This window comes from Saprospiraceae bacterium (assembly GCA_016710235.1).
Lineage (GTDB): Bacteria > Bacteroidota > Bacteroidia > Chitinophagales > Saprospiraceae > Vicinibacter.
Genome location: JADJLG010000001.1, coordinates 835,858 through 893,528, shown reverse-complemented (window position 1 = coordinate 893,528; position 57,671 = coordinate 835,858). Strand labels below are relative to the sequence as shown.

Genomic DNA, 57,671 nt, shown 5'->3' with positions numbered 1-57,671 from the left:
TCTTGCTCTGGACTTGAGCGAAAGTATGCTCGCGGAAGATGTATTACCTTCGCGACTTTCGAGAGCACAACTTTGGATCAGTCAGTTTGTGGAGAGATTTCCAAGTGAGAAAGTAGGACTTATCAGTTTTGCCGGAAACGCGTATTTGCAATCTCCATTGACTACAGATATATCAACTATAAAATTGATGTCTTCTCTAGCCCACCCTTCGTCGATAAGTACACAAGGGACTTCCTTGAGTGCAGCTATAGAATTGGCGACAAAATCGTTTTCGACACAAAGTGGAAATCACCGCATATTAATTCTGATAAGTGATGGTGAAGATCACGAAGGTGAAGCCTTGGAAGCTGCTGCAGCAGCCTTAAGAAAGGGCATCCATGTTTTTACAGTACCAATAGGAACAGATGAAGGAGCAAAAATTCCCCAGTTGGTGCAAGGCATGGGAAAGTATAAAACGAGTGCCAACGGAGAGCAAATCATCACTAAACCAAATCGGAAATTACTTCGGGAGATAGCCTCTAAAGGGGAAGGACAAATGCTGGATATTTCTTTGGGTGAAGCCGTGTTTGATATATTGAAGAATGAATTTTCTAAGATTGCAAAAAAGGATATTGCCATGCAATCATTTGATGATTATGAATCTTATTTTCAGTATTTACTTATTTTCGGAATTATTTTATTTGGGATTGAAATATGTATTGGAAGAAAGAAATAATGTTAGTCAGTATAGGATTTGGTCTTGTCGGTCTAAGTTTTGCTCAGAAGAATGACCCGTTTCAGATTCGCGGAGATCGAATGTATAAGGATTCTAATTTTGTTGCAGCGGAGGAAAACTACAGAAAGGCACAAGAGATGAAACCTGAAGCAAAGAATATGTACAATATTGGAAATAGTTTATATTCACAAGGACGAACAAAAGAAGCGATCAGTGCATATGAAAGTGCTGTTCAGTTGGAAGATAGAAGGATGAATAAGGCAAACGCCTATTATAATTTGGGAAACTCATATTTTGCTGAGAAGAATTTTGAGAAAAGTATAGACGCTTATAAAGAGGGTTTGAAATTAAATCCTTCAGATATACAGGCAAAACAAAACCTCGCTCTTGCTAAACAATATTTAATGCAACAACAACAACAACAACAGCAGAAACAGCAGCAACAGCAACAACAACAAGAACAACAAGAAATTAAAGATAAAGACCAAAAATCTCAACAGAATCAAGATAATAAATCTGATGAGAAACAGCAGCAACAACAACAGCAGCAACAACAACAGCAAAAATCACCACAAAATCAGGAGCAAAAGGAATCTGCGGACAAAATGAGCAAGGAAGAAGCCCAACAGATTATGAATATGATAGAAGATCAAGATAGTAAGGTGAGAGAAAAATTGCAGAAGGCAAACAAACAGAATACAAAAAAAGAAAAAGATTGGTAAGCTTTAAATAATTCAAAATGAAAAAACAGTTTATTTTTCTATTTACGACATTATTTTTGTGTAAGACATTATCAGCTCAGGGAGTAGAGTTTATCGTAAACCTAAGCAATGATACTGTATTACTGGGAAATTATATTGAAGTAGAATACACCATCAGCAATGGTGATGGAAAATTTATACCACCACTTTTTGCCGGATTGCAATTGATCGCAGGACCAAATAAATCTTCGTCCTACAGCGTAATCAATGGTGTAGTGAGCCAAAGTGCAAGTTATACTTATTATTTTTCTGCAGACGAGACTGGAAATTATATCATTCCACCTGCTGAGCTGGAGATTGGCGGTAAAATAATTAAATCTACTCCTGTCAAAATTTACGTAGCACCTAACCCGGATAACATTCGGCAGAGACCTCGAAATGATTTTGACGACAATGAAGATTTACCTCGAAACAATAAATCTAAGAAAAAAATTATCAAACTTTAATTGTGATACAAATCGGCATGCCTCGATCTTTATTGATTTTTGTAATTGCAGTTTTGACTGTTTATGCAACTCATGCACAGGTCAGTTTTGATGCGATTACGGAGGTCAAAAGCATATTAGAGGGCAGTACATTTGTAGTGAGATACAAATTGGCAAATGCAGAAGGGAGGCAGTTTCAGGCACCTGAATTCACACCTTTTACCATTGTAGGTGGTCCCAATAAATCAGTGCAAACTACCATCATCAATGGCGCCATGACCAGCTCAGTATCTTATTCGTATTCGTTACTCGCAAACAAAGTCGGTACTTTTGAAATCCCACCGGCATCGATGATTGTTCAGGGCAGAACTCTAAAGTCCAATTCACTTCGAATCAGCGTAGTCAAGTCACAAGCCGGCACAAATCGGAGATCCGATGACAAAGGTTTTTTTATACTTGCTGAGGTGGATACATCCTCGACTTATTTGGGGCAACAGCTCAACTTGACTTATACTTTGTACACCAGAGTTAATTTGGAAAATTTAGAAATATTAAAATCGCCGGAGCTGCAATCATTTCAATTTGAGTATATTTCTACCGGACATCTGCAAGCTCAAACGACGGTTTACAAAGGCCAGAATTATACTACCAAATTACTTTCAAGGATAATTTTATTTCCTATAAAAACCGGGTGGGTTGAGATAGCTCCCGTGATTTATCGAGTTGGAGTTGCCGGAGAAAGCAATGACGATCCGTTTGGATTTTCAATGCCTTCATTTTTTAATACTAGGATTGAAAACATTCAAACCAATCCATTGCGAATTTTTGTTAAAGATCTACCTAAACCAGCGCCAGCCTCATTTTCAGGTGCTGTGGGAGATTTTTCTGCCTCGATCAGCAAAATAGCACCAAGTTTTAATCTAAGCGATGCCATTCAAATTAAACTGGATATTCGCGGCAATGGCAATTTGGATCTCATACAACCTTCGTTAATTTCTTCTGATAGTTTATTTGAATCTTCTGCCCCCAAAACGGGTGATATAGTTAAAGTGGGGGAAGATCCCTTTCTTGTAAAAGCAAGGAGTTACGAGTTCTTATTGACGCCTAAAAAATCTGGCGAGGTAATACTTGTCCCTGCGTTCAGTTACTTTGATCCGGCAAAAGGAAAGTACATTACTTTTTCAGACAGTTTAGATGTTAAGATCAATGCAACTACAAATTCAAGTACCAGAGAGAATCAGTCTTCATCGGATATCTTTTTTTATCCTGAAGTTGATAATGGGACAGGAGATCCGGATATTTTCCATAAGTGGTATGCTTGGTTGGCATTGGGATTGATTTTAGGAATTTATTTAATTCCTTCAGGTAAAGTTCAGTCTTGGCTCCAAAAGAATCAGGTTTCTCCTTCCGCAGCGCTTAAATCAAAAAACGCAGTCCAGAGTTCTCCTGCTGATCGACTTGAACAAAAATTGGTGAAACACTTAAATACAATTTATCCCCACCATCATTTTGAGTCTCTGAATTATGAATCAAAAGAATGGATAAGTTCTTCTCATTTACCTGAAAGTCAATCCATTTTGAATTTGATCCAGGAGTGGGAATATTTGAAGTTTAGCAAAATTGAAGACAAGATAAGCTGGAATGATCTTGAAATAAAAATAGACAAGCTTTCCTGACGCACAGAATTCATTTTAAATAAAGTCACGTGCAGTTTTCATCGCTCCCTTTATTATTGATCCAATTGAAAACTAAGTGCTCTCACATTTACTCATCTAAAAGCAGCAGCAATGTCTGGTGAAGTTTTGCTTGGTTCGCATTCTATCGAGATAAATCGTTCACCCGATTTAAGCTTTGCAATGACAATCGATCACATCATCGCCCTTGATTTTATTGCCGATTTGATTCTCACTACAATTCCCAACTGGAAAATCTGGGTTATATTTATCCCGGATTTTATGGTTGATGTGCGATTACGAACCAAATTGACTGCAAAATCAGGGTTTATATTTTGTAACAAAATTTACATTGTAATTCAGTTTCATGTACTCCAAGAAAGCAGCAGGCATTTTATCCAAGGATCCTACACTCAATAAGATCATCCAAAAAATTCCACCTGATACTCTTTATAAAGCAGACTCAAGTGTGCCTCTGTACAATTTTTTGATACGCAGCATTGTAGGACAACAATTGTCTACAAAAGTAGCACAGGTGATTTTCGATAGATTTTTAGATATATATGAAAGAAAAATGCCCTCAGCACAGGTACTCAAGAATACAGATGATGAGCTATTGAGAAGCTGTGGGCTTTCGGGACAGAAAAGTTCGTACATCAAGAATATTGCTTCATTTTGGATAGAGAATAAATTGCACAAGACAGAATTTAGTGAATTGGCAGATGAAGAGATCATCAGTTTGCTCACTCAGATAAAAGGAGTAGGCCAATGGACCGTTCAAATGGTGCTGATGTTTTGCTTGGGTAGGCCAGACGTGTTTTCACCTGAAGATTTTGGAATTATCAGCGCCATGCAGGATGTTTATAAACTGGATTTGCAGGGAACTAAATTAAAAAAACAGTGTATCGAAATTTCTCAACAGTGGAAACCACACAGAACGCTTGCTTGTTTTTATCTTTGGGCTTACAAGGATCAAAAAAAATCTTAAAGTGACTGTAATTGAACATTTAGAAGCTGTGCTGGATTCCATGGATTCCAATGCGGATGTGATCACAAATATTCTCGAGAAAATCGAAAGAGAAAATGAGACATTGTATGATCTGCTATTGCTCTCTCCAATGGATGATCTGAGCGAGTCAGAAGGTGATGCCCTTATGCTTGTATTTGGCTGTATATACGAAAGCTGGTCCAAAGAGAATCAAATTCCTGTGTTTACCGAAGAAGAGATCGCAAGCAAAGAGGAAACTGTTTGGGAAATTCTGAACAAGAAAAAGTCAAGAGAAGAAATTATCGAGGAGTTTTATACCATAAAATCAGACCCTGACATTTTGGATTTTATTTTTTCTATGCTGGATCCTGAAGAAGATGAACAGGATGATGATTTGAAAATTTCGGATTTGAGCAAAGAAATCATGACAGGATGCTTGGTAACGCTTTCAGAACTTCTTGCTGACAAAAACGGATAAGCCAATCAATGAAATTAAATGGCGTTCGATAGAAAATCCTTTAGATTTTCGCAAATTTTTTGATTGCGGCATTTTGCATTTGTAAGAAATATACTCCGAATTCCAATTCTGAAATATTCCAATTCACAATTTTACCCTGGACAATTTTTTGTGAAATGATTCTACCGCCGGCATCGATGATTTTGAGAGTATGCTCTCCTTCGCTTGAAAAATTTATTTTCAATTCCGAATCTACCAGGGTTGATATCCATTCTATCGGCGTTGAATGGACAGTCTCCTCGGTGCCAACGGCATATTTTTTCACTAATTCTGTCAGAGAGAATGTCTGAACTCCTCTGGCAAAGGTTCCGGCAATCAATCGATTTTTATCTGAATCCAAATCAATATCAAATACAGGAATGAAAGGCATATCGTCCCCCAATCTTTCCCAGGTGGCACCAGCAGTAATCGTCGCATAAACACCTATGTCAGTTCCCACAAAAAGCAAACTGTCACTTCTACCTGGATAAACAAAAATATCATAAACCGGAACATTTGGTAAGTTGCCATGTATGTCTTTCCAGTGTTGGCCTGCATCATAGGAGGCATATACGTGAGATGTGTAATTGTTTTGTTGCTTGGCAGAAAGTGTCACAAAACATTTTTCAGTCGAGCTTGCTGACAATTTTACAGAAGAGACATATCCTGGAGGAAGACCACTTGAAATATTGAGCCAATTTTCTCCCAATTCTTTTTTAGGATCGGACAACCATACCAAACCATTTGAAGTACCAATAATGACTCTACCTTGGGATTGGTTCAAATTTTGATGAATGGATGTGATATTTGGAGTGCGCCTTGTAGGATATCTTCCATTTAAAGTAAGATCATCACTTAATTGAATCCAACCTACACCAGTAATGCTCTTATTTTCCAGAAAAAACTGCGTACCGGAATACATAACGCCTTCATATAAAAAATAAGGAGTATCCCAGTTGGCGGTTCCGGGCATTCCCTGTCCGATATTTTCAAACGTGACAACATTGACAATATTCCCATTTTGATATTCAGCAAATGTTAGATCAATGTTGGTTTCATCAGACTCAAATTGGAAGCCATCTCCACCATATATTCTAACCCAATCATTAATTGTTGAAGCATTTCCACCACTGGTACCATTGTCCTGAGCTCCTGCGATATAGTCATCGGGATAGTTTCTAGAATATTTAACCCGGTAAATTTGAGCGGCAGGTATATTATCGACATCGGTCCAGGTGTTTGAAACGGGTGAATACAAATAAATACCACCATCTGTTCCCAATAGGAAACTGCCGTCTTTTCTGAATACCAATGCATGCTTGTCTGCATGGACTTCATATGTATGCCAAGGTGGTGCAGCCATGGACCAGCTAGCGCCTTGATCCACTGTCCGCCATAAATCTACCCCAAGTATGTACATGTCATAGATATTCTTCGGATTGATCACCAGGTTACCAAAATACCATCCAAAACCAGCCAACACCTTTAAGCGATCTTCCGGAATTCCAATATCCTGCCAGGTGACACCTAGGTCATTACTTAAACGAATTCCACCTAAATCATAGGTGCCCGGGGGATTAATACTGTCAAATTTGATATAACTAAAGGCTATAGAACCAGGACTGGATGCACAGACTGCCAGATTTATTCTTCCCCATTTGCCGGAAGGTAAGGCAGCATTCATTTTTTTCCACGTGTTACCCTTGTCTTTAGATTGATATACTGCCGTGTTTGAACCTCCATATGCAAACCTGGAAGCAGTGAGATAGCGATCGTAGCTGGAAGCATAGAGAATATTTGGATTGCCCGGCGCTACTACAATGTCCAGAAATCCAACACTGTCACTACGAAATAATTTTTTTTCCCAGGTCAAACCCCCATCGGAAGATTTATAGATGCCTCGATGAGGATTAAATTCAAAAGGATTCCCTAGTGCAGCAGCGAAAATAATAGATGGATCATTTTCATCTATGATCATTTTGGCAATATTTCTACATTCACTAAGTCCAATGTTTTTCCAATTTTTGCCCCCATCCGTGGATTTATAAATACCATTACCGGCTGTGATGTATGCTCCATTGTTGGGATCACCTGTGCCGACATAGACGATATTGGAATTAGCAGGATCTATTGCAATACATCCTATGCTGAGAGTCAGTTCTTTATCAAATATTGCTTGCCAGGTTTTCATTCCATCTGAACTTTTGAAAAGTCCTCCTTCGGAATATCCTGCATATACGACGGATTCATTTTTTGGGTCGATTGCCAAACATGTCACCATAGCGCCTAGATTGGCAGGACCTTCAACAGTCCATTTCCCACCAAAAGTTTGTGGTGAACGCGTTTGTAATTTGGACTTCGCTAAATCAATTTCTTTATTGCGATTTATAATTTTTTCTTCGGTAGGAATCCCGCATTTTTCAAGCAGATGCTCATCGTCCGGTTTGATACCGAAGTCTTTGAAATAATCAACAGGCTTTTGGTGGGTACACGAAACAAAGCAAAACAGGTGACAAGAAAAAATAATGCTCATTAGAACAGTGAAATATTTTGGGCCGAGTTTTAACAGTGGTAAGTTAGTCATGTACAAAGATGAAAAATTTGTTTTAATATCCATTTTAAATACAAGCGAAATCATAAGATTTGGTCTTTAGCAGAGTGAACGCTTGAGAATGAATAATGTGCTTATAGTCACAGCGTAATTTAATAATCTTGAAAAAAAAAGAAGTGTTTTATAATAATGAATAAAACGAATTTGATAGAGAAAAATCAAATTAGTTTTTTGAAGAAAAAGGAATGATTGTCGAAATAAAGTCTTCCAATTCATCAAAACTCTGCATCACCCTGACCACATCTTGATGAACCATGAGATCCTGTGCATAGTAACCGGAAAGTAGAAGGATTGGATGGTTTTTTAGGTCAGCTGTTGTTCTCAAAAAGTCTTCTATATAAGCTTTACTACTTTTTTCCTGGACAAAAGATGCGATAAATTGCGGATCGTAGGCAACTACAGCATGATAAAGATCAATGGTGTTGATGTCTGAGCCGGCATCCAGTACCTGAATGCCTTTCTTTTTGAGGGCATAAATGAGGAAAATGCAACTCAGCTCCTGAGTCTCTCGAGGAGGTAAAAAAATCAGGAATTTAATCGGTAGAATCTGAGTTTTCTTGTCTTCTACAGCTATTGCTTGGTAGAGTTTTTTCTTTATGATTTGGATCAAAAATTCTTGGTGTATTTTCTTGATCGCACCCGATAGCCACATTGAATGCATTTTGTCGAGAAGGGGCATTAGGATGTTGGAAAACATCTCGTCAAAACCCAATTGCTCGATATTGGTATCCAGCAGGTGTACGAACTTTTTTTCATCGAGTTGCAGGACGCACAATGTGAAGGCGTCGAGTGACTCTGCGTTGATCCACTCTGAATCGGTGACATTTGCAAGCAGAGACTCCATTTCTTCTACAGGGAGCTCCGTAAGGTGTGAAATCTTATAACCTCTCTGAGTTAGCATGGCGATACCCGATATTTTGCGAAGGTCATCATCTGAATAGTAGCGCATATTTGTGGCAGTTCGCCCGGGAGACAAAATATTATATCGCTTTTCCCATATACGTAAGGTATGCGCTTTTATTCCAGTCAGTTTAGCTAAATCTGTAATCGAGTAAACGGCCAATGCTTAGTTTTTTGACTTTGATCAATTATTCAAACCTATCTTTAACAATCAGGCAAAAACTATTGTTTTTCCGCTTATATGATGCGAATAGGTATAGTATGTTATCCGACTTACGGAGGTAGTGGGGTGGTAGCTACCGAGCTCGGTATTGCCCTAGCAGATAAAGGCTGTGAGGTTCATTTCATCAGTTACAAAAGGCCTGTAAGACTGGGACCATATCATCCAAGGACCTTTTACCACGAGGTGAGTTCATTTGAATATCCCTTGTTCGATTTTAAGCCTTATGATAGTGCATTGACCAGTAAAATAGTCGACGTTGCCCTTCATTACAAGTTGGAGATTCTTCACGTCCACTATGCTATTCCACATGCCACTATCGCATTTTTGGCAAGAGAGATCCTGAAGACAAAAGGGATCTATCTACCTATTGTGACAACCTTGCATGGTACGGATATCACTCTTGTGGGCACCGAGAGTTCATTTCATCCCACAGTAGAATTTGGCATTAACCAATCCGACGGCGTGACTGCGGTTAGCCAATCACTGAAGTCGGATACTCTGGAGTCTTTTCATATTATTAATCCTATCGAGGTCATTCCCAATTTTATAGACTTCAATCGATTTTATATGAAGGATTGCAAAAATCTGCGAAGGCAGTTTGTCTCAGATGATCAGAAAATCTTGATGCACATCAGCAATTTTAGGAAGGTAAAAAGGGTTGTGGATATTGTCAGAATGTTTGCAATAGTCAGTGCATCGATCGATAGCAAACTTGTATTGGTCGGTGATGGTCCCGAACGAACTGCTGTAACAGAATTAGGGCGTGAACTAGGAGTCGAAAACCGTTTAGTATTTTTGGGTAAGCAGGAAGCGATAGAAGATTTGTTATCTATGGCGGATGTGTTTGTCGTAGCATCAGAAAAAGAGTCTTTCGGGCTGGCAGCTTTGGAAGCCATGGCTTGTGGAGTTCCCGTGGTGTCTTCTGATGCAGGAGGTTTACAAGAAGTGATCAGGGATGGCTATAGTGGATTTATTTGCCCCACCGGAGATTTTGAAATGATGGCAGAAAGAAGTATAGAACTCCTGAGAGATCAACAGAAGTTATCGCTTTTTAGGAAGCAGGCTATCGCACAGGCTCACGAATTTGACCTGTTGAAGATTCTACCGAAATACATTCAACATTATGAGAAAGTAATCGGGGCCAGATCAACTTCCGTTTGAAATTACTGAATTTTCTCAAAACATAGCATTCCCTGATTGATCACTTACAAGCAGGGAATGAATATTTTTAATCTTTAATTATTCTAGTTCGAAGCTCAATTTTAAGGTAATACGATATTCTTTTACTTTGCCCTTGTCCACAGTCACACTTTGATCCTGCACCCAAGCAGAGCGAATATTCTTAAGAGATTTTGCAGCTTTGGCAACACCTGTGGCAGTTGCATCTTCCCAACTCTTCTTAGAGCTACACATGATTTCGATGACTTTTACTACTGACATAATATTTAAATTTTTCTATATGTTGACCAAATAATATGCCAAAAGCTAGAAATTCATGTTAAGTTTTCTTGTGCATGTAACTTAGCGATTCTAAATTGAAATGGCCCAAATTGAAAAATACAGATCGATGAAAACAAAATTATTTCTTGGTCTTCTCAAAAAGTAGATTATCTATTGAAGTTTAAATCTGTGATATTTTAGATAGACAATTATTGGGTAGTAGAACGAATGGAGACGCAGAGGATTTTATAGATGTAAGCCAATTCGAGGAAGGAATTTATTTTATAAGGATAGAACTAGATGGCGAAATAGAAACATTAAAGTTTGTTAAATGTGGAGAGTAAACTTATTTTCTAATGTGATGCATTTTCACCACAGATATATCATCTGGTATCTGCATATGAATATTTTTTTTATTAATATTATCCAAACATGAACACCTATGGTTTACTGGAATACTTTTCAGCTTTTGCTATTCAAATATAGCGAGTTGGGATGTTTTCAAGTTTAATTTCCAAGTTCAGGTTGACTGTCAATTTTTTTTTCCGGAAGGTTTACGTCCATTTGTTGATAATTCAATTCGTCTTTTTTGTGCGAGGTAGAACAGGCCAAAAATGAATATGGGTACTCTAAAATACAATAGAAGAAATGCAATTTTTGGCATGTAGAAAGAAAAGATCATAGCCAAAAAGCATTGATTACATAGGCGTTCATCATCCAAGTGATGCGTTTGCGGACGTCCAACTGCATTTCATCATATGTCATGAATTCTTCTTTTCCGTTGGCGTAATCCCAAATGAAGTTTTGTGATAAGGATAACAAAAAAATATTGAGACTGTACATGAAGATAGCAGGTGTATCACCAAAATATTGGCTTACCAGTGTAGTTGAAAATGGTAAAACGACCAAAAAGAACAACCACAAAATATTGATATAGAGCATTCGTTCGTCTATCCTTTCGATATGAACAAAGAAATTGTGGTGAGTTCTCCATAAACCTGCTATTGTGACGAAAGAAAGAAGGAAGGCAGCATAATTGTGCCAGGGTTTTATCAGCGCAGAAAATGTGAGATGTTCTCCGGGTGGCAGTTCAACTCTCAACTCCAGTGCAAGCAAAGTGATCGCTATAGCTACCACGGCATCGCTAAAAAAAATGACACGTTCGTATGCAATGTTTTTCTCTTTCATGATCAATGGTGAATTGAAATACTCATGATGATGCAAAGTAAAAATTATTTGGTATTGACAGCCAATATTTATTTATTTTCATCTTAGAGTGTGCACTTTAGTCAACTTCTGAGCTTTTGAAATTATTGTTTTCAAAAGTGCAAACCCTCTCCACCGTTTTTTTGTTGACTTTCAGAGTGAATTTTTTTAAGGTCTACCTTAATTGTGTGTTTTTGATAAAAATGTAATTATTGTGGGATATATTTATTGGAGATTAATTTTTTAGAAGTGCATGAGAATTCACATTCTATATGTAAGTTTCAGGTTTAATGTAGATTGATGAAAAGTTTAATTTGATGATAATCTTAATATAATCAAGTTCTGATTATCAGTATTGTATGTAGTGCAAGAAGATAGGATGTTCTCGAAGCAATACTATCTGGAAAATGTGACAGTAGGTATAGATAATCACAAGCAAATTCTCCGATTAATAATGTGAAAATGCATTATTCAGCACCGTCTTTTTTTGCGAGATCGATAGAATATTTTGCTACTGCTTTGCCCTGAGTCAATCCTGCGCTGGCGTCAAAAGCCCAGTGTATCCCTCCATAGATTCGTGATACCGCTGCTTCATTTGCCATTTCATTAACGGATTGTGCATGTGATGGAAAGAAATACGCCAATACATCGGCAGCAGCGGCAGAAAATACACTATGCCCCGAGGTATAAGATGGAAAATTCGGAGTGCCCAGGATGGTTTTAAATCCTGCAATATTTTGAATAGGTCTTGGATAATGATAGTAGTACTTAGCATCCCAACAGCTGATACCACCATCCATTATAGCCATATTCATATAGGCCAATATTCTCGCTGTTCGTATAGGATTCAATTTTTGTGCTACGATGATACTTGTGGCAATTTCATTCCAGTGTCCCGGTGGCGTATACGTGCCAAGACCATCTGACCAATAATTGGCAATCCTTCTCCTTTCTCTTGTCAAATTAGCAGCATAGTCTTTAAGTTGGGCGACGCAGGCATTGTATTCATTAGAGCCAAATGCAGGTGGAGCTCCCGGCCTGACAACTTGTACATTTGGGACATTCCACATACGCACTTTACCAAAAAGCGGAGTAAGTCCAACTGGTCTTGCAGGGATTTCCAAATTGACCCAACTCCAGCCAAATCTTGATATAGCATCATTTTTTATGGAATCTGCCACTGCTTTAGGGGCTTGTGCATTTTTCATTCCATCTGATGATGCTCGTTGCAACGCCAGAGCTGCTATTTCATTTGCTATTGATATTCCGGCATCTACGTCACTTTGGACACAAGTTCCGGCGGATCTGATAGCAGCGAGATGTTTTGATTCCAGAGTATTCAGATATTCTTTTTCCAATGGAAACATGGCTGTTAGGATTTCTTTTGAAACCCTTGCAATAACCGCTTCATCCGAAGGATAAGAAGGGATCGTATTGGTCTGATGAAAGTTATGAATATTCGGATCGGTAACGCAGGCTGCTGCCCGAGAATATAAGGACTTATAGTACCAGGCTGTGATCAGACCATCATATTGAGCTACAGACAAGTATGCCAAAGCCCTGCAGGCGTAGGGAGGATGAGCAAAAGGAAAAGGAGGAGGTCCTGTTGGTTTCGAAGCGTTGGGGAGAGTATAAGTTCCATCATCGTTTGGGCCTGGAATGAGATTGTATTTAGCAATTAACTCCCTGGCAATTTCATTCCAACGAAGTACTGGATTGTTGGTCCAATACTTGATATCACTTTGAATGTTTTCCGGAAGTGATAGCTGTGTAGTTTTAAGTTGTGCAAGTTCAGCGAGATATTCAGGGCTATTTATTGCAGTGGGTGGGACAACATTGATTTGAAGAGCTGAGCTGATCAAAGTTGTTTTCCAGTTACCCGCGTCCTTATCAGTATTTGAAAATGAATAACTGTCATATTCGTAATGCGTTGGTATGTCTTTTTCACATGCTGTGATAAAAAGAAAGGAAAATAATGCGATATAGATTTTAGTTTTCATTAGTAGGTTTGTTTTTATAATATACAAATTGATAAGTAAGACCGAAACAGGTGGTGTTGATTTTACCGGTATTTCTACCTGTAATGGTCCGTTGGTGATTGACGATCAAGCCTAATCCTTTAGCAAATTTTGGTTTGTATTGGGCAAGAAACCCTACCTGCCCGAAATCCACTTTGTTGGTCGGTTGTGACGAATTATAAGGACGAATGTCGTCGCCATCTGTTGAAGAAAAATTTACATAACTTAATTCAAGTCTTAAATCTTCTCCAAATAAATAGCCCCCTAAGGCTCCACCAAATGTCCAAGCGCTTGGAACGTCCATCCAGTCAGAATAATGGCTCCCATCAGCATAATAATAAATACGCTCTGCTTTCGTATATCCTCGCCAAAAATATGCGGCATTTGCCCTCAGATACACACCGGGTTTAAATTGGTGAGATACCAATAACTGGTAGGTCAATTGTGGAGCACCCAGGCCGATGCTGTATGGTTGATAATCTGAAAGATATTTTGTCAACGGAGTGGTGAAGTCTATTGTCGCTGATGCTCTGGTAGTTCCAAATTCTCCTTCTTTATTCAGAAATTGATATTTAGCGGCGAGGTCTAAATCCTGCAAACCATTTACTCCATCCAATCTTCCTCCATTTGGCTCGGCTGAACTAGTTTGGATATAAGGAAAACCTGCATAAACATTGAGTTTATCTATGATGCCAACTGCTGCCATCCAGGAATAAGATCGTCTGGTAAATTTTGAAATTGTTTCGTTGGTACGCAATCTGTCAGCTTCCCAATAATGATCAAAACTTCCCTGCGAATAACCTGCAAAAATACATGTATTGTGTTTTGGCATCATGATGCCGTCAAATGGAGTTTGTGCATGTAGAGCATTAATATTTCTTCCTGAGAGCAATAGGAGGAATATTGTGATTCCTGGCGGAAGAAAGTGATGTAAAAACCCTGCCCTTGGTTTTAAGGAGTAAAGTTGTAGTAGCATAAGCTGGTTCATTTATTTTTAATCAATGAGTTTAATTTGTTTCTATTCATATTTTCTTATCGAAGTTGACTGTTAATCTATTTGTCTTAAGAGATTGTAAATTGTTATCCACTTTTTAGCGAAGGCTTGTAAATGAAAAAATATTTAATTGATTAAATAAAGCATTCAAATTTCAGCTTTATTAGGTGTAATAAGATATTGAATGGCCTCACCATCAAGATTCATTTTACCTGAATTTTACAATACTCTTCTGCACTACTGTCATGAATTGGATAATCAAGATCTTTTTATCCAAATCAATCATGAATGAATTGTGTGATTAGTTTTGTTTTTTATAATTAGCTATATTTTGAGATTTGAGATAAATTTTGTGTAAAGCTATCTGTATTGCAACCTGCGTAGAGGAACAATTTGCAAACCCAGTAAATTAATTTATGAATCGTATTTATTTAGGGATGAATGAATCTATTCTATGAGATGCATAGTTGTATTTTAAGATAATTTCTACTCTTAATTATTGAGTCTCATCTATATAATTAGGATCGGAGATGGAGAATCACGAGTAGAATTTTTATTTGGATAAATACTAAAAGATATATTAATCTTAAAATCTAATATTCATTTAAATTGTAATTAGCACTACCGATTTTTTATTTTTTGAAATCAAAAGTCTAATAGATTACGCTGTGCTTATGAATATAGTGAGTTATGTACAGATCAAAAAAATTTAGCAGACTTAATCCACAAATAGTATAATAAATGTAAAGTTGTATATTTAGAATTAATAATGAGCTCAATAAAGACAAATGACAATTCTGTTTTCATAATGGTCACTACATCATTGGCATAGATTTTCAAAACGAAAATCATACTCAATGCTGTTAGCATAGTTGATCATATAATAGCGATGCAAGTATAGCCTAAGAATTTGAGTTTGCCTCCATTGGGGTATTGGAATTTGAGATTGAGTAGCTGGGTTTTGGCAGCTAAACGCTAAAGTGCTATAGGTTTACCGGGACAATTTATACTTTTTGAACGATGGGATTTATCTTTGTAGCTCACAACAGATAGAAATGAATTTAACAATTATTGGTGCTTCTGCAGGTGTTGGCTTTGAGACTGTAAAACGTGCATTGGAAAGAGGTCACCGGGTGACTACCCTCTCAAGATCCGGACTGAGTTTGCCTTCTGACCCAAGCTTGATTGATGTAAAGGGGAGTGCTACCGACAGGAATGTATTGAGGCAAGTCTTGAAGGAAAGCGATGCAGTTATCGTTGCCTTAGGGACAGGTAAAAGTATGAAAGCCACGACGCTTTATTCTGACTTTGCCAGGCTACTTATCGAGATCGAACCTGACTTAAATAAAAATAAACCATACATCGTCCTTACTGGATTTGGCGCCGGTGAAAGTGGAAGTTATGTTCACAATTTCTTTATGAAACTGTTTTTCAAATTTTTCTTAAAAGACGTTTATGCAGATAAAACTATAATGGAAGAGATTTTTTCAAAGTCAGATTTGAAATGGGAAATCGTTAGACCCGGTATTTTGAAATCAGATCCATTGACTGAAAAGTACAGGGTAGAATCAAAACTTTTTAAAGGTATAAAAATTGGCTCAATAAATCGCTCTGACGTAGCGGATTTTCTGGTTAAACAAGCCGAATCACCTTCTCATTTGTTTCAATACGTATCATTGTCCAATAAGTGATTAGTCAAATCAGGTGTGATGGTAGGAAATTTTCTTTTATTGAACTATTTTTCTGGTATTGGAATGATGTAAAATGGTTCATACTATTTTCCACAACTGATTTATTAATTTGTAAACTTATCTTAAAAACAAATTCAAATACTGAAAGGACTGTTGAGAAACTTTATTCACACTTATGGCAATTATATTGTTCTTGAATTTATCAAGGGTGCTTCACATATGAAGGGTTTTCAGTATCTGTATCAGCGACTTAAAAACTAATCGGAGACAAAAGATGATTCCAAATTTTTAAATTGATCAATAAAATCAAAATGGGTAAAAATGAATGAGTGAGATATTGAAACCTTCTCTTGGTGAAATTATAAAAAAGTATAGAGGTCAATTATTTTCTTTTATTAAAGGGAAAACGAGAAGTACAGAAGATGCTGAGGATATTTTGCAAGAAGTATGGTACCAGTTTAGCAAAATAACCAATCTCAGTGAATTGGAAAATATCAGTGCATGGCTGTTTTCAGTTTCGAGAAATAAGATAACTGACCTTTATCGAAAGCGAAAAACTGAAAGTTTGGAGGAAATGACCTTTCAAGATGAAGACGGGGATTTTCAAATTAAAGAACTGTTATTGCTGGACGAGAGTCAAAATCCAGAGTGGGCTCATCTTAAAGATTTATTATGGGTTGAACTTTTTAAAGCTTTGGATGAATTACCTGAAAATCAAAGACTGGTATTTATAGAAAATGAAATGGAGGAAAAGACTCTAAAGCAAATAGCTGATGAGCAAAGTGAAAATATAAAAACAATAATAAGTCGAAAAAGCTATGCGATAAAACACCTAAGAAAAAGATTGTATGTATTATATAATGAACTATTAAAAAACTGATCTGATGATAAATCATTCCCGAAAGAAATTATTTATACTCATACCGATAGCGCTACTTCTTGTGGTGCCAATTATTATACTGTTTTTATGGAATTGGATTGTAGTAGATCTTTTTGGTGTAAAATCCATAGGCTACTTACAAGCCTTAGGTTTGTTTGTTCTCAGCAGGATACTTTTTGGCAGTTATGGCTTCAGAGGGAAGCCAAGACACCCGTTTTCTCCACATCATAAGGAGAGGTGGATGAGCATGTCTGAGGAGGAGAAGGCAAGGATCAAGGAGGAGTGGAGGAAACGTAAATCTTGTGTTGAATGAAAATTTTTTATAAAAATTTAAAGTAAAAAGAAAGCTGGTTCGTCTACCCTGATAAAACAAGAAAATTTATCAAAATGACAAAAGATGTATTAAAGCCTATAGCAGGCGGTATTTTATTGGGGGTGATCCTATTTTTTACAGGTCCATTATTGCTAATTATTCTTCTTCTCAAGTTCATTTTTACACCATTTGGTATGGGTAGGATGATGATGCATCACAGATTTGGAGGCCATTATGGTTATCATCCTGAGATGCGGCTAGCATTTGCTGAGAAAATCAGAGGAATGGATGAAGAGGAGTATTTATCATTTAAAGAACGTATGGGCAGTTCTTATTGTGGCAATAAAGATTTTATGAAAAATAAAAATATTTAAGATGAATCGTAAATCAAAATTTATCATTGTTCTGGTAAGTGCAGCGATAACTATTGGAGTGTTGGCATTGACCGTGGGTAAACCACATTACGCAAGGCACAAGTATTGGACAGAACACTGCCATCAAAGTGAATCACAACAAAGTGAACAATAGTAGACAGAAGGCAAGCATAAAAGCTTGCCTTTTTTGTTTTTGTAAAGCTTAAACTAATTTTTTCATTCAAAAGGAAACTAACTTACTAATTCTATTTCAAATAAAGCAAGAAAACGTAAAACGGAGAGAGAGCACATTAAAATCTTCTGAGCGCTATTACCATCTTGTTCTTTACTTATTGATTACCCTTACTGTCAGACAAAGGCCTGGAGGGCATCGTTTCATTCAACACAGGATTAAATCGAAGTAAAGATTCGTTTAATCCTTATATAACATAATGTTTTTTTTTCACATCCTTATTTTCAATTTGAAATTCATTCATAAATGTTCACACTTGCCATACTTAATGTATAAAGTTGTCTGAACGCGGTAACCAACTTAATTCGATCTCTATAATATAGATTTTATTTCTACGGGTCTATTTCCTCCGTCAAGGCCTTCCATTGCTGGTATACAAGCCGAAAGGAAGCAATGCCAAAATAAGGAAACTAATGTATCTTCATCATGAAATGTGGTCATTACATCAATTTTAGAAATCTCTTCGTTAGCTTCCATTTTAACCATGATTTCGTCAAAATGGTCATAGAGTTATTCACTAAATTTTCTATGTCCTTTAATCTCAAGAATATTATTTGAAATTGAAGTCTGAACAAAATTATCGTATACATCTTTATTGGTTTAACAATCGAGATGCCAAGATACACCCAATTTTTTTCAGGAAGTGGGTCCGCAAAATTTTTGAATCCTAATCAATAAATCGACCTGTCAAAAAATTCTCCGATGCTTTCCATGCAGTCTTTTTAAAATGTCATATAATGATTTTGCAACTACCTGAAGGTGGCGATTTCGATGCGCCTTACTATCAATCAAGCAGAAACGTTGATAGAAGCACCAAGCTTGATTTAACCACTGGGTCACCACTTTTAGTTAGGTGCTGTTTTGTGCTGCTTTGCATGTCATTTGTAATAGTAATACCAGTTGCTTTCGTAGTTATTGTCAAAATTTTCTTTGCTATCTAGGTAAATATTGAAATTGTCACGTTTAAAATAACCAAACTCGTTGTAAGGCTCTAATAGATCAAAATACTTGTCAGCCCATACTTTTCTTGTTTCACTATTCTCATATTGTTTGAGTTGTTCGTCAGTAAATAAAAAGAAAGTTGTACCCGAAAAACATCTCGAAATTTCCCAAAGGTCTTTACAGTTTAATTCTGTTTTGAGTTGCATAACCTTGTCTTGCGGAATGCTTTCATTTGCTTCTTCTTTTGCTAACGGCTCAAAAGCACAATAGTAAACCCAGATGTTGTCTGTTTGATATTTGCTTATTTCGGATTTGCTAAAAAATTTAAAATGTCCTTTCTTTTTAATAAGATCTTGCTCGATTATTGTCTGTTTGAATTTATCCGCAATTAGCTTTTGTTTCTTACTGTCAAAATTCACATGACTATTGTTTTCGTTGAAACTTTGCTTTTCGTGTGAATGCTCAAAATAAATTCCAATTCTTGACCTTATCCCTTTATTAATTTTGTCATACACAATATTGATGGTCCTTACGCCAAATGTCTTGTCAATGAAGTCAGCAAGAGGTTTGAATTCTGGATTCAAAGTCTGCTTTCCAAGCATAATTTGTTTCGTTTGTTTATATTCTTTGTCAGATGAACTTATCATTTGGTTTCTGTGGTCTTAATGTGGCACATAACGGCAGACTGTGAAAATACCTTATTTTTTGTTTCCAAGTACATAAATCACCTGGTAAAATTTCATATAACCGAATTTTTAGACGTGATAAAGGCAACATTTTTATAAACCGACGAATACTTTGCTTAAAAACTAAGCTCTCCCACAGGCTTAAAACAAGGCAATTTTGAGAAAATTAGGGTCCTTCAAGAGTTGAGAAATACCATTTCGACCCTGACTCATGTCCCTGTTTCAAGACAGGCAAGATGATCCGAATACTGAGCTTTAGTCCAATTCCACAATCAATAGCGAATCATCAAATTTTACAAAGCAATGCACTATAAACGACTTGTATCTGTGAACGAGCTAAAATCCTAATGCACAAATAAAATAATCCTTGAAAACTACATGACCATTTATTTCAAAAACCAATCAGCTATATAAAAATGTAAGCTTTTTATTCAATTCCAATCCCATTGAAGCTTGATAAATCACTGATCAATCTCATGAATATTCTCTAAGCGTCTTCAGCATCCCATCACAAAATTATTTATTCCCCATAGTATTGACCTCAAAGCCGGGCTACCCGAGCTTTATTCAACACAGGATTAAATTGAGGCAGAGCTTCGTTTAAACCTTGTATGTTAGCGGTAGTGTTACTTTCAGAAGTCCGCAAGTTCATAGTTTGTGCTTCGTCCGCCTTGTTGCTCTTGACGCAATATTCCTTTATCAATTAAATCTTTTATATCGCGTAATGCTGTGTCAGGTGAACATTTTGCAATTTTTGCCCATTTAGATGATTTTAGTTTTCCTTCAAATCCGTCAAACATTTTGTTCAACACCAATCTCTGTCTTTCGTTAAACTTTGTGTTCTCGTGGTCCTTCCAAAATTCAGTCTTGCGTAATATTTTTTGTAAGGTAGTTTCTGTTGCTAAAAGCGAATTTTTGAGACAATGCAGAAACCAGTCTAACCATTCTGTAATGTCACCGCTACTATGTTGAACCTTTTGTAAAATCTCATAATATTGTTTTCGTTCAATCAAAATTTGACTTGACATACTGTAATATCGTTCTGATGTTTTGTCGGCACGGGCAAGCATTAAATCCGAAATTGCTCTTGCAATTCTTCCGTTTCCATCGTCAAATGGGTGTATTATAATAAACCAGAAATGAGCAATTGCAGATTTTAGAACAAGGTCAAGAGGAGCGTTGTCATTAAACCATTTTAAAAACTTGTCCATTTCTTCTTTCACCTTGTTTGCATGAACAGCTTCGTAATGGACTTTTTCTTTTCCCATTGCACCTGATACTATTCGCATCTCACCCGTTCGATAGCGTCCAACTTCTATTTTATGCATTCCGCTGTATCCTGTAGGAAAAAGTGCAGAATTCCAGCCAAACAGTCGCTTATTTGTCAGTTGCTTTTGATAGTTTTGAGTTGCGTCCAACATCATTTCAACAATACCTTCTACATTTCTGTTTGCAGGAATAAGACCAGCTATATTAATTCCCAATCGTCTTGCAATGGATGAACGAACTTGGTCATAGTCGAGTTTCTCTCCTTCTATCTCAGATGATTTAATAACGTCAAGCGTTAAAGTTGTAAGGGTCGCTTCTTCTTTTGTGGAAAAGCCAAGTGTGTTCATCTGCCCTATTATCTTGCCTTGCAGGTTTCGGACTTCACCAAAAATGGCATTGATGTCGGTTTCCCGCCAAGTAAAGTGCGTCCAGTTTTTGTATTCGTAAATATATTTTGCCACTATCTAAAGTTGTTGCTGCGGCAAATATAATCATTAATCTCCGCAGAAATGCGGAAAATATTAAAATTATTCTCCGCAAGTCAAACAGTAAATAACCAATTATGAGTTGTTCGTTATGGTTAGGAATGTCGCAAAAACATTCTGACTAACGTCACCGGTGAAGCCTGAAAATCAAACAGTTGCAAATCCAAGATCATCCGGTTTTAGATCAAATTTAGTAATAGATTTTCGAATCCGACTTACTAATCCTAGTTTTCTTTTTTGATCAAGCATGAGATACTCTTTAGGTGGTGCATACTGATTTTTTTTAGTGATCATTGCCATGGTATTACTCCAAGTTTCCTAGCCGTTGCAGAAACAGCAGAAGCTCTCCCACGCTTAATACAGATTCGTCTAAAGAAATCTGAGAGATGGGTTTCTTTTAAGTTTCCAATGCAATTCGCTGCTTGACGAAGTGCTATTTTTAGTCGATTACTACCCCTTGCTATTTGATTGCTTAGGACTTTTCCTCCGCTTATTTTATTGTTTGGGGATAATCGCAACCAAGAGACAAATTGTTTTGTAGTATGAAATTTACTAAATCCTTCTAATCCGATTTCACTTATTATTGTCATTTCAGTTGCATGACTTACGCCTTCAATTTTCATCAGATCTACGCCTTCGAAATATTTATGGGCGATTTGGTTGATATCTGTTCCGGTAATAGAATTTTTGTTTTTTCTTTTGAAAGGCTTATGGCCAGCAACATGTTGTTTCTTTTTGTCGGCATCAGCTATAATTTTTTCAAGGAGTGAATTTATCTCTTTATCAGTTTTCTGAATTTGATTTTGTAAGTGTTGGTATGTCTACCATTCTTGTTTAAGAGAAAACAAGAAATCCATCCTTCCTTTGAATTGAAAGGCTTTTGCAATTTCAGATTCAGACTTTCTACAATTGTAGTGCCTCAAAGCAACAAGTTTAACACCACCATGCTCTCCTTGAATAAAAGTTGAAATAATATTTTGACCAGTCTCACCATATATACCATTTACAACAACATCTAATCTCATGTTCATAAGTCGAAGATATTTCTGCATTCGCCTGGTGCAGTTTGCACACATCTCGATTAGATTCTAGCGATGTCGAGAAAAGGTTCTGATGAGTTCTGTTTTACTATCTGGTAAAAAACTACTCCTGAATAATCCCATCTAATGTAATTTTTGTATCCATTGACAATCCTTAATCTCTGTTTTCTTCCCTTTGACATTTTTGGTCTGTTTTCCATTTACAAGAAACACTTCATATCCAAATGAAATAAGACTTGAAAAAAGGTTTTGCCAATAAGTACCTGTAATTTCAATGGCAATACTAGTGATATTTTTTTCTTTGAGCCATTGAGCCATAGCAAATTGATCGTCGCTGTAAACTCCAAACTCTTTGACATCTTCGGAATTTTGACCAACAGCTACCCAATGACTTCTACTGCCAATGTCAAGCTCAGCAGCATTTGGGTTGACAACTTCCGATGAAGCTTTTTGATTTTCCATCAATAAATTATTAAATTGTGAACAAATAAGCTCAAAGGATTGCAACTTTTCTACTTTTGAATTACTCTGATCGGGATTCCAAAAATATAGGATCACCACTAAACTGTAACTTAGCAAGATATTACTTTTAATAAATCACTTTGTACAATCAAACCTTGATTGCCATCCGGTTTATTAAACACCAATGCCTAAAACAGTCTTGACATTGAGCTAAAAGCTAAGATAAAGTTCTTTAGCTACTAAATTCAATAGTTTTTAAATATAGAGGGATTACCCCTAACGGTAAATTGTATGAGTTGTGGTAGTTTGCGTGGTAGTTCCCTTTCAAACCGCTGCGCAGTTTGAGCGGGCTATAGACCTTGCTATTTACCCCATCGCCTGCCATTACTGATACAAAATGTTGGCAGCTGGTGTTATTCAATCTTTATCATAGTTTTTAAATTATAATAATCATATCCTCCCATATCAGAACAAGTCTGCTCTAAATCACCTTTTTCCATATAAATATCAACGGGATAATTTAGGTTATATCCAATGGTTTTTCCAATTATCTCATCATCAGATTTAATCGTATCGTTTCCTATCCTTATAGTCCAACCCCAACTACATACTTCTTTGTTAGGGTTGAATGAAATTATTTGAGCATTACTCTTAATCTTGTTAATATTTGCAATTGTCAACTTAGCTTTATAATCTTTTGAATTAATCACCATACTTACCTCTGGGTAAGGAGTCAAATCTGTCAGCTGAATATATAAATCTCCAACTATCCTATCAATTGAAAAGTCTGGATTTGTGTTTAACTCAATTATATAATTTTTATTATCACTTGTTTTTAAATCAAGGCTTACTATTGCATTTCCTTCCCATTTACAATTTGCTCCTACTGGACACCTCGAATCAGACCTCACTGTATCAAAACATAATGTATTTTGCTCAATAATTGTTTTGCAATCATCGGTAAACAATTCAATTGTTTCAATGAAATCTGAATTATCTGTATTTTTTTCCTTTTCACAAGATAATAAGGTCATAATAATTAATCCGAGTAAAATTGCTTTTTTCATAGTCATATTTTTTCTTAATAGATGAAATCAAATCATAATTAGTTGCTTATCACTATGCACTGTGTGTCACACTCGCTGCCAAGGTCCTGGTATAAACGCAGGCGCACTAGCGCTTGTGTGTATACCATGTTATAGGCCGCTATTTTTAATTAATTTTTTAATACAATATACATTGTCAAAATAAATTTTTGCGAAATATGTCCCGCTAGGCAATTCAATCAAATCAATGAAGTGATTTTCACCTAGAGTTTTGCTTATAATTAAATTTCCATCAATTGTTAAGATGTCTATTTGATTAACTGTATTTTTACCCAAAGTAGAAATATTTATACCATCAATGAAGGGATTCGGAAACAGTAATAATTCATTAGCAAGTACTTGATTAATTTTTGTCGTTTGATTCGGAACTAGATGAATTAGTCCTTTACCCCAACTGCTAAGCCAAATAGAAGAATCATTTTCAAATGTAATATCCCTTATTTCCGTGTTAAGTAAAAGACTATCTTTAAAAGTAATCCAATTATTACCATCTTTAATGATGAGTCCTTTTTCAGTACCAATCCAGACTCTACCTTTAGAATCAATTTTGATTACTTTTATGGAATTACTTGGCAAAGGAGAATTATGAGTACCCCAAATAAGTAGTTGCACTGTCAAGTAAAATGATTCCATTATAACTTGTTCCAACCCAGACTAGATTTGAATCACCAAAAGCAATCGTTTCAACACTGAGCTCGATATCACCGAAATGATTAGTCCAAGTAGTGTCATTAAAAATATCAAATCCACCATCATAGTGACCGATCCATTTTTTATTATCATTATCTATAGCAATACAACGAATTGAATAATTGAACAATCCACTATTGTTTAGGGTTAAATGAGTCCAAATTTGTTTGTTGAGGTTATAAAAATATATCCCTGCGCCGTACGTTTGGAACCACAGGTTTCCGTTCTTATCTTCTGAAATTCCTGTAACCTGAGTGTTGGGCTCATTAAATGGAGTTAAAACTTCCCAACTAATTCCATTATATCTCACTACGCTTGCACCGGAAAAGAAAGCATAGTCAACGAGCCAAATATTGCCTTTCTTGTCTTTATGGATGTCTATTATATTATTTCCTGTAGTTTTAATTGAATCGGATCTTAATATTGTCCATTTATTATCGGTAATATGACACAGACCGTTGAGCCAAGTACCAATCCACATGGCATTATTAAAAAATTTTACTGTAAAAATTTCATTGGCGGTAATTGGACTATTTGACATATCTATATTGCTAATAGAATATTGACCCGCAGCAATGGTTTTGAAGAGTTTGATAATTAAAAGAATATATAGATATTTCATATTGAGTGGCCTATAACATCTTTATATACACCATTATGTCGTATATATTTTAATAACGTATATATGTTCTATGTGTGATGGGTTCTCATTGCATTTTATAAGACGTTTTAAGGTCTTTTGACAAAATTATATAATTTTCCCTGTATTTAAAAGCAATTGGCAGATTTTTTTCTAAAGTTCCATCGTTTATCGGGCTGCGAAAGCGGTATCTGTACGTATCCTGTATGTGGGTGTATATTTCTGTAGTTTTGATAGAGTTATGGCCCAAGGCTTCCTGTTTTCTTCTCAGATCTACTCCCGGTTCGGGTAAGTGAGTAGCGTAGATGTGTCTAAGTGTTTATACTGAAGCATAACTATCTACTGCGGCTTTCTCGATTTGAGTAAGAAACATATTCTGTATATATCCGGGGCTGTATTGTCCACCTTCCTGGCCTTCAATAAGCCGGTAGCTTGGATTGTAGGACCTGATATATTCGATGGACACGTGTTGCATCTTTTGAGGAAAGACTACATATCGATCTTTTTTGCCTTTGGCAGCTTTAATGAAGACCCTTGACTGACTAGGGTCTATTTCTTTTCTCTATGAATTACCATCTCAGACAGACTGTGAAAATACCATATTTCTGTTTCCAAGTACATAAATCACATGGTAAAATTTCATATAACCGAATTTTAGACGTGATAAAGGCAACATTATTATAGACCGCCGAGTAGGTTACAAAAAAATAAGAGCTCCCACAGGCTTAAAACAAGGCAATTTTGAGAAAATTAGGGTCCTTCAAGAGTTGAGAATTACCATTTCGACCCTGACTCGTGTCCCTGTTGCAAGACAGGCAAGTTGGTCCGAATACTGAGCTTTAGTTCAATTCCACCACCGATAGCAAATCTTCAAATTTTACAAATCAATGCACTATAAACGACTTGTATCTGTGAACGAGCTAAGATCCTATTGCACAAATAAAATAATCCTTGAAAACTACATGACCACTTATTTCAAAAAGCCAAGTAGCTATATAAAAATGTAAGCTTTTTATTCTATTCCAATCCCATTGATGCCTGATAAATCACTGTTTGATCTTTTGAATATCCTCTAAGCACCCTCAGCATCCCATCAAAAAATTATTTATTCCCCATAGTATTGACCTCAGTGCCGGGCTACCTGAGCTTCATTCAACACAGGATTAAATCGCAGCAGAGCTTCGATTAATCCTTGTATGTTAGCGGCTGCCGCTGTTCGTGTTTAATTGTTTATCCATTGTAACCAGATCGAATTTATCGGGCATCAAGGTTACTATAATACGAGCTTCATTTGCATTAGAATACTCTTCATCAATCAAGAATGTTTCCCTTGGTTTAGTATTATTTAGTTTATCCAGAATCAATTTACTTAGAAAATACAGATCCTTAATTGTTCCGGCGATAACATCTATCTTAAATAATGGCTTGTCCCAGGTCATTATCTTTAAATAGCTATAAGGACCAAGGTGAGTATGTTTCCGATAGCCCTGAATTGTTTTCATGGCTACAGTAATCGTTTAGAATGACTGCAAGATTAGTAGCACTCTTTTTGTCACAGAAGATTTTCCATTCTTTGGATTCTTCGTCAGATTCATAATAGAACCCAAGTTGGCGCCATTCATCCCGCAACATTTGATCTTTATCAATTTTGTTGTACATCTATGTATAGTATTAGCGGTAGCTGCTAACGTGTTTGAGATTGATGCAGGCAGAGCATTTTTGCACTCAGGCTAATAGCTAAAATTAAAAGCCAAATTTACAACATTTTCTAGACTGAAATCCGATTTGCTCTGCTTGCTTCAATATCATGCTAATGCCAGTGTTTTATGGAAATATTTTATAAATGTCTTTTCTGTTGGCAATGATTATTAACCTGATTTTTGTTGAATTTATTTTCTCTAGGCCAATTCGATAGTCTCCAAGTCTTATTTTGTAATATTTTTTGTAACCTGTTAATTTGCTCACTTCCAAAACATCATTTAATGATTGTGCTGCTTCAAGTTTTGTAATTGTGCGCTCAACTTTCTTAAGTACTGTTACGTTCTTTAGTTTAATTAATGTACGATAGAATGACTTGTCAAACTCTACAATCATTTAACTTTCAGCTTTTTCATAATTGAAGCCTTAGTGACCGTTTTTCCAGTTTTTTGACTATCCATGAGTTTTCCAATTAAAAAATCTTCATATTGTTGATCTCTTAAGGCAATTACATTTGCACCGAGTTGTTTTGCCAAATCTGAAATTAATTTTGAGTTCTTTTTGTCACCCTTAATTATTATTGCACTCATCTATTGCAGTTTTTTTGACAAAGTTAAATGTTTTTTACAACATCTTAATCACATTATATTAGGCCAACAAAAATTGGCATTAACGCCAGACTGTGAAAATACCATTTTTCTGTTTCCAACTGTAAAAAACTCCTGGGAAAATTTTATATAACCGAATTTTAGACGTGATAAAGGCAACATTATTATGGACCGCCGAATAGATTGCTATAAAATAAGAGTTGCCACAGGCTTAAAATAAGCTAATTTTGATAAAAGATAGGGTCTTTCAAGAGTTGAGGAATACCATTTCGACCCGGACTCATGTCCCTGTTGCAAAACAGGCATGATGTTCCGGATATTGAGCTTTAGTTCAATTCCAATCCTATTGAAGCTTGATAAATCACTGATCAATCTCCAGAATATCCTCTAAGCACCCTCAGCATCCCATCACATAATTATTTATTCCCAATACTATTGACCTTAAATCCGGGCTACTCGAGCTTCATTCTACACAGGATTAAATCGAAGCAGAGCTTCGTTTAATCCTTGTATGTTAGCGCCAGTGAATTTTTATCTCGTTGTCAACAAATTAAATAATTCCTCATTGATATAATAATTCCCAGTTCCTAATTTGTTTTTTCGCAACATTTTATCATCCACTAATTTATTTAAATAATTTGCAGCTGTTAATCTTGATACTCCCAAATCATTTACGACAAATTCAATCTTTGTGTAAGGATGTTTGAATAAATTATTCAACAAATCTTGACTGTAAAATTTGTAATTATCTCGTAATCTGTGCTTGTAATTAAGCATTAGTTCCTTGATTTTAATAATCAATTCTATTGTCTCTTTTGCTGTTTGTTCGACTCCATTTATCATAAACAACAACCACTCCTCCCATAAATTTTCGACACGAACTTTTTGCAAAAGGCGATAATAATCAGGTTTGTGTTTGATTATATAGTTGCTTAAATATAGAATTGGCAAAGATTGGATCTTTTCCAAAATCAAGTATAGGATGTTTATTATTCTGCCAGTTCTGCCATTTCCGTCATAAAAAGGATGAATACTTTCAAATTGAAAATGAATAATTGCCATCTTAATCAACGGGTCGCAATCTTGCATTTCTGAATCATTTATGTATCGCTCAAGATTTGTCATTAGTCTCATGATTTGCTCATAGTCTTGAGGTGGTGTGTAAACTGTCTCTCCTGTAGCTGCATTTTTCAACGCAGTGCCAGGTAATTTTCTAAATCCCGCTTTATTATCCTCAAGTATTTCCTGGATTTGAAGAATACTATTGTTTGCAAGTAAGCCCGTTTTTGAAATAAGTTCAAACCCCTTTTTCAAGGCCGAAATATAATTCTGAACTTCCTTGGCTTGAAGTGATTTAAAAGCATCAAGATTCAACTCTGACATATATAAATCATCATGTGTAGTGATTATATTCTCGATTGCTGAACTATCTTTTGCTTCTTGTAATCCAAGTGTGTTTATTAAAATATTCTGATTGGGAATAGTTGATGCAATTCCTTTCAACTCAGCCAATGCTGCATGTGCAGAAGGTAAAGCCTTTAAGACCTTCTTCGATTCTAAATCAATGTTTAGAGGTAATTCAGTTAATCCCCAGGTTGTCATTTGTAAAGATTGTTTAAAAACCTATACAAATATATATTATTGTGTATAGAAATCAACAAAATCTTTACATTAAAATACAGCTCTGTATAAAAATCGCTCAAATCCATGCACACGGCACACGTTTTTTGCATTGGGGGTAACATCTTTGTCTACGCCATTGTGGCATATATATCTTCTATGTGACTCGGGTTTCCTTTCATTTTTAAGGGCGGTTTGAGCTTTAGAAAGCAATTATAAGGAGGATTTTGTCTCATTTTGCCAGGGGGAATCAGGATTATTTTCTCAGATTTCTTTCCTCTGAGTGAGCCGGCTGGAGTTCGGTGCAGCAGGTCAGCCGCATTCGGCTGACGGAGCGAATTGCGAACCACGCAAGACGGCGACACCGAGGACAACGGACGAAGGGGACACTCCCTGAATATTCTCAAAAGACAGTTGGAATTGATACAGCTACTCTGCTGCTAGGAAATCAATATCGCAGCAGTCCGGCGATCTTGACTTGGAGCTTTTCTGCATTGAGCACCATCTCCGCTTCCAGTGTGGAATTCAGCGGTATTGCCGGTAGATTGCGTGAGCCTACAGTCACTACAGGGGCATCCAGCGAGCTGAAACAGTCTTTACTTTAAATCCAAGTTTTAACAAATCCAATTGCTCTACAAATGCGTCAATAAATCGAACGGGATTATCCTGTCCTATTGAGTCTTCCAATGAACTCATCTGCATTTGTAATCTTGGTATGCCGGTAACATGATGCATAATGTATAAAAACACACATTGCAATTAATATAGCTACGTTTTAATTATACTATTTTTTTTGGTAGTTTTTTCACAACCTAACGGACGGGGCTATGAGCAGTTGGGGACTTCGTGGACGCGAACCTATCACCCGTTACCGAGCTTGCAAGCGAGAGCGACGCACGCCCAACCACTTAAACCCCAATTGCTTATGAGCCCTTGTTGGCAAACGTTATTTTTTTCAATTTACCGTTATTGTCTTTTTTCTGGTAGCAGTTGTTGAACTCATCTCATAGTATTCAACTAAGAAAGTACCACTATTAAAATTCATTTTTAAATCACAAGATTTACCAGATTCTGTGGCTGTAAAAGTTTGAACAAATGCAATTTGGTCAAATTCAGAGATAGTCCAATTGACACTTGAGCCTAATGCATAATACCAATATGCTTTTGAAGTCATGCTAGTATCTGAACTTACAGACATAATTTTAATTTTCACAGATGCACCTTTAGCTAACTGGGCAGCAAGACTAAAAGTGGTATCTCTTCTTACACCAAGGTCAAAATTTATTTTGGTTAATGAAAGAATATTATCTCCATTTAAACCTGTTTCGGGGTAAGTAATCAAAGGTTTGGTTATAACATACTTTGTTTTTGTAATGAAGTTTGAGATATACTTACCAAAATCTGGAATACTCACTGTTGCTCCTATATCACTATATCGTTTGGAAAGATTGCTTTTGATTGCGACCGTATCTAATGCCACTGCTTGATTTATCAAAGCAGAACCTAAGGTATCGCTATTTAAAACTCCATCTTCCTGAATGTCTTTGCTTATATTTGATAGCAATTCCGACATTTCACTTTCAGAACGATAAGCTTGCAATATTGAAGATATTGCAAGCAATATTCCATTATCGTCACCTGTTTCTGAAATGTTTAAATTTTCAGATGTTTTGATATTACTTTTCTCAATATTGAAAATAGCTAGTATTTCCTTTTGAGCTTGAATTTTGGAATCAGCAAAAGACTTGCCATTTTTCATCAGATATTCTACGCGAGGTTTCTCCAAATGAGTTAATATATTGATATTTATATCACTTTTCCCTGAAATATCAGAAAGAGTATATAATGTAATTTGCGCAACTGACTGTTGTCCTAAAACTTCATTAAAATAAAATCCATCTGCTCGTAAAGAAACATAATTTGAACTTAAAGAAACATTATTCAACTGAAAAGAACCTTTATTATCAGTTATTTGCATATTAAAAGATTTTCCAGTTGGAGATAAATCAGATTTTAAATCATATGCAGTAACAGAACTACCGTTGATAAAAGGTCCTTTTTGAGCATATCCTAGCACATTTTGAATTGTAGTTTGTGAAGTGTCGCTCTCTTTGGTACAGTTAGTCAAAGCTGTTACAAGAATGACAAAAATTATTGTCGATAAAAAACTATAAAACTTTTTCATAATTAATGGTTTAATATGTTATAATGTAGTGAATATGCGGATTTAATAATGTTTGCTAATGTGCCTGAGCTTGACGCAGGCAGAGCACTTCCGGTTGTCCGCCTAGAGCAACAAACTCAAGCCAAATTTACGATTTTTTCCTGTATGAAAGCTGCATGAGCTGCTTGCGTCAAGCTCATGTTATGATCCGGCCATTCCTACTTACTAATCATCAATTTTTGCTTATCGATTTCAACGCTAAATTTCACCTTTGCATCTAAAGCGTTGAATACTTTCAATATTGTAGCAAATCTTGCATCAGTTGCACAGTTCTCAACTTTTGATATTTGAGCTTTTTGGACTCCTACTAATTCTCCAAGTTGTTCTTGGGTTAATTTTTTGGCTTGTCGTGCTTTCTTGATGGCATCGCCTAACAACTCTAATCTCAACTCTTGCTCAAACTTTTCTCTTTTTTTTGTTCCCCGCTTACCAATGTGCATGTCCAATACTTTATCGAAACTAGTTGTCTTCATATTCTTACTTTTTAGATTCAAAATATTTATCCTTTATAGCTTTAGCCTTCAATATTTCAGATTTTGATGGTTTGTCACTTTTCTTGATGATTCCATGGGTAGCAATTACCAATGTGTTTGTTTTTTCTGTTTTGTCCCAAAATGCAAAAATTCGATATTGGTTTCCAAAATATTTAGTTCTGAAGTACCAGACTCCATATTGCAATGGTTCAAATAATTTAGGATCCTTTCGTGACTTTGCTAATCCCATGTTAAAAAGAATTTTTTCCCTAGCTTTTACTGGAATGTTACTAAGGAATTCTAATGCTTCTGGTAAAAACTCAATCTCAAAATGCTCCAATTTTGAAACGTTTTAACAAAGATAATAGTTTCTTAATTGCGATACAAACTTTTTTAGATGTTTCTCAATTTTGGTCGATCATAACATCTTTGTCTACGCCATTATGGCATATATATCTTCTATGTGACTCGGGTTTCCTTTCATTTTTAAGGGCGGTTTGAGCTTTAGAAAGCAATTATAAGGAGGATTTTGTCTCATTTTGCCAGGGGGAATCAGGATTATTTTCTCAGATTTCTTTCCTCTGAGTGAGCCGGCTGTAGTTCGGTGCAGCAGGTCAGCCGCATTCGGCAGACGGAGCGAATTGCGAACCACGCAAGACGGCGACACCAAGGACAACGGACGAAGGGGACACTCCCTGAATATTCTCAAAAGACAGTTGGAATTGATACAGCTACTCTGCTGCTGGGAAATCAATATCGCAGCAGTTCGGCGATCTTGACTTAGAGCTTTTCTACATTGAGCAGCATTTCTGATTCCAGTGTGGAATTCAGCGGTATTGCCGGTAGATTGCGTGAATCAACATTCACTACAGGGGCATCCAGCGAGCTGAAACAGTCTTTACTTCAAATCCAAGTTTTAACAAATCCAATTGCTCTACAAATGCGTCAATAAATCGAATGGGATTATCCTGTCCTATTGAGTCTTCTAATGAACTCATCTGCATTTGTAATCTTGGTATGCCGGTAACATGATTCATAATGTATAAAAATACACATTACAATTAATATTGCTACGATTTATTTATATTAATTTTTTGGTAGTTTTTTCACAACCTGACGTTTTGCAGCTACCCGAAGGGCGGGGATTTTACCACAAAACTTGATTTGAAAAACTAATGTTTGATTAACCTCAAAACTGTATTTGGAACACGAAACCCCGCCTTTTGGGTAGGTGCTGTTGTGCGTTCGTGCTTTTTTTATTAGAACTATCTCCATCCTAGCTTATTTTCGATTTCTCGTCTATATTCGGTGTCAATTTGCTTTGGTGCATTTCTAATGTATTCCTCTGCAAATCTTCTTTCATCTCCAGTAAGTTGTTCCAAATGATTAATGATATCTGATAATGTTGGTCTTTCATTCTTTGTCTTTTTACTAAATGACAAACCTGTCCAAATTGCTGCATCAATATCTTTTTCTTTCAACCATTTAGTTATCGTTAATTTAATGACATCCTCACAATTTGAATTAATAGTGGTGAAATGAATGTTTTCCTTGGTTGTTCCTTCACGTTTCTTTAAGGATTCAATACACTCATCAATATTTGATGGTAACATCAAAGACCATAGAGTTCTAACTGGGGCGGAATTCTCATCTATAATCAAAGTAACTCTATTATTGCTCGAAATCCTCGTGAATTCAATGGGTAAAAAGGGGCCGTCTTCAAACCATTCATTTTGGCAAGCCAAACTTTCTGGTTTCCAAATTAAAGAACCCCAACCAATACAAACTACTTTCATTATTTTTACTAGTTAATAAAATTTGCCCTAATAGCGTTAAATTCCTCAAAGTCAATTTTTAATCCTGCTACTGTTGGGTCGTTGTGAATTTCTGTTGGGTTACTGTGTCCTTTGATATAGCCGCAACATCTTTCAAAGATTTCATTCAACTTGTCCTTGTGGGTATCCAGTAATGCACCATCAACTTTTACGAAACTTGTCAAACCTATATTTTTCTGATACCGTTTTACTGTTCCCTGAAATATTTCATGCTCAACAAAAAGTTCAATTGCTGAACGCAAAAATCCATAACCGTCTTCTGCAACATCTGCTTCTGCTCTGTCTCTCGGTGTGTTGTTAAAATAGTGTTGACTTTAGAAATGTAACTTTTTACTTTATTGATTTCTTCTTCTGCTTCAGTGATAACACCTGTTTCTGAATACTCATTCTTTGAGTTATAGAATTTGCAAACCAGCTCACTGAATGTTGGTTGCTTACTGAAATACAAAAAGCTGTTGAACAAAAGAACACTGTGAGTAAAAACAACAACTTGTCTTTCACTTGAAAGATTGAGAAGTCGCCTTGCGACTTCATCAATTATGTTATGGTCAAGTGAATTTACAGGGTCGTCAAAAACTATTGGGGCTTTTGTATTGTCAAGTTGCAACTCTGTTAAAAATTCAGCCAAGGCGATTGCCTTTTGTTCTCCTTCGCTTAATATATCTGCCAAAGCATGTCTGCTAATTTTTTGATAAACTACTGAATTGCCTCGGTCAGTTCCAAAATCCAAATCAACTTTTAAGTGCGGTTTTCGCAAAGCAATTAGTTCCCTCTTGAATTTAGCTTCAAAGTCCTGTCTGACTAATTCTTCTCTTGCGGATGAAGTTTTACGGCTGATTGAATTTGTATTGAAACTGGATGAATTGGCATTAAGTGTATTTACAACTTTGTGATTTGCAATTGCTGTTTTTACTTCTGCCACTTTTCCTGAAAGAAATTTTCTGTCTTTTAATTCAGCAAATTCATTTTTCAGAGTTGCTTCCCGTGTCGCAAGGTTTGAAAGTGCTTCTGATTTTTGAGTTAAAGAATCGTTGAGTGCTGTTCGCTTAACAGTTAAAAAAGTAATTACAGTTTGATAATCAAAAGTAAAAGTTGAGCCCTGTGCGATTGCATCTGTGATGAATGTTGTTTTTAATGCACCCAAATTGGTATTGTAGTCGGTAATTTCTTTCGGCTGAACTGGTGCTTGCTTTTCATCTGTGCCGAAGGTGTGATGGTGAAAAGTAAGGTTGGTATCAACTTGCGAAACAAGTTGAATCAACCTTGCCTTTTTATTTTTTAGAGCTGCAAGGTTCTCTTGTGTCTTATCGTTTAGAAGTTTCCTGTAGCTTTTCAATAATTCTTTTGCTGAATCATCAAGTGGTTGCAAGCAGTAAACGCAAGTGTCACCTTCTTGTGGATAGTCTGGCTTGTCAATTATTTTGATGTAACTCTCTACTGCCTTTATAAAAGAATTGAACTCGGGTGTTTGATAAAACTCAATTCCTCTTTCATCAGCTATGTCTTTTAATCCTGTTTGTGTTTTGCTTTCTAACTCGGAAATTTCTTTGTTTATTGCAAGAAGTGCTTGCCAGTTTGCATCATTGAGTTGTACTTTAGCTGTCTCAATTTTTCCAGTAATTGAATCAAGTTCTGCAATCTGACTTCTCAATGTTTGAATCTGAGATTGAAGCAATGCCTTATTCAAAGAAGCAAGTTCGCTTTCCTGTGCTATGAGAGCATCTTCATGTGCTGGAGTAAAGTCTGAAAGTTCGGTTAGTTTTTGTTCGGTTGAAGTTGCAGAAAGTGTTGCAATGAATGTGTGCTGTGGTGTTCCTGGTGTTAGGTTGTCAAGCCAAAGCAATGTTGTTGGATGTGAAGCAATTTTTCTTTGCAACAATTGAGTGAGTGCATTCAGCTCATCACTAACAAGATGGAACAAATGAAAACCAATTGGTGTAACAATTAAACTTCTGTCGCTTATAGAGAACTGAACACAACTGCTATTGAAAACAGAAATGCTTTCAAGTTCGGAATCATTGTTTGCTCCATTCCATGTAAAGGTTTGATTAGTGCCGTTTGATTTGAAATTGATTGTGGCTGACTGTGGTTCTGCTGCTGCGTAAACATTTGAAAGAATGGTTTTGTTGTTGTCGTAACTGAAACCAAGTGTTTTCAGGATTCTGCTGTAACCGGTTTTGCCTGTTCCGTTTTCTCCATAAATAACTGTGATGTTCTTTGCAAAATTGACGGTTTGATTTTTTGCAAGTCTGTTTACTCCTGTAATTGCAGAAAGTGAATCAAGTTCAATCGTCTTTGCCGTTGGTGTGTAAGTTGGTTTTGCAACTGTCAAGACAGGTAAACCTGTATGAAGATTGATTGATTGGAGAAAGTAATTGAAAACAGTTTCTCTGTCAGCAGTTGAAAGTAGGCTTTCTGTCGCTACAATTTTGCTGATAAGGAGTTTGCTCCAGGCAGCTTGATTCTCTGTCCATTCCCAGAGGAAATCTACAATTGCTTTTCTATTTGGAGTTGTTGAGGCCATTTTATTCAGTCAATTTTGATGGTAGCTGTGTCGTTATAGCATGACGCACAACGTCCAGCACTGGCGACGGACGCAGCATTAGCAAGTTTGTCCGTCTAGTGCATTGTTAGTGGATGTTTTTCATTCGGTTTACTGCTTCTGTGTATTCGATATATACAATTCCATCGTAAGATAAAGCTAAATTAATCTTTGTGTATCTGCCCATACATCCTTTTTGACCAAAACAGCCCATGATGTCGGAAACTGTCTGCTTTTTAAAAAACCAATCCGGTTTTGAACCGCTCAAATCAAGTAAACAATCTTTACCTACAAAATTTGAGAGGAGATTTCCCATTGTACCCTTTGCTGCAGGTGTAATTGTCAATTCTCTGAAAATAACTTCTTCATCTACAATATCAAATCCTAAAATTTTTCCTTCGTTGAATTCGTAACCAATGGCATAATATTTAGTGCCAAGATTAAGTTTTAACCAATAACCCATATCTTTTTCTCTTGGATTTGCGGTTATATGCCCATTGTGGGCTGAAAGCACCATTTTTATATTATTACCTTCAATTTCAAATATGTGTTGGACATTATCTGCCATAAATCTTGCACGATTTAGTCCATTCTGATTTTCACCATTTCTTTCAGTATCACAAAAGTATTTCAAATTGTTCAATACAGTTAAAGATGTCTTTTTGAAAGTCGTATCCTGGTCTGAATCGGAAATTCTCGTAGCAAATGAAGTTATAAAATTCGACAATAGCGGATATATTCGTTGAGCTAATTGCTTGTCTCGTATGCGTTGCAGCTGCAATAAATCTTCTAACAATGAAAGTTCTTCGTAGTTGAAATTATATCCAATGATATGACTGACGGATTTCAAATAATCTACACTCCCTTTCGACATTTGACAGTCAAAACCGTAAAACTTTATTTGCACTTCTGATGACTTGTTCATATTATATGCTCTCATCCACTCAATAAGCTCTACAAATTCTTCAATTTGCCAAACACCATAATTAAGGTTTATTAGGCTTTCTTTTGCACTTCCTTGTCCATATAGGATATATTGATTAATTTTTAATGCTTCTGAAAAGCCTGCTTCCAATGCGAAAATTTTATAATCTTCATTTTCAACAAGCCATTTAAAACAGTTGATTTTATGCTCAATAAAACTCCTTTGACCATGAGATGCTTCACCAAATCCAATGATTTGCACTTCTGGTTTCAAGATAATTGAGTTCATCCCATAGGTGCTATCAATCTTTTTGTAATTCTGTTTTACCCAATTCTCTATCGGGTGTATCTGACCATATACACTTTGAATTAAAAAAAATAATATTATTCCAAAGGTTGCCTTCATTTTAATATCCACCAACGGCAGACTGTGAATATACCATTTTTCTGTTTCCAACTGTAAAAAACCCCTTGTAAAAATTCATATAACCGAATTTTAGACGTGATAAAGGCACTATATTCATATACCGCCGAGTAGTTTGCAAAAAAATAAGAGCTCCCACATGCTTAAAACAAGCTAAATTTGAGCTAATATAGGGTCTTTCAAGAGTTGAGAAATACCATTTCGACCCTGACTCATGTCCCTGTTGCAAAACAGGCATGATGTTCCGGATATTGAGCTTTAGTTCAATTCCACCACCGATAGCAAATCTTCAAATTTTACAAATCAATGCACTATAAACGACTTGTATCTGTAAACGAGCTAAGATCCTATTGCACAAATAAAATAATCCTTGAAAACTATAAGAACTCTTATTTCAAAAAACTAAGTATCTATATAAAAATATAAGCTTTTTACTCAATTCCAATTCCATTGAAGCTTGATAAATCACTGATTGATCTCCTGAAAATCCTATAAGCACCCTCAGCATCCCTTCACAAAATTATTTATTCCCCATAATATTGACCTCAAAGCCGGGCTACCCGAGTTTCATTCAACACTTGATTAAATCGCAGCAGAGCTTCGTTTAATCCTTGTATGTTATTAGTTCGTCCTTCTAGTCTGTATATAGTTTGTCCGGTCATTTGTTCTGCTTTGGTGCTTTGGCTGATGGCCCTTTTGCATTTTTATATGGTTTTGTGTGTCGGTAAAAATGCAAATGTGCCAGCAAAGGCGTTGATTATTATAAGTGAATGCCTTTTTTGTCTAAATGATAAGATAAAGAACTAATGTGTTTTGACATTTCATCATTCTCATTTATGTATCGTTTAGTTTCCTCCTCACTAAAAGTAGAGTATTTTTTAAGCATTTCCCAATAATGTTCATCAAACAAAAATTTGAATTGTTTGATATATATATAATCCGATTTGTCAACTTTCAAAATATCAACTTCGTAAAACTCGTTCGTTTCTGAATAATAATAATCATATAAGAACAGGGTAAGATTTTCGCCAGTTTCTTCATATTTAACTAACCATTTTAATAACTCTTGTGTATTATTTTTGTCAATCGTTTGAAAAGTTTCTATAGCCTCTTTTGCAGCATTACTTGACTGCAAAAATTCCTTCATCTCTTCCATTCTATTATAAAGCCAATAGAATTTATCAATTTCAGAATAATACGATGAGAATCTTATTATTGAATCATATAAAGAGTGGTGTTTTGCTAACCAAGTTAAGTACACTTCTTTGTCGATAATTTTGTTTTGATAGTGAATGAGTTCTTCGTATGCTAATTTGCATTTCTGGCTTATAATCAAAAAATTAATGCTCGGCTTAAAATCTGCCTTTTCATCATTCTTAACATCAATCATTATAAGGTTCTCTGTTTCAACAAACGTTTCATAAGTTTTAAAACCATTACAATGGCAAATGTCTTTTACATCATTATCCAATTCTTCAAAAATTAGGTCAATATGTTTTTTCGATTTATTGCCTACAAATGAATATCCCTTACAACTTTTGTTATGGCATGCATCAGAATTACAAAAACCTTCATATGTTGATAATAAAGTGTCGCCATTATTTTTCAGTTTTGAAAATACTATATTTAGTTTTTCAAGAAATACTTCTTTAGTGGCATCTTGATATGTTCTATTTTCGTCCAACAAAATATCAAGCATATTCAAATCCATTTTTTGAAAACTTTCAATTATCAATTCTTTTTTATTTTTATTCATATTACGAATGTTCTGTCAAGCGTTGGCTATTTTATTACAATTATTGTAGCAATCGTTCCGATTACAATTAATCCACAAATTATAAAAAGTAATGTTTTTAAAGTTTTTAATTCTTTGTCTTGCTTGTCTTGTCGTTTTACAATCTCTTGAAACTTCTGAGTTGTGGAATTCTCAAATGCTTTTATTTTTTCTTCGAATGATTCCTTTAAGTTCTTTACATCAACTATAATCTTGTCGGTGTTTTGTTTGATATTGTTAACTGTATTGGAAATATTATTTATTGAACTTTGTATTCCATTAAGCTGACCCTGCACTGCCAACAAAGAGTTGTTGATGCTTGTCAATTGAAAGTTGATTGCTTCTAACTTTTTAGGAATGTCGTTGTTCTTGAGATACTCAACTAAGTCGGTAATTTTATTTCCGTATTCGCTTATTGACTCTTTAACCTCGTCAAGTTCACTTAACAATTTTTTTATGCTTGTGTAAACATTTACAAATTCCTTTTTCTCACTTTCATCAGGATTCACAAAAACTGCTTTGAGTTCCTTAATAAGTTGTTGATTTCTTTCGGGAATGGCTTTTGCTAAGTCGATTGTTTCAACAGCTTTTTCAGCAAGTTTGATTGCGGGTGATAACCTTGCAAGTTCCTTATGCAATTCGGTAAGCGATTTTTCTAATTCAATTATTGACATTGGCTTCTAAAAATTTATTATTAAAAATGATTAGTTTTTTAAGTTGGTTATTTAATACGGCGGCACTTAAGATTTCATTGAACGCTTCTTCAATCTCTGCTCCTTGATATTGTCTTTTTACACTCGCATTAAACCTTACTATGAAATCTATCAATTCATCTCCTTCCAAGTTTTGCAATTCTAAGGCCTTCACAATTTCATCTTTTGCATCCTCCAATAAACTGGGTGTTGTTTCTGAAAGGATAAATAAACTGAAACTTTTAAGAACCATAAATTCGGGTACTTCAGGGTAAGCTCGCAACATTTTTTGAGATGAACCTCTAAGGTGTTTGACATTAGTTCTGAACTCTCCCGTTTCATCTGTATCAGTTAAGTCAATGTATTTCCAAACCAATTCTTCAAAGTTCAATCTATTAAAATCGTAATGTAATGAAGCAGGAACATTAATTCCTTTTTCTATTGCTTCGTTGTCCTTTCGTGAATACTTTGCATTGAAGTAGTAATAAATTTCTTCCTTGATAACTTGATTCTGAAATGTAGGATTCTTTGGCAATTCAATTTTTTCCCCTGTCAATGTTTCAATTTCTGATTGAGACATTTCGCAAAGGTCAATCATATCATCAATGGCTTGCAATCTTTTCTTTGCAACTAAATCATAAACAAAATTTGTAAGTGCAACTGTGCAAGTTTTATAAATGCTTCTTCCGTTTTGTCCTTCCTTTACTTTTTCAACTAATAATTTGGCTCTTTGTTGCGAAGTGTAACGAGTAAATAGTTCTTCTAAAATCTGAAAGTGATTAGAAACAGATTTCTTCCTTGCCGAAACAGAATAATATTTGTCTTGATAATTTATTGTGTAAGTGTCAATAATTCCTAAGGAATTCAAGCGGTAAACTGCTTTAGCAGTGTCCGCTTTAGAACGAGGACTATAATAGAAATCTTTGAGCTGTAAATCATTATTTAGCAAGTCTTTGCTTGTTGGATGAAGATTGTCAAAAGAATTTATGAATTCAATAAAATCTAAATTTTCATTTAGTGCGTTTAAAACCTTTTCAATAAATAAATTGTAAGGAATAGAAGATGATTGAATATCAAGTAATGTTTTGTTGCTTAAGAGCAGAGCAACGTAATCACGACTTAAAGTATTTTCTGTAATCCGCTTTGGAAAATTATTTTTGTCGATCTTTGAATGATACTTATTCTCAAACGGGATTAGGATGTTTATGCTTTCGTCAATTTTTTTCTTCTTGAAAATTGTTTCAATACCTTCTTTTGAAATATTGTTTGTATTGATACTGCTTAACCATTTACGGCAATCATCTTTTGTAACAAAGGATGTTGATTCTATTTCTCGCCTAATATAGTTTTCAATTTCCGAATTATGTTGAGTTCTTAAAGGATTAAGTTTCACATATCCAATATTGGTGTTTCCATTTTTTATAAAAATGTAGTTGGTTCTTTCAAATGTTGGATTGTCCGTATTTGGCAAATCAAGAACAACATCTTCATCAGCTAAATTCTCATTGATAAATACTTCAAGGGTTTTGAGATTGGTCAGAAGCGGTGCATAAATCTCATTTAGCAATTCGTTTATCATCACAATTTCTTTATCAATTCCTCGGAATGAATTATAAAAGAAATAAAGCAAAACATCTCGGTCAAGATTGTAAAATGAGTTGCGGTTTAAACTACTGTCATTGGATTCTTTTCCAATGTATGTTAGCTTTTTATCAGTATTGATAAATAGTTGTCTATTGTAAAATATTGTTGAGATAGAAACTTTTTTATCCCTACCTGCTCTACCTGCTTCTTGTACATAGGATTCAATTGAAGAAGGAGTATTGATGTGATATGTAAAACGAATGTTGGGTTTGTCTATTCCCATTCCAAACGCTTTTGTTGCAACCATTATGGACTGCAAGTTTTCTTTGAATAACTTTAAATTCTCAAAAGAAATTTCATCTTCTGTTTTAGTGCCGTCCTTCTTCTTCTTAAAAACATCATCATCATCACTTGAACCCACAAAGGTTCCAATGATTTCTGTTGGCAATTTCATTTCAATATTGCTTGCAACATCTTTTACTCCTAATGCACCATTTTTATGAGGGCAAAAAATGATTATGCCATAATTGAAAGCATCACCATTCTTTTGAAGAATAGGTTTCCATTCAATAAATAATTTTGGAAGCATTTCGCTGATAAAAAAATCAGAAGCTATTTTTTCAGGGCTTTCTTTTCCCTTGAATTTGTTGATATAGTTTTCTCTTTGACTTCTTGGTAAGTATTGATTAAATGTTATTTCTAATAGTTCTCTTAAAACTGGCTCAGTATTAAATTTTGCGATTTTTTCTTCCCCTTTAATTATTGAATTTTCAATTCTCAGTTGTTTGAGTCCTCCTACAAATTTTTTCCAACTTGCATCAGAGATTTGCCAATGTTCTTTTATCGGTTCGCTTTTCCCTGTTTTATCCTTAAGAAATACTTCAGTCTCAATTATCTGATAGTTCAATTCATCTCTAAGAGTGTTCTCATATCTTACTACAGCATTACCGTCTGTTTTTCCAATTTGTAGTTCTCTTTCAATATCAGTTAAGACATCAAAAGAGGCGGTTGCAGTCAGCCCAAATAAAAAAACCTTGTCACCTGTTTTGGTTTTGCAAATATCCTGTGCATTGATTCCTAAATTCAAATATGGCGTTCTGAAGTCGTGACCCCATTCTGAAACGCAATGTACTTCATCAATAACGCAATAAGCAAAATAGTTCTTATTTGAAATTGTTGTATTGATTGCTGTTCTGAAATCTTCAATTACGAATCTTTCAGGGCTTAAAAAAATAAACTGTTTTTGACCGAAAGGCAATTCGTGTTTTTGAATAAAGGTTCTTTTGGAAGTTGACAAAGTTGAATTGATGAAATCGCATTTGTCAATTCCAATTTCTAAAAGACCGTCAAATTGGTCTTTCATCAATGAACGGATTGGGTCAACAACCAAAGTAATTCCTGGTTGCAGCAATGCAGATAACTGATAAGTTAAAGATTTCCCCCCGCCTGTTGGTAGTAATCCGATAACAGGTTTACAAGCCAATGCTCTGTTTAAAATTGGTAATTGTCCTTCCCTGAAATTTTCCTTTCTGAAAATACTTTGAATGAAATACCTTAAAATATTTTCTGCTTCTTGGTCAATTTCGTGTTCTTCATTATTGATAGCTTTAGCAATCTCCCTGTAATGAATAAGGTTTGCGGAGCAAACTGTATTCATTGTTTCTTTCAATGTGAAATGGCTACTGCGAATTGTTATTTTATTTGGTGAAGAAACGAAATCAGAATTAAATATTCCTTCTCGCTTGAAAACAGAAACATCAATCACTAAATCAAATTTCGTGTGTTCAGAAATTGGTAATGATTCGAGAGTATCAATTGGTTTTAAAGGAGAGTTTTCAAATGTTTTGCTTGCAACAACAGTAAGTTCAAATTCTGGTAGCCAAAAGTTTTTATTTTCTAATGCGACTAATTTTTCAAATAATTGTGTTAGGTCTTTAATAGCTAATGACCCACAAGGAACATCTTGTTCTATAATGGCAATACTTAACGGTTTGTTTTCTGTTTTGAGCAAATCGTAATTGCAAATCAAATACTCAATCAGAATTTTTTGAATTCTTGCGATGCAAATAGGAGTGAATAAAAGTGTGCTTAAAGTCGTGTCCAAACTTGAATTAAAATTCTTGCTCACAACTTTTACAAACTCCTCGTCTTTCAGTAGCTCAATTAGCTTACTTACATCCTTGCCTAAATTGAATTCCGTTATTCTACTGACTGAATTCAGCATATCGTTAATTTGAAAATCACGCAAATCATCAATCGTGTCTGTGTGATATGCTGCTCCGTCAACTTCAACTATAAAATTTTTCTTCCCTTTAATTATTACATTTTCCCTAAATCTGTTTGGTTTAACGGGAGTATTAATAAAGTATGGAACTTCAAAACAAAAATCAACTCTTCCTCTGTAAACAGTTTCATTAAGTGTTTTTCTTTTTCTCTGATGCTGAAATAATTGTTTCAGATAGGAATGTTCGCTTGGAATGAGTGAATTGATAAAGTTTTTTTCAAAGTTACTGTCAAGGTCGGCTGTGTAAAGTTGTTCTGCTGTGGCTTCTGTTTTCGGTAAAATGAAATGCAAAGCATTGAAAAAAGCTTCTGTCGTGTAGTCAGAATTTGTAAACGGAAATTTTATTGTTCCGTATTCAATCTTCTTTTCAGTACGCTTCATTGAGTTAGCAATTTCTTCCTCAACAAAAACTGAACAAAGCGTTGGAGTTCCTCTAGTAATAATATTGTTAGCGACTGCCAACAAAGAATTGATATCTGCTGGTCTGTTCAAATTTAAAGTTGTAATAGCATCAAAAGTTGTCAGGTTCTCCAACAATCCTTTGAGTTTTAAATCATCAACTTCGTCTTTTGAAAGATTTTTTAATTCCTTCCAAACAGATTCTAAAAAGTATCCTGCTTTATACTGCATTTGTTTGAAGTAGGGTTTTGTGCGATAGGGCAAAAGCAAATGTGGTGCAATCGAGTTGGCTTTGTGTTTCGGATTGCACCTCTTTTGATTTTGTCGAAGCGTTGGCTTTTATTTTCATTTTCTCTGTCGTTTTCTATTTGCACTGTCGTCTTTTAGCATGACCGGTAACACTTTTATCTACGCCATAAAGGCGTAGATATCTTCTATGTGATAAGGGTTTCCTTTCATTTTTAAGGGCGGTTTGAGCTTTAGCAAGCAAATATAAGGAGGATTTTGTCTCATTTTACCAGGTGGATTCAGGATTATTTTCTCAGACTTCTTTCCTATGAGTGAGCCGGCCGGAGTGCTGTGCAGCAGGTCAGCCGCACCCGGCTGACAGAGCGAATAGCGAACCACGCAGGACGGCGACCCTTGCCTCGCAAGGGGTACTCCGGGACACCACTAAAAAAAGATGGCAACCAAATTAGTATTGATTGCCACCCGGTTTTTTATGAGTCAAACAAAATTGCCGTATTAAGGCTTCTTCAGTTTGTTGGCAAAGTCTCCGCCTTTGAAGAAGCTGATCTTGTTGATGTCTACGTGCTTCCTCATCGCTGCATTGAGATCGTCCACTTTGAGTGCGCGTATTTGATTTTCAAGTTGCTCGGTAAACTGCATGGTGCGATCCAAGTCCAACATGTTGTTGAGCATAGATGCCAGCTGGTTATCCTGCGATCGGCTCACCTGGCGTGACTGAAGCATCCCGTTGCGGGCATCGTTGAGTTCCTGTTCAGTAAAACCGTCTTTGAGCATGCGCTCTATTTCTTCTTTGAATGCTTGTTCGAGCTTGTCTCGGTTTTCAGGTGCATATACGGTAAATTGTATGAGTAGTGGCAGATTGAGGGCTTCTTTCCTGTTAAACCGGTAAGAAGTTTGAGCGGGCTACAAACCTTGATATTTAGCACTTTGCCTGCCATTATTTATACAAAATGTTGTGGCTCGTTGTTATCTTCCGAGCCATGTCATTATATCATCAATATCGCCCCCAAATTCATCCCAATCACCTAATTGACCATCTGTTAAAGCGTCAAAAGTATCTCTCTCGTAATCATGATAGTCGTCATAGTATTCATCACGACTACCATAGTCGTAATCATCATCACCTGGTGTCCATTTTTCAATAATTTGTTCTTTAATTAAATTGTGCTCCAAGGCTGATAAGAAAAGCGGTTCGTTCCTTAATTTAGGATTTAAAAACAATGCCTTATTTATTGAGAAATGGTCAAGATTAATAATGCACCATAATACATATTCTGGGTCTTCGTTAATAATTGATGAAAGATTTTGCCCTTCATAGTTTCCAAACCCAACCCTATAATTTGATTGATACTCCATTAATTTATTAGCATTTTCTTCTTCTTCAGTTAATTCATCTTCATTTTCTAATTTCTGAGAATATGAAGATTTCAAGGTATTCAACCTATTATATATTTGATTAGTATTATCTAGTGATGTCTCAGAATTATTGTTCTTTAGCATTGAGAGCAGATATAAATATAAATCATCTTCATTTAAATCAGTCTCGTCTTCAATGTATTTTTCAAATAAGTCATTTGCTTGTTTGTAATCTCTTACTTTATATGATTCCTTAGCATTGATGAGAATTTGATTTTTAATATTTTTTTTGCAGATTTCAATATTTCCCAAAGCACTTGAATTTTTGGGGTTATCTTTTAAATATCTTTCATAAAGTTTTATTGCAGCTTCATAGTTTCCAATTCTTGTATTAGCAACTCCAAGTCCGAATTGGTAACTGATATCGTCTGAATGAACTTTTGCCCCAATTTCTATATATTTTAGTGCTTCATCATATCTTTTCAATTCGTCCAAACAGAACCAAAGTTGATAATATGCCCAATGTTTTTTATCAACTTCGATACATTTCATATAATCATTAACAGCACCTTGTAAATCCTTGTTGCTTTGTAATCTTATTGCTCGATTATTATAAGCACATGCGAAGTCAGGTCTTAAGCTTATTGCTTTACCAAAATAGATTGAAGAATTTTTTAAGCCTGACTCATCGTTTTTGTAATCATAAGAATTTGCTAAATCAAAATAGTTCCTTGCTGATGGATTTAGAAGAACAGCCGTTTTAGCATCTTCTTCATATAACGCATTGATTTCAGGTTCAATTGAGGCTCGAAGCGAATAAGGTACATCACAGGAACTGTCTATTTCAATTGCTTTAGTTAAGTATGTATACGCTTCTTTTTCATTTTTTATTCTCAAATAGATAAATCCTTTTGCCAGATTTAAATAAAAATTATTTTGATTTCCACTGTGTTTGCAAACTAACTCTAGTTGCCTTTCATAATCAACTTCTTTTTGGTCTCGGAAATAACAATTACATGTAAGATTAGCATATAAATCTATCAAACATTTTCCAAATTCTATTATATCCCCATTTTCAAGCTTTTGATTTGCTTCTTTAAATTTTGTATGAATTAAGTCGTTCATGGTACTTCTTTTATTTCAATGAGACACAACGCTCTCGTATATGCGGAGTGACCAGCTTTTGCTGGGCATGGCCGTCATATACTTTGTTAGCTCTCGTTTTTTTATTTTGCATTTTCCCAATGCTCAATTATATTCTCTTTAATGTTCTTTGCCTGTTTTACGTATATCGTACTAAACAAGCCATTCTTTTTCACATTCACTATTTGGGCAACATAATCTAATTTCAAAGAATCTGCTGCTGAATACTTAATAGCAATATTCATTCCTTTTGCATTACCAATTACAGACGGAAAAATAATTCCATCAAATCCCTTTTCAAAATAATTTTTTGAGAGGAATGAACTTAATCTATATTTGTTCGGGTCATTCTCATTGAACTCTTTTGCAAAATAGCTTGCTATAATTTTATGGATTTCCCAATCTCTTTCGGGTAAAGGAGAATTCTCAAAAATATCTTTTCTAAAATCCTCTTTATATTTTAATATGAGCTCATTTGCATTTTCTCCATAATCATGATTAAAAAAAGCAATACATCTTAGTGGTTTGGTCGTAGTCCATCTGCTAAAGCAGCCAATTTCATATTCATTAACTAATTTGGGTGTTCTAAAAATTCCAGAACCTTCCCTTAATGCTAAATTGATAGCAGTTGTTTGTTCTTCCCTACTAAAATAGGGATGTGTGCAACCATAAAAAACAGGGTATTTCTTTGGATTAGCCCTTCCGATTCCCACATATTCTTTATTGGGATTGTATGATAATTCGGAACTATCCTTTGGCTCAAGCTTTTTATCACCTAATCTTGTTCGAAATAAATATGATTTTTCAGGTACTGTTGGAAAATTACAATAGAAGCTTTTAATGTCTTTAAATGCTTGTATAATTTCTTCAATCGAAGAATCATCTTTTATTGCTCTGAGTTTATTTAATTCTGGGTATTTCATTTTTTTTTAATGAGAGCTAACGGTCTAGCACTGGCTACGGACGCAGCGATAGCAAGTCTGTACGTCCAGTGCATTGTTATCAGATTTCTATTTATTTTCTTCTTCATCGTACCACTCCCAATCAAAAATTTCAATTTTATTATCATTTATTCCATCGATTCTTGTAATTATTCCTGCTGTATCATCATCAGGTTTAAATACATAAATTGTCGAGTTAACACCATTATCATTATCAATGAATTGTATATCATAGTCAAGCATTTCGAGCTCTTCAACGTCAATCCCGAGAATTTCTGCTAATTTTTGGGAGTGTCTCTCATCATTTGCATCTTCAATTCTACCAATATCTTTAAATCTATATTTTCCATAAAGGTCTTTTAAATCTTCAATGTCTTTAAGTGTTGCAAATTGTAAATTTTTGTCAGGATTTTGCAATTCTTCATTTAACAAGCTCACTAAAAGTTCTTTTTTGATATTACTTAACTTGGATATTTCATTTTCCAACATTGGGATGGTCATTAAAGTGCTATTTGAAAATAACAATCCTTTTTCATTAAATTTATCCGCTATGTTTTTCAAAACTTTTGGTGTGTAGCTGATTTTATTCAAAATTAAAAATCTAATCTCACCAAGTTTGCCAGTTTCAAATTCTTCTAATTTAGTGAATTTAGATAAGGTTTCGTAAATTTTATCGGTGTTCGTTTCTGATGTAATTTGATAAACTGTTTTTTTATTGTAATTCGCCAAATCTATTGCAGGATAATTGGCTTGAATTTTATCTAGTTCAATAGTTTCTTGCCTTCCTTCAAAGTACACAACATCAATAATTTTACCTAGATACCCTTGGATTTTTCTATTAATATCATAATAACCAAGATTATTAGCTTTAATTACTCTAAATTCAAGTAAGGTAAGTGCATTAATTATTTGATTATCTAATAAAATTGAGTTCATATTGTTTTTTTAGATTTCTGCTAACATCTTTATCTACGCCATAAAATATATACGCCATTATGGCGTATGTATTTTATGGCGTAGATATCTTCTATGTGACCAGGGTTTCCTTTCATTTTTAAGGGCGGTTTGAGCTTTGACAAGCAAATATAAGGAGGATTTTGTCTCATTTTGCCGGGTGGATTCAGGATTATTTTCTCAGACTTCTTTCCTTCGAGTGAGCCGGCCGGAGTGCTGCGCAGCAGGTCAGCCGCACTCGGCTGACGGAGCGAATAGCGAACCACGCAGGACGGCGACCCTTGCCTCGCAAGGGGTACTCCCGGACACCACTAAAAAAAGATGGCAACCAAATTAGTATTGATTGCCACCCGGTTTTTTATGAGTCAAACAAAATTGCCGTATTAAGGCTTCTTCAGTTTGTTGGCAAAGTCTCCGCCTTTGAAGAAGCTGATCTTGTTGATGTCTACGTGCTTCCTCATCGCTGCATTGAGATCGTCTACTTTGAGTGCGCGTATTTGATTTTCAAGTTGCTCGGTAAACTGCAGGGTGCGATCTAAGTCCAACATGTTGTTGAGCATAGATGCCAGCTGGTTATCCTGCGATCGGCTCACCTGGCGTGACTGGAGCATCCCGTTGCGGGCATCGTTGAGTTCCTGTTCAGTAAAACCGTCTTTGAGCATGCGATCTATTTCTTCTTTGAATGCTTGTTCGAGCTTGTCTCGGTTTTCAGGTGCATATATGGCATAAGCTGTAAATCCTCCGGACTTGTCAACAGCGTTGGCGTTGAATTGTGATCCCACACCATAGGACAATCCTTCTTTCTGCCTGATACGCGTAGCCAGCCTGCTGTTGAGGAAGCCTCCTCCAAGGATATAATTGCCCAGCAACATCGCTGCGTAATCAGGATCTGAATCTTTGATTTCCAGATTGCATCCTGCCAGAAACATCGCGTTTGCTTTGTCCGGTGTCTCCAAATTTATATTGGTCGGCTTGACAGCAACGTAAGGATCTGCGAGGTGCTTATACGGTGTAGCTGACTTCCAGCTGCCGAATTCATTGTGAATGATGCTTTTGATTTCTGCCTCGTCAAAATCGCCTACGACAGCCATAGTGGCGTTGGTTGCTCCATAATAATTCTTATGGAAGTCCTTCACATCCTGTAGCTGCAGATTTTTCAGGTCGGCGATCTCTTCGTCCGGTGTGCTGACATAACGAGGATCTCCCTTAGGATATGGATTGAGGTGTCTGGAATAGGCATTGGACACGAGTGACTGAGGATCGGATTTCATCTCCTCGATCTGAGCGAGTCGTTCATTCTTCAGCTCTTCAAATTCTTTCTGGCTGTACTCCGGATTCTTGAGAACATCAGCTACGAGACGCAGGACTTCAGGTAGATTTTCTCTGGTCGTCTGGATACTGGCATTGACATTGGCTCCTCCTCCGTAGAAATTCACCCTTGCTTTCAGTCTGTCGAAAGCATCCTTGATCTCTTGTCTGGTCTTGGTGGTAGTGCCCCGGTCCAGCATTTCGGTAGCGACATCACTGATCATCGACTTACCATTCAGGCTTTTTTCGTCACCCAAACGCAGTTGTACGCTTGCATTGACGAGATTGCCTTTGGTGAGCTTAGGTAGCAATGCATATTTGATAGAATTGGGCTCCTGGCCCCTTTTAGTTCTTTTTTCAATATTCGTCGGAGAAGGGTCGAAATCTTCTCCCTGAGCGATCGGCGCATCGCCTTTGTAACTGCTCACCAGTGCTGCAATATCCGGAGCAGTAGGTATCTCAGCTCTATCCGGCTTCGATTCAGGATAAAACATTCCTATGGTTCGGTTGGAAGGCTTGAGATAACTTATCGCAGCCAACTGCACGTCTTCAGGTTTGGTATTGCGTAAGTTGTCCCTGTAGATGAATGCAAGCCTCCAGTCACCCATTCCGATGAATTCACTGATCGCCGTCCCTACGCGTTCTGTGTTGCGCAGCAGAAGCTCGAAGTCTTTCAGGAGAGTACCTTTAGCACGCTCTACCTCTTCCTTCGTCACAGGCGTAGAGATGACCTCATCTAAGGTCTTGAGCATGGTGTTTTTGGCCTCTTCAAGAGAACTCTCTTTTCTTACCTGGGCGCCGAAATAAGTGAATCCCGGTTCTTTGAGTGTAGCGCACCAGCCGAACTGGGATGAAGCCTTCTTGGTCTCTATCAGAGATTTGTACATCCTGCCGGATCCATCTGCCGTCATGATCTCAGTCAATACATCCATAGCTGCTGCATGTGGGTGTGACCCCGGAGGAATATGGTACATGCATGCTAGGGCTTGGACATCACCCACTCTACGCAAGCTGACGCTGCGCTCTCCGTCCTGAGTGGGCTCGGCAGTATAAGTCGGAATCAACTGGCGTGTTGGTCTTGCTAATTTTCCGAAGTACTCGGTGACAAGCTGGAGCGTTTTTTCTTCATTGATTTTTCCGGCTACAGTGAGCACCGCATTGTCCGGCTGGTAGTATTTTCTATAAAAATCTTGTAGCCTCTCAATGGGCACATTTTCAATGTCTGATCGAGCACCGATAGTGGACTGGCCGTAGTTTTGCCAGAGGAAGGCAGTCGACAAGACACGCTCGAGGAGCACTCCGCTCGGGTCGTTTTCACCCATTTCAAATTCATTGCGCACCACGCTCATTTCTTTGTCGAGGTCTTTCTTGGCAATAAAGGAATTGATCATGCGATCAGATTCCAGATCGAGTGCCCATCTTAAATTTTCTTCAGAAGCAGAAAATGTCTCAAAATAATTTGTTCTGTCATACCAGGTTGTACCATTAGGTCTGGCACCGTGTTTGGTCAATTCATTCGGGATGTCCGGGTGATTTGGGGTACCCTTAAATACCATGTGCTCCAGTAAGTGAGCCATACCGGTCTCTCCATAACCCTCATGTCTGGATCCTACCAAATAGGTGATATTGACGGTGATGGTCTGCTTGGAATTGTCCGGATACAGGAGAACTTTCAGTCCATTGTCCAACTGGTACTCCGTAATGCCCTCCACCGAGGCAATTTTTTTCGCTGTGCCCATGGCAGCAGGTTTTGACATGTTAGAGGCAGGTGATTTGGTTTGTCCTGTCACTTTTCCATCAGGACTGATGGATATTGCGGAGTCCGTAGCTTTCATGTCGCCGGGACGCTTGCCTCTCTTTTGAGCTGACAAATCAGATGTCACGATCAGCAAGCAAAAGAGTACAATACCTGAAAATAGATAATTTTTATTCATTGGTAAATTAGTTTTGACAAATGTACGATAATGTTCGTAGATAAATAAAATTTTTCTAAAACTTACAAGCCAACGCAGCCATACAGGACTTATTGCATGAAGCTCAATGCTTGTTTCTAGGATTTGCCCCCTGACAACAATTCCCGGACGATAGCGGACACCACCTTACCGTCAGCTTGACCTGCCAGTTGTTTGGTAGCTGCTCCCATCACCTTGCCCATGTCCTTTGCATCCACAGCTCCTGTGGCAGTGATGATCTCCTGAATGATGCGACGTAGTTCGGCTTCATCAAGCTGAGCGGGCAGATATCGTTCGATGATAGTGATCTCATCTCGCTCGATGGCGGCAAGGTCTTCTCTCTGTTGTTTGGTGTATATGTCTAAGGATTCACGACGCTGTTTGACCAGTTTTTGCAGGATGGCGATCGAGCGCTCTTCTGTGAGTTCCTGACCGGAACCATCGGTGTTGGCTAGCAGGATAGCGGCCTTGATGGCTCGGATACCGCGCAGCGCTTTTTCGTCTTTGGCTTTCATGGCCTCTTTGAGGTCCTGATTTATTTTTTCTTGAAAATTCATATGGTATTGTTTTTTAACCGTTCAAACTCCTTTGCAAGGCGAAGATACTCCTGAGGGCTCACATCTTCCGGTCTTTGGTCGAAAAAGCGGTCTGACAGAATATCCTGTGGAAGGCCCGGCAAGGACTTGAGATTATTGCGCAGGGTCTTTCTTTTGAATTGAAATGCCGACCTTACCAGTTTCTGGAGCAACGACCAGTCAGATCGTGTCAGCGCTTCCGGCAATCTCTCGAGTACAAGCATGGCAGACTCCACCTTAGGTGGTGGTTGGAATTGGCCCCGACTGATATCAAACGCAATCTTTGCCTTATACATCAGGCCGGTTAATACAGCCAGTCTGCCGTATTCCCGAGTTCCGGGTTTGGCTATAATTCGCTGTGCCATCTCTTTCTGAAACATGCCGATCATAGAGGGAATGAGTGGAGTGTTTTCCAAAGTCTTAATGACAATCTGTGAAGAAATATTGTATGGAAAGTTGCCACAAAGCACAAATTCTTCCGAATCAAACACGCGGTTGAAATCCAACTGTAGGACGTCACCGGGGATGAGCTGGTCTTCAGTCAAACCTAGATGCTGACGCAGGTATTCCACCATGTCACGATCAGCCTCTACAGCCTTGAAATGCTCTACATGGTTTATAAGTGAATGGGTGATCGCTCCTTTCCCCGGACCTATCTCCAATATATGCGCATTTGCATAAGAGAGGATCAGCCCGGCGATGCGGTCTATGGTCCTCTGATTGTTCAAAAAATGCTGTCCGAAAGATTTTTTTGCTTTTGCCATACCTGCAAATGTCGCCTTTTACCGAAAAAAGGACGAAAATCAGGGAGTTTTTAGAAATATTCCTTCTCTTTGCAGTATAAAATCTGCTCCCATGCGCATCTCCCTTTCTTGGTTAAAAGAACTTCTGCCTATAAACGATTCTGCTGAATTCATAGCAGACAGACTTACCGGCTTAGGCCTTGAGGTTGAGGGCATGGAACAGCTTGATGCCGTAAAAGGAGGACTTCAAGGCATCGTGGTTGGTCGCGTCCTTGAATGTGTAAAGCATCCACAGGCTGACAGACTGAGCCTTACCAAAGTGGATGTCGGAGCTGCAGAAAGTCTAAGTATCGTCTGCGGAGCGCCCAATGTAGCCGCCGGACAGCTGGTACTTGTAGCAACGGTCGGCACGACACTTTATCCCTCTGCCGGCGAGCCTTTCAAAATCAGTAAAGCCAAAGTGCGCGGTGAAGTTTCTGAGGGAATGATTTGTGCAGAAGATGAGATGGGTTTGGGGCAATCCCACGATGGGATCCTGGTTTTGCATGATCAGGCTCTTCTTCCGGGGACTCCGGCAGCTGAAGCGCTAGGGCTGAAGTCTGACGTCATCCTCGAGATAGGATTGACGCCCAATAGATCAGATGCTACCAATCACATGGGAGTTGCCAAAGATCTGCTGGCATGGTACAGAGTGCACAGCGACCCAAAAATGCAAATCAACCTTCCACCTCTGGATGCGCTGGCAGTTGAAACGGGTCCTTTGGACTTTGAGGTAGTCGTAGAAGATACAAACCGCTGTCCTCGGTATTCCGGAATCTGCCTTGACAATGTAACGATAGCTCCTTCCCCGGCATGGCTGGAAGAGAAAATCAAAGCGATGGGGCAGAATCCGGTCAATAATCTCGTCGATATCACCAATCTGGTCATGTTTGAGATGGGTCAACCCCTGCACGCATTTGACTATGACAGGATCGAGGGACACTGTCTCCACATTGGCACATTGGCAGAGGGGACAAGCTTTACTACATTGGACCAGCAGGAGCGCAAGCTGAGAAGTTCGGATCTGATGATCTGTGACCGGCATCATAAGCCTCTCTGCATTGCAGGTGTTTTGGGTGGACTGGAGTCCGGTATAAAAGACAATACCAAACGCGTATTTTTAGAGTCGGCTCACTTCCAGGCTTCTTCAATCAGATTGAGTAGCATGGGACACAATATTAGAACCCAGGCAGCCAAATGCTTTGAAAAAGGCTCAGATCCCAATGCAACCATCACAGCCTTGCAAAGAGCAGTCTATCTGTTGAAATTATGCTGTAATGCAAAAGTGGCAGCTCCTGTCATCGATATTTATCCGGAGAAAGTAAAGCCTGCAGAAATCCATCTTGAGACGGAAGAGGTCAAAAAATGGAGTGGAATTCAGCTGGATACAGAAAAACTTAAGTCCATTCTGTTTGCTATGGATATGGAGATCAAATATGAGCGCAATGGCGCTCTGGTGATCCATGTCCCTACCAACAAAGCCGATGTCACCCGACCGGCAGATGTAATCGAAGAAGTGTGCCGGGTGTACGGTCTGGACAAAATTCCGGTACCTGACAAAATTCAATTGTCATTTCCTCAACAAATAGCATCAACTTATCAACTCAAAAAACAACTCTCCGACAAGCTCAGTAGTTGGGGCCTGAACGAAATCATATCCCTCTCTCTGAGCTCTTCGGATTTATGCAAGAAAACAGCTGTGTGGACTGAAGAGCAATTGATCTATGTCCATAATACCTCCAATGTGCATCTGGACGTGATGAAACCGGGTATGGTTCTGGGAGGCCTGGAGGCTATTCAATTTAACCAAAACAGGCAACAGACAGACTTAAAATTGTTTGAATTCGGCAAAGATTACACCAGAGATAAAGAACAGATCCAGGAAACCGCCAAACTTGGTATATGGACCTGTGGTTCAGTAGAACCTTCTATTTGGTCCCTGCCAAAACCAGCTCAACAGGATTTCTTTTCTATCAAAAGCCTTGTGGATTCCATCCTCACGGGTTGTGGGATCAATCCGGAATTATCCATTTTAGAAAACGGTGATGCCCAGTTTGCTTATTGTGCAGAATGGAAGCAACACCAGTCCATTCTGGCAAAAGCCGGATATCTAAAGCAGAATCTTACTTCAAGTTTTGATATCAAAAAGCCCGTTTTTTATGCGGAGATTTATCTCAAAGGGCTTTCCAAAAAGCAAAATGCCCCTGGAGTGAAATATCAAGAAGTGAGCAAGTTCCCTTCTGTAAGACGGGACCTGGCCGTTGTAGTGGATCGATCCGTTAGCTTTGCGCAGTTGAAGACTATAGCACAGAAGAACAGTGGAAAATTATTGAAGGGAGTCGGTCTGTTCGACATTTATGAAAATGAAAATCAACTTGGAGCCGACAAAAAATCCATGGCAATACAGTTACATTTTGAATCCACTGAAAAATCGTTGAACAGTGAAGAAATAGATAAGTTGATCAACAGATTGATCTCACAATACGAACAACAGCTCTCTGCTGTGATCCGCAGATAGATTTATTGAATAAATGGTGTATTCCGGCAAAGGATTACCCATAGAGTTCACACTGTATTTTATTTTTGGGAACTTCCAATGTATTGGTGAGATGAGTTAAGGCTTCATCGGTCATGATGGACCAGCCACAAACTAAAAAATGAGTGTTCTTGAGTTTTGCTTTTTTAGTGAGATCGGCGAGATAAATAGGGTGGATATAACCCAAATGATACTGCAATTCGGAGCTTGATTTAGGTAAATGTTCTTCTTGGGAAAAACAAATGTGTGCGGTGAATTTGTCCACAAAGTGTGCCCAATCTTCCAGCTCTTCCCGATAAAGGATAGTCTTTTCCTTGCGGACACCAAAGTATAAGGTGATGCTTTTGTAAGGATTGCCGTTATAACTCATGTCCTGCAGCATACAGCGAAAAGGAACAATGCCACTACCGGACGCGAGAAAAACCAAATGCTGATCATGATTTTCTGGTAACAGGAAGCTGCCATCAGGGCCTTTGCAGGAAATGATATCACCTTTGTTGATCTCATTGAAAAGATAATCGCTGGCTTTTCCTCCATTTTTAAACGTAACGCAGATCTCAACGATGTTTGATCCGTCAGAAATATTCGCGATAGAATAAGAGCGCCATCTGTCAGCCCTCTTTTCTCCTGTGGGTAGATCAAATACCAGAAACTGACCGGGTAGGTAATGAAGCGGTTCAGCATCCACTTTGCGGAACCAAAAGCGGTTGGTACCGCTCACTTCCACTTTTTGGCCAATAAACTCCAGATCAAACCACTCTGTAGGCATTATTCAGCTAAGTTAAACATTATTCAACACGGAGTATGCTTCTTTGTTTAATTCCCTTTTATCTAAATAGTTACATTGCATTCCTTCAAATGGTGCAGTTATCTTTTCTGTTAGAAGAGTTTTCCTGAATGGTTGATTTCAAGCTTGTATCTATCAAGTTGTTGACCCTGAAACACACAAAACGGAATTAGGGCAAGCGCGAGAATGGATTAAATTTGCACCGGTATGTAGATCAAAATTGATTTTTAAATTTCGGTATCCAAAGCAAAATTTGAGATTGATGCTCTTTTCAGGCAATACATCTCAATGAGTGCTGGCAAAATAGAGAGATTGAATATGGAGTCAACTGTTAATTTAAGCATATTATCTTCCTCAAATTAGAGCAACTTTGATGAGATTGCAAAGACTTAGTCCTGATCAGGAGCCTGAAATAGAATAATCAACTTGCCAAAAATATGAATTAGCTTATCTGCTATTTAAGAATCCATGAATCGTGAAGTCAAAATTTTTATTTCGAGACAAAAGCGTCCGTTTTTTTGAAGTACCCTAAATCACAACCAAAGAAATAGGAAGAGTGGCAGATGAAATCATCTAGAGACCATTAGAAGATTTAACTACCAAATGTCAAATGAAGTATTTTTACCATTTACATTGTAAGAGTTGCACTGTATCAATTGATCACGACAACTACTTTTTTACAACTTTTTCTAATAGTGAAAATAGAATAGTCGTACCCTTATTTATTTCACTGGAAATGATAACTTT

Annotated in this window: 53 protein-coding genes and 2 pseudogenes (2 of these 55 only partly in view); 14 read left to right on the top strand and 41 right to left on the bottom strand. The window is 36.8% G+C overall.

Translation table 11 applies throughout. From position 1 onward, the window contains the following. The 6 genes from IPI99_03650 to IPI99_03625 form a co-directional block, all read left to right on the top strand. A protein-coding gene (locus IPI99_03650) for a VWA domain-containing protein (protein MBK7339606.1) crosses the window boundary here: on the top strand, positions 1-715 show its 3' portion. It extends 275 nt beyond the left edge of the window; only the last 715 of its 990 coding nucleotides appear in the window; the start codon falls outside the window, past its left edge; its stop codon occupies positions 713-715. After that, positions 694-1,437: a tetratricopeptide repeat protein gene (locus IPI99_03645; protein ID MBK7339605.1), complete on the top strand. Its 744-nt coding sequence runs from the start codon at positions 694-696 to the stop codon at positions 1,435-1,437. Before IPI99_03650 ends, IPI99_03645 begins: the two co-directional genes overlap by 22 nt. 17 nt (positions 1,438-1,454) lie before the next feature. Next, positions 1,455-1,922 (top strand): BatD family protein, encoded by a 468-nt coding sequence (locus tag IPI99_03640; GenBank protein ID MBK7339604.1) that lies wholly within the window; start codon positions 1,455-1,457, stop codon positions 1,920-1,922. Between the two features lie 17 nt (positions 1,923-1,939). After that, positions 1,940-3,577 carry a protein BatD gene (locus IPI99_03635; GenBank protein MBK7339603.1) on the top strand — a complete coding sequence of 546 codons (1,638 nt, stop codon included), beginning with the start codon at positions 1,940-1,942 and terminating at the stop codon, positions 3,575-3,577. Positions 3,578-3,941: 364 nt separating this feature from the next. Beyond that, the gene (locus IPI99_03630; protein MBK7339602.1) at positions 3,942-4,562 is read left to right on the top strand and encodes a DNA-3-methyladenine glycosylase 2 family protein; all 621 of its coding nucleotides are present in this window, start codon (positions 3,942-3,944) and stop codon (positions 4,560-4,562) included. 1 nt (position 4,563) lies between these two features. Further along, the gene (locus IPI99_03625; GenBank protein ID MBK7339601.1) at positions 4,564-5,040 is read left to right on the top strand and encodes a hypothetical protein; all 477 of its coding nucleotides are present in this window, start codon (positions 4,564-4,566) and stop codon (positions 5,038-5,040) included. 40 nt (positions 5,041-5,080) lie between these two features. Here IPI99_03625 and IPI99_03620 read toward each other — a convergent pair whose 3' ends face one another. Further along, positions 5,081-7,591 carry a hypothetical protein gene (locus IPI99_03620; GenBank protein ID MBK7339600.1) on the bottom strand — a complete coding sequence of 837 codons (2,511 nt, stop codon included), beginning with the start codon at positions 7,589-7,591 and terminating at the stop codon, positions 5,081-5,083. A 241-nt stretch (positions 7,592-7,832) separates the two neighbouring features. Then, positions 7,833-8,732, bottom strand: a complete 900-nt coding sequence (locus IPI99_03615; GenBank protein MBK7339599.1) for a MerR family transcriptional regulator — start codon at positions 8,730-8,732, stop codon at positions 7,833-7,835. 81 nt (positions 8,733-8,813) lie between these two features. Here IPI99_03615 and bshA point away from each other — a divergent pair, with 81 nt between their 5' ends. Further along, positions 8,814-9,953: an N-acetyl-alpha-D-glucosaminyl L-malate synthase BshA gene (bshA, locus tag IPI99_03610; GenBank protein MBK7339598.1), complete on the top strand. Its 1,140-nt coding sequence runs from the start codon at positions 8,814-8,816 to the stop codon at positions 9,951-9,953. Between the two features lie 78 nt (positions 9,954-10,031). Here bshA and IPI99_03605 read toward each other — a convergent pair whose 3' ends face one another. Beyond that, positions 10,032-10,232, bottom strand: a complete 201-nt coding sequence (locus IPI99_03605; protein MBK7339597.1) for a dodecin domain-containing protein — start codon at positions 10,230-10,232, stop codon at positions 10,032-10,034. Positions 10,233-10,444: 212 nt separating this feature from the next. On the opposite strand from IPI99_03605, the gene IPI99_03600 reads away from it, so the two are divergent. Further along, complete coding sequence (locus tag IPI99_03600; GenBank protein MBK7339596.1) at positions 10,445-10,576, top strand: T9SS type A sorting domain-containing protein; 132 nt, start codon at positions 10,445-10,447, stop codon at positions 10,574-10,576. A gap of 334 nt (positions 10,577-10,910) precedes the next feature. Here the strand turns inward: IPI99_03600 and IPI99_03595 are convergent, their stop codons facing one another. From IPI99_03595 to IPI99_03585, 3 genes are all read right to left on the bottom strand, one after another. Beyond that, a complete protein-coding gene (locus IPI99_03595; protein ID MBK7339595.1) occupies positions 10,911-11,420 on the bottom strand; it encodes a DUF1211 domain-containing protein in 510 nt (169 codons plus the stop codon). 485 nt (positions 11,421-11,905) lie between these two features. Beyond that, positions 11,906-13,438 (bottom strand): phosphatase PAP2 family protein, encoded by a 1,533-nt coding sequence (locus IPI99_03590; protein MBK7339594.1) that lies wholly within the window; start codon positions 13,436-13,438, stop codon positions 11,906-11,908. Beyond that, entirely contained in the window at positions 13,428-14,432 is a 1,005-nt protein-coding gene (locus IPI99_03585) for a transporter (protein ID MBK7339593.1), read from the bottom strand. Before IPI99_03585 ends, IPI99_03590 begins: the two co-directional genes overlap by 11 nt. A 1,073-nt stretch (positions 14,433-15,505) precedes the next feature. On the opposite strand from IPI99_03585, the gene IPI99_03580 reads away from it, so the two are divergent. The 5 genes from IPI99_03580 to IPI99_03560 all read left to right on the top strand — a co-directional run bounded on the left by IPI99_03580 (position 15,506) and on the right by IPI99_03560 (position 17,862). Then, entirely contained in the window at positions 15,506-16,141 is a 636-nt protein-coding gene (locus tag IPI99_03580) for an NAD(P)H-binding protein (GenBank protein MBK7339592.1), read from the top strand. A gap of 325 nt (positions 16,142-16,466) precedes the next feature. Then, positions 16,467-17,021: a sigma-70 family RNA polymerase sigma factor gene (locus IPI99_03575; protein MBK7339591.1), complete on the top strand. Its 555-nt coding sequence runs from the start codon at positions 16,467-16,469 to the stop codon at positions 17,019-17,021. Positions 17,022-17,025: 4 nt separating this feature from the next. Next, positions 17,026-17,334 carry a cbb3-type cytochrome oxidase assembly protein gene (locus IPI99_03570; protein MBK7339590.1) on the top strand — a complete coding sequence of 103 codons (309 nt, stop codon included), beginning with the start codon at positions 17,026-17,028 and terminating at the stop codon, positions 17,332-17,334. Positions 17,335-17,408: 74 nt separating this feature from the next. Further along, a complete protein-coding gene (locus IPI99_03565) occupies positions 17,409-17,708 on the top strand; it encodes a hypothetical protein (protein MBK7339589.1) in 300 nt (99 codons plus the stop codon). Position 17,709: 1 nt separating this feature from the next. Then, entirely contained in the window at positions 17,710-17,862 is a 153-nt protein-coding gene (locus IPI99_03560) for a hypothetical protein (GenBank protein MBK7339588.1), read from the top strand. 390 nt (positions 17,863-18,252) lie between these two features. Here the strand turns inward: IPI99_03560 and IPI99_03555 are convergent, their stop codons facing one another. From IPI99_03555 to rsmA, 33 genes and pseudogenes are all read right to left on the bottom strand, one after another. Further along, positions 18,253-18,417 (bottom strand): hypothetical protein, encoded by a 165-nt coding sequence (locus tag IPI99_03555; protein MBK7339587.1) that lies wholly within the window; start codon positions 18,415-18,417, stop codon positions 18,253-18,255. A 401-nt stretch (positions 18,418-18,818) separates the two neighbouring features. Continuing rightward, on the bottom strand, positions 18,819-19,484 hold the full coding sequence (locus IPI99_03550; GenBank protein MBK7339586.1) for a hypothetical protein: 666 nt from the start codon (positions 19,482-19,484) through the stop codon (positions 18,819-18,821). A 716-nt stretch (positions 19,485-20,200) separates the two neighbouring features. Beyond that, positions 20,201-21,298 carry a Fic family protein gene (locus IPI99_03545; protein MBK7339585.1) on the bottom strand — a complete coding sequence of 366 codons (1,098 nt, stop codon included), beginning with the start codon at positions 21,296-21,298 and terminating at the stop codon, positions 20,201-20,203. A 171-nt stretch (positions 21,299-21,469) separates the two neighbouring features. Beyond that, positions 21,470-22,824, bottom strand: a pseudogene (locus IPI99_03540) (IS110 family transposase). 413 nt (positions 22,825-23,237) lie between these two features. Next, entirely contained in the window at positions 23,238-23,891 is a 654-nt protein-coding gene (locus tag IPI99_03535) for a hypothetical protein (GenBank protein MBK7339584.1), read from the bottom strand. A gap of 129 nt (positions 23,892-24,020) precedes the next feature. Next, on the bottom strand, positions 24,021-24,542 hold the full coding sequence (locus tag IPI99_03530; GenBank protein ID MBK7339583.1) for a T9SS type A sorting domain-containing protein: 522 nt from the start codon (positions 24,540-24,542) through the stop codon (positions 24,021-24,023). Beyond that, a complete protein-coding gene (locus tag IPI99_03525) occupies positions 24,514-25,242 on the bottom strand; it encodes a hypothetical protein (GenBank protein MBK7339582.1) in 729 nt (242 codons plus the stop codon). Before IPI99_03525 ends, IPI99_03530 begins: the two co-directional genes overlap by 29 nt. An 85-nt stretch (positions 25,243-25,327) precedes the next feature. Continuing rightward, positions 25,328-25,567 carry a tyrosine-type recombinase/integrase gene (locus tag IPI99_03520; GenBank protein MBK7339581.1) on the bottom strand — a complete coding sequence of 80 codons (240 nt, stop codon included), beginning with the start codon at positions 25,565-25,567 and terminating at the stop codon, positions 25,328-25,330. Positions 25,568-25,579: 12 nt separating this feature from the next. Further along, a complete protein-coding gene (locus IPI99_03515; protein MBK7339580.1) occupies positions 25,580-25,735 on the bottom strand; it encodes a hypothetical protein in 156 nt (51 codons plus the stop codon). A gap of 724 nt (positions 25,736-26,459) precedes the next feature. Further along, positions 26,460-26,762 carry a hypothetical protein gene (locus IPI99_03510; protein ID MBK7339579.1) on the bottom strand — a complete coding sequence of 101 codons (303 nt, stop codon included), beginning with the start codon at positions 26,760-26,762 and terminating at the stop codon, positions 26,460-26,462. A 322-nt stretch (positions 26,763-27,084) separates the two neighbouring features. Further along, positions 27,085-27,354, bottom strand: a complete 270-nt coding sequence (locus IPI99_03505; GenBank protein MBK7339578.1) for a type II toxin-antitoxin system RelE/ParE family toxin — start codon at positions 27,352-27,354, stop codon at positions 27,085-27,087. Further along, positions 27,351-27,548, bottom strand: coding sequence for a hypothetical protein (locus tag IPI99_03500; protein ID MBK7339577.1), 198 nt, complete (start codon positions 27,546-27,548; stop codon positions 27,351-27,353). Before IPI99_03500 ends, IPI99_03505 begins: the two co-directional genes overlap by 4 nt. 549 nt (positions 27,549-28,097) lie before the next feature. Next, positions 28,098-29,168 carry a Fic family protein gene (locus tag IPI99_03495; GenBank protein MBK7339576.1) on the bottom strand — a complete coding sequence of 357 codons (1,071 nt, stop codon included), beginning with the start codon at positions 29,166-29,168 and terminating at the stop codon, positions 28,098-28,100. A gap of 582 nt (positions 29,169-29,750) precedes the next feature. After that, positions 29,751-29,921 (bottom strand): hypothetical protein, encoded by a 171-nt coding sequence (locus IPI99_03490; protein ID MBK7339575.1) that lies wholly within the window; start codon positions 29,919-29,921, stop codon positions 29,751-29,753. A 220-nt stretch (positions 29,922-30,141) separates the two neighbouring features. Next, positions 30,142-31,371: a hypothetical protein gene (locus tag IPI99_03485; protein MBK7339574.1), complete on the bottom strand. Its 1,230-nt coding sequence runs from the start codon at positions 31,369-31,371 to the stop codon at positions 30,142-30,144. Positions 31,372-31,568: 197 nt separating this feature from the next. Further along, entirely contained in the window at positions 31,569-31,883 is a 315-nt protein-coding gene (locus tag IPI99_03480; protein ID MBK7339573.1) for a helix-turn-helix transcriptional regulator, read from the bottom strand. A 4-nt stretch (positions 31,884-31,887) separates the two neighbouring features. Beyond that, positions 31,888-32,223 (bottom strand): type II toxin-antitoxin system RelE/ParE family toxin, encoded by a 336-nt coding sequence (locus IPI99_03475; GenBank protein MBK7339572.1) that lies wholly within the window; start codon positions 32,221-32,223, stop codon positions 31,888-31,890. A gap of 526 nt (positions 32,224-32,749) precedes the next feature. Further along, positions 32,750-32,920, bottom strand: coding sequence for a hypothetical protein (locus IPI99_03470; GenBank protein MBK7339571.1), 171 nt, complete (start codon positions 32,918-32,920; stop codon positions 32,750-32,752). 228 nt (positions 32,921-33,148) lie between these two features. After that, positions 33,149-33,679, bottom strand: coding sequence for a hypothetical protein (locus IPI99_03465; protein MBK7339570.1), 531 nt, complete (start codon positions 33,677-33,679; stop codon positions 33,149-33,151). An 8-nt stretch (positions 33,680-33,687) separates the two neighbouring features. After that, positions 33,688-36,242 (bottom strand): annotated as a pseudogene (locus tag IPI99_03460) (AAA family ATPase). A gap of 106 nt (positions 36,243-36,348) precedes the next feature. Then, on the bottom strand, positions 36,349-37,590 hold the full coding sequence (locus tag IPI99_03455) for an erythromycin esterase family protein (protein MBK7339569.1): 1,242 nt from the start codon (positions 37,588-37,590) through the stop codon (positions 36,349-36,351). A 778-nt stretch (positions 37,591-38,368) separates the two neighbouring features. Next, positions 38,369-39,364 carry a hypothetical protein gene (locus IPI99_03450; GenBank protein ID MBK7339568.1) on the bottom strand — a complete coding sequence of 332 codons (996 nt, stop codon included), beginning with the start codon at positions 39,362-39,364 and terminating at the stop codon, positions 38,369-38,371. Between the two features lie 26 nt (positions 39,365-39,390). Continuing rightward, entirely contained in the window at positions 39,391-40,056 is a 666-nt protein-coding gene (locus tag IPI99_03445; GenBank protein MBK7339567.1) for a hypothetical protein, read from the bottom strand. Further along, positions 40,043-44,572, bottom strand: a complete 4,530-nt coding sequence (locus tag IPI99_03440; protein MBK7339566.1) for an ATP-dependent DNA helicase RecQ — start codon at positions 44,570-44,572, stop codon at positions 40,043-40,045. Before IPI99_03440 ends, IPI99_03445 begins: the two co-directional genes overlap by 14 nt. 177 nt (positions 44,573-44,749) lie before the next feature. Continuing rightward, positions 44,750-44,968: a hypothetical protein gene (locus tag IPI99_03435; GenBank protein ID MBK7339565.1), complete on the bottom strand. Its 219-nt coding sequence runs from the start codon at positions 44,966-44,968 to the stop codon at positions 44,750-44,752. A gap of 117 nt (positions 44,969-45,085) precedes the next feature. Next, the gene (locus IPI99_03430; GenBank protein MBK7339564.1) at positions 45,086-45,448 is read right to left on the bottom strand and encodes an insulinase family protein; all 363 of its coding nucleotides are present in this window, start codon (positions 45,446-45,448) and stop codon (positions 45,086-45,088) included. Between the two features lie 108 nt (positions 45,449-45,556). Continuing rightward, the gene (locus IPI99_03425) at positions 45,557-47,071 is read right to left on the bottom strand and encodes a tetratricopeptide repeat protein (GenBank protein MBK7339563.1); all 1,515 of its coding nucleotides are present in this window, start codon (positions 47,069-47,071) and stop codon (positions 45,557-45,559) included. Between the two features lie 101 nt (positions 47,072-47,172). Then, complete coding sequence (locus IPI99_03420) at positions 47,173-48,012, bottom strand: hypothetical protein (GenBank protein MBK7339562.1); 840 nt, start codon at positions 48,010-48,012, stop codon at positions 47,173-47,175. Positions 48,013-48,099: 87 nt separating this feature from the next. Beyond that, positions 48,100-48,966 (bottom strand): SMEK domain-containing protein, encoded by an 867-nt coding sequence (locus tag IPI99_03415; GenBank protein MBK7339561.1) that lies wholly within the window; start codon positions 48,964-48,966, stop codon positions 48,100-48,102. A gap of 29 nt (positions 48,967-48,995) precedes the next feature. Continuing rightward, on the bottom strand, positions 48,996-49,250 hold the full coding sequence (locus tag IPI99_03410) for a hypothetical protein (GenBank protein ID MBK7339560.1): 255 nt from the start codon (positions 49,248-49,250) through the stop codon (positions 48,996-48,998). Positions 49,251-49,367: 117 nt separating this feature from the next. Then, a complete protein-coding gene (locus IPI99_03405) occupies positions 49,368-52,127 on the bottom strand; it encodes an insulinase family protein (protein MBK7339559.1) in 2,760 nt (919 codons plus the stop codon). Between the two features lie 215 nt (positions 52,128-52,342). Continuing rightward, on the bottom strand, positions 52,343-52,801 hold the full coding sequence (locus IPI99_03400) for a GatB/YqeY domain-containing protein (GenBank protein ID MBK7339558.1): 459 nt from the start codon (positions 52,799-52,801) through the stop codon (positions 52,343-52,345). Beyond that, positions 52,798-53,583, bottom strand: coding sequence for a ribosomal RNA small subunit methyltransferase A (gene rsmA, locus IPI99_03395; protein MBK7339557.1), 786 nt, complete (start codon positions 53,581-53,583; stop codon positions 52,798-52,800). The genes IPI99_03400 and rsmA overlap by 4 nt, the downstream gene beginning before the upstream one ends. 91 nt (positions 53,584-53,674) lie before the next feature. Between rsmA and IPI99_03390 the strand changes: the two genes are divergently transcribed. Then, on the top strand, positions 53,675-56,119 hold the full coding sequence (locus tag IPI99_03390) for a phenylalanine--tRNA ligase subunit beta (GenBank protein MBK7339556.1): 2,445 nt from the start codon (positions 53,675-53,677) through the stop codon (positions 56,117-56,119). Positions 56,120-56,153: 34 nt separating this feature from the next. Here IPI99_03390 and IPI99_03385 read toward each other — a convergent pair whose 3' ends face one another. Together IPI99_03385 and IPI99_03380 are read right to left on the bottom strand one after the other, a co-directional pair. Beyond that, the gene (locus tag IPI99_03385) at positions 56,154-56,906 is read right to left on the bottom strand and encodes an FAD-dependent oxidoreductase (protein MBK7339555.1); all 753 of its coding nucleotides are present in this window, start codon (positions 56,904-56,906) and stop codon (positions 56,154-56,156) included. Positions 56,907-57,593: 687 nt separating this feature from the next. Continuing rightward, positions 57,594-57,671, bottom strand: the 3' end of a protein-coding gene (locus IPI99_03380) for a hypothetical protein (GenBank protein MBK7339554.1). 2,814 nt of this gene lie beyond the right edge of the window; the window shows 78 of its 2,892 coding nt (coding positions 2,815-2,892); its start codon lies beyond the right edge, outside the window — the gene reads right to left on this strand; the stop codon is at positions 57,594-57,596.

Excerpts from the sequence above, each read along its gene's own strand:
- IPI99_03645 (MBK7339605.1), top strand. The coding sequence starts at position 694 with ATGTATTGGAAGAAAGAAATAATGTTAGTCAGTATAGGATTTGGTCTT.
- IPI99_03640 (MBK7339604.1), top strand. The coding sequence starts at position 1,455 with ATGAAAAAACAGTTTATTTTTCTATTTACGACATTATTTTTGTGTAAG.
- IPI99_03635 (MBK7339603.1), top strand. The coding sequence starts at position 1,940 with ATGCCTCGATCTTTATTGATTTTTGTAATTGCAGTTTTGACTGTTTAT.
- IPI99_03630 (MBK7339602.1), top strand. The coding sequence starts at position 3,942 with ATGTACTCCAAGAAAGCAGCAGGCATTTTATCCAAGGATCCTACACTC.
- IPI99_03620 (MBK7339600.1), bottom strand. The coding sequence starts at position 7,591 with ATGAGCATTATTTTTTCTTGTCACCTGTTTTGCTTTGTTTCGTGTACC.
- bshA (MBK7339598.1), top strand. The coding sequence starts at position 8,814 with ATGCGAATAGGTATAGTATGTTATCCGACTTACGGAGGTAGTGGGGTG.
- IPI99_03605 (MBK7339597.1), bottom strand. The coding sequence starts at position 10,232 with ATGTCAGTAGTAAAAGTCATCGAAATCATGTGTAGCTCTAAGAAGAGT.
- IPI99_03595 (MBK7339595.1), bottom strand. The coding sequence starts at position 11,420 with ATGAAAGAGAAAAACATTGCATACGAACGTGTCATTTTTTTTAGCGAT.
- IPI99_03590 (MBK7339594.1), bottom strand. The coding sequence starts at position 13,438 with ATGAAAACTAAAATCTATATCGCATTATTTTCCTTTCTTTTTATCACA.
- IPI99_03585 (MBK7339593.1), bottom strand. The coding sequence starts at position 14,432 with ATGCTACTACAACTTTACTCCTTAAAACCAAGGGCAGGGTTTTTACAT.
- IPI99_03580 (MBK7339592.1), top strand. The coding sequence starts at position 15,506 with ATGAATTTAACAATTATTGGTGCTTCTGCAGGTGTTGGCTTTGAGACT.
- IPI99_03575 (MBK7339591.1), top strand. The coding sequence starts at position 16,467 with ATGAGTGAGATATTGAAACCTTCTCTTGGTGAAATTATAAAAAAGTAT.
- IPI99_03570 (MBK7339590.1), top strand. The coding sequence starts at position 17,026 with ATGATAAATCATTCCCGAAAGAAATTATTTATACTCATACCGATAGCG.
- IPI99_03565 (MBK7339589.1), top strand. The coding sequence starts at position 17,409 with ATGACAAAAGATGTATTAAAGCCTATAGCAGGCGGTATTTTATTGGGG.
- IPI99_03560 (MBK7339588.1), top strand. The coding sequence starts at position 17,710 with ATGAATCGTAAATCAAAATTTATCATTGTTCTGGTAAGTGCAGCGATA.
- IPI99_03555 (MBK7339587.1), bottom strand. The coding sequence starts at position 18,417 with ATGGAAGCTAACGAAGAGATTTCTAAAATTGATGTAATGACCACATTT.
- IPI99_03550 (MBK7339586.1), bottom strand. The coding sequence starts at position 19,484 with ATGCTTGGAAAGCAGACTTTGAATCCAGAATTCAAACCTCTTGCTGAC.
- IPI99_03535 (MBK7339584.1), bottom strand. The coding sequence starts at position 23,891 with ATGAAAAAAGCAATTTTACTCGGATTAATTATTATGACCTTATTATCT.
- IPI99_03525 (MBK7339582.1), bottom strand. The coding sequence starts at position 25,242 with ATGAAATATCTATATATTCTTTTAATTATCAAACTCTTCAAAACCATT.
- IPI99_03515 (MBK7339580.1), bottom strand. The coding sequence starts at position 25,735 with ATGCAACACGTGTCCATCGAATATATCAGGTCCTACAATCCAAGCTAC.
- IPI99_03510 (MBK7339579.1), bottom strand. The coding sequence starts at position 26,762 with ATGAAAACAATTCAGGGCTATCGGAAACATACTCACCTTGGTCCTTAT.
- IPI99_03505 (MBK7339578.1), bottom strand. The coding sequence starts at position 27,354 with ATGATTGTAGAGTTTGACAAGTCATTCTATCGTACATTAATTAAACTA.
- IPI99_03500 (MBK7339577.1), bottom strand. The coding sequence starts at position 27,548 with ATGAGTGCAATAATAATTAAGGGTGACAAAAAGAACTCAAAATTAATT.
- IPI99_03495 (MBK7339576.1), bottom strand. The coding sequence starts at position 29,168 with ATGACAACCTGGGGATTAACTGAATTACCTCTAAACATTGATTTAGAA.
- IPI99_03490 (MBK7339575.1), bottom strand. The coding sequence starts at position 29,921 with ATGCATCATGTTACCGGCATACCAAGATTACAAATGCAGATGAGTTCA.
- IPI99_03485 (MBK7339574.1), bottom strand. The coding sequence starts at position 31,371 with ATGAAAAAGTTTTATAGTTTTTTATCGACAATAATTTTTGTCATTCTT.
- IPI99_03480 (MBK7339573.1), bottom strand. The coding sequence starts at position 31,883 with ATGAAGACAACTAGTTTCGATAAAGTATTGGACATGCACATTGGTAAG.
- IPI99_03470 (MBK7339571.1), bottom strand. The coding sequence starts at position 32,920 with ATGAATCATGTTACCGGCATACCAAGATTACAAATGCAGATGAGTTCA.
- IPI99_03465 (MBK7339570.1), bottom strand. The coding sequence starts at position 33,679 with ATGAAAGTAGTTTGTATTGGTTGGGGTTCTTTAATTTGGAAACCAGAA.
- IPI99_03455 (MBK7339569.1), bottom strand. The coding sequence starts at position 37,590 with ATGAAGGCAACCTTTGGAATAATATTATTTTTTTTAATTCAAAGTGTA.
- IPI99_03450 (MBK7339568.1), bottom strand. The coding sequence starts at position 39,364 with ATGAATAAAAATAAAAAAGAATTGATAATTGAAAGTTTTCAAAAAATG.
- IPI99_03445 (MBK7339567.1), bottom strand. The coding sequence starts at position 40,056 with ATGTCAATAATTGAATTAGAAAAATCGCTTACCGAATTGCATAAGGAA.
- IPI99_03440 (MBK7339566.1), bottom strand. The coding sequence starts at position 44,572 with ATGCAGTATAAAGCAGGATACTTTTTAGAATCTGTTTGGAAGGAATTA.
- IPI99_03425 (MBK7339563.1), bottom strand. The coding sequence starts at position 47,071 with ATGAACGACTTAATTCATACAAAATTTAAAGAAGCAAATCAAAAGCTT.
- IPI99_03420 (MBK7339562.1), bottom strand. The coding sequence starts at position 48,012 with ATGAAATACCCAGAATTAAATAAACTCAGAGCAATAAAAGATGATTCT.
- IPI99_03415 (MBK7339561.1), bottom strand. The coding sequence starts at position 48,966 with ATGAACTCAATTTTATTAGATAATCAAATAATTAATGCACTTACCTTA.
- IPI99_03405 (MBK7339559.1), bottom strand. The coding sequence starts at position 52,127 with ATGAAAGCTACGGACTCCGCAATATCCATCAGTCCTGATGGAAAAGTG.
- IPI99_03400 (MBK7339558.1), bottom strand. The coding sequence starts at position 52,801 with ATGAATTTTCAAGAAAAAATAAATCAGGACCTCAAAGAGGCCATGAAA.
- rsmA (MBK7339557.1), bottom strand. The coding sequence starts at position 53,583 with ATGGCAAAAGCAAAAAAATCTTTCGGACAGCATTTTTTGAACAATCAG.
- IPI99_03390 (MBK7339556.1), top strand. The coding sequence starts at position 53,675 with ATGCGCATCTCCCTTTCTTGGTTAAAAGAACTTCTGCCTATAAACGAT.
- IPI99_03385 (MBK7339555.1), bottom strand. The coding sequence starts at position 56,906 with ATGCCTACAGAGTGGTTTGATCTGGAGTTTATTGGCCAAAAAGTGGAA.